Genomic DNA, 56478 nt, shown 5'->3' with positions numbered 1-56478 from the left:
CGGGATCGCGCAGCAATTCGCGCATCAATATCCGAAGCTGTGCCGGCGGCTGGTGCTGGCTGCGACGGCGCCCGGTTTCACCATGGTGCCGGCAAGTCCAGCGGTGTTGTGGAAGATGGCAACGCCGCGGCGCTACACCGACAAGGACTACATGAACAGGATCGCGGCGGACATCTATGGCGGCGCATTTCGCTACGACCCGTCACTCATCGGCCGGCATGCAGACGCAATGCATGGCGCGCGAAATCTCGGCTATCTGTACCAGCTCCTCGCCTTGGCCGGCTGGACCAGCCTGCCATGGCTATGGTCGCTGCGACAGCAGACGCTCGTGCTGATGGGCAGCGACGATCCGCTGGTCCCCTCGATTAATGGTCATATCCTTGCAGGCCTGATCCCGAATGCCGAGCTGCGCATGATCGATGACGGACACCTGTTCATGGTGACCCGGCCGGCGGAAACTGCCGCGTTGATCGAGGAATTCCTTGCCGACGAGCGCCCGCAGGCTAAGTCATCCTCCCTGATGTTGCGAACGGCCAGTCGCGTCAGAGATATCATTCCAACGTCCGAAGGCGAACGCCACTAGTTCTGAGCACAGCAACAAGGAAGGTTATCATGACGGACACGACCTCATACATCGACATGTTGAGGAAGTTCGGCGGCGATCTCGGCTTGCCGAAGCTGAAGGTGGATGAATTGCTGCAGGCCCAGAAGAAAAACATCGATGCCCTCGGTGAAAGCGCGAAGGTTGCCGCGCAGGGCGCACAATCGGTGGCACGGAAGCAGCGCGAGATTCTGGAAGCTGGTCTGAAAGAGGCCGCAACAGTTGCGCGCGAGTACAAGCCCTTCGGCAGGGTCCACGAGAACATCGCGTTGCAGGCCGAATTCGCGCGAAAGGTATTCCAGATCACTGTGCAAGGCGCACAGGAGAGCGCATCGACCGCAAGGCAATCGATCGCGGAGGCGGTGAAGATCATCCAGCATCGCGTGAAGGAGAGTCTCGAGGAGATCCGCGCCAGCGTTCGTCCGAACAAATCGGCCTGACGCCGCGATCCACGCACGAGGGAGAGAACGATGGCGAACCCGCAGGCGACCCAGACGGGACGGTCGGACTACGTACCGCCGCCGGTCAATGGCGATTTCTATGGAATTGCAAACGTGCTGAACGATCGCGAACGCGCGCTGCTGCGGCGCGTTCGCGACTTCACCGAAGGTGTCGTCGCGCCCGTGATCGAGGAGTACTGGGGCCGCGACGAATTCCCGTTCGCAATCATTCCGAAGATGGCCGAAATCGGCATCGGCGGCGTCGGCTACCAGGGTTACGGCGCGGTGGGCGGCAACTGGTTGTTGAACGGCTTCGTTGCGATGGAGCTGGCGCGGGTGGACGCGTCGCTCGCGACCTTCTGGGGCGTGCACACCGGATTGTCGGCGGGCTCGATCTATCTGTGCGGCGACGAGGCGCAGAAGCAGCGCTGGCTTCCACCCATGATGCGCTTCGAGAAGATCGGCTCGTTCGGGCTGACGGAGCCTTTGGTCGGCTCCGCCACATCGGGCGGCATGCTGACGACCTGCCGGCGCGAGGGCGACGTCTGGATACTCAATGGCCAGAAGAAGTGGATCGGCAACGCCACCTTTGCCGACATCAATGTAATCTGGGCGCGCGAGGAGGGTTCGAACCAGGTCAAGGGCTTTGTCGTCGGGAAGGACAACCCAGGCTTTTCCGTCGAGAAGATCAGGACCAAGATGGCGCTTCGTGTCGTGCAGAACGGGCTGATCACCCTGAAGGATTGCCACGTACCGGAGGCGGATCGTCTCCAGAATGCCAACTCGTTCAAGGACACCGCCAAGGTCTTGCGGATGACCCGCACCGGAGTGGCATGGTTCGCCGTAGGCTGCCAGATGGGCGCCTACGAGCACGCGCTGCGCTATGCGACCGAACGGAGGCAGTTCGGAAGGCCGATCGGTGGATTCCAGCTCGTGCAGGATCTCCTGGTGCGCATGCTCGGCAACGTCACGTCCACCCAGGCGATGATGCTGCGTCTCGCCCAGCTCCAGGACGAAGGCGTGATGCGCGACGAGCATGCATCCTTGGCGAAGGCATTCTGCACCGTCAAGTGCCGCGAGACCGTTGGCTATGCGCGCGAACTGCTCGGCGGTAACGGCATCCTGCTCGAAAATCACATCGGCCGTTTCGTGGCCGACGCCGAGGCGATCTATTCCTATGAAGGCACCAGGGAGATGAACACGTTGATCGTCGGCAAGTCGATCACCGGGTTGAGTGCCTTCGTCTGAGGCGACGCAACGGAGTTCCATCAGGGCGAGGGAAGATCAACGCGACGGGGAGGCGATGATGAACGGATGGCTTGCCCCCTGCGACCCTGGGGCAGCACGGCCCATCCGCGATGGGCGAACCATCTCCTGGCGTCCTTGAGGCGGCCGCGGGGGAGCAGAGCTATTTTATCCGATGTGGTTGGTGGTGCTGGAATCCATCGCAGCACCTAAGCCATGACGGCCTGCACGCGACCTGTCATCGCGCGCAGCTCCTGGGGTTGCCATTCCCGGATTCGGCCGTCGTCTTCGAATCTGACGCCGAGCAGCAGGTCAGCGATCCACTCTGCTTGATCGTTCCGCAACTGGAATCGATGGTAGTGCAGGTACAAGCACATCGCCTGCCAGTCGTTTGGCGACGGCCGTGGCGGCCCAAGTACGCCGGACGTTGAGGCGGCTCCGCTGGCGCCGGCCTCGGCGACCGCCTATCAGAGGGCGTTGAAGCTGCTCGCGGAATCCAGGCCTGTCACGCCGGAGATCGCGGGTTCGAGCCCCGTCTCTCGCGCCATTTTTGGCAAACAAACCAAACTTTTAGCGGTCCCCCTTTTCGCTGCTTCGCAGAAAAGCGCGTTGCGGGAACGCATGTCCAAGGGGGGGGGGAGCCATGAAGCGCCGGCGCCGACATCGCACCCGTAACTGCCAGCGGCTGGCAGCGCACGCCGCCGGCTGAGGCCCGGCGGAACCTGGTGGCCTTCTTATTTCCCTCGACAGTGTTGCATTTGAGCTCTAGCGACGCAGCCACATTGTCGCCATCATTCGTCCCAGCCGGTCGGATCGATCAGCGCACTGGCATGGCTAGGCTCGGCACATCTTCGGCGGGGGCGTGTGCCGAGCCGCCAGTCTGTTCGCGATTCATTGCACATCTGTTCTGTCAGCCTGTGGATAAGCTGTGGATAACCGCAGCACAAGAACAGAGCGGCGTCGGTCCCGCGTTTTCTATTCGTAATAGGCGTCAACCGCGTGCGCCAAGAAAATGCCGACGCTCACCGCAACGAGAATTCCCATTGCAATATCCAACATCGAACTAGCCCTGATGCCCCGGGCCCTAGGCAGGACATATGCACTTTCGATAGATCTTCAGAGCCCGGGTATCAGCACATTTTCGTGCGTGCCGGTTGATGTCGGTCGGGGCTGCCCGCCACTTTTGGGGCCTACAGGTTCACGCTGGCGGCCTCCTTGCTGACGGGCGTAGGACCGTGCCGATGTTGCTCAGTCTGATGCCGTTTTGGCCGATATGCCCGGGCTCGTCCTGGCACCCTGTCCCGTATCGACGTAGCGGAGCGCGACTGCGCCCCCGACGATGACTATGGCGATCACAACGAGAGCAATGATATTTTTTGTGCCCATGGCGCGTGCTCCTGGTGCTCCGGAGGAGTTGAGCGCCGGACGCCGGTTCCTACATTGATCGATCTCAACACAGGCGGTTCACTGGCGGGCCTATCTTACGAGGCTGTACTTCCTCGCTGGCCGTCGCGCGACACCCGCGACGGTCGGCACGCGCTCGAGCGCCATGGGAGATCAGTCGCTCTTGATTCGAGCAACCCCATATGACGGAAGTTCAAAGCTTCCCACCTTGCGGACGAAGGTGCCGCCACTCTCGAGCCAGGCGGGATCGCGAGCGGCCGCTTCAAAGCTTTCTGGAGCGAGAACATCCAATCTGGCAGGGCCATCGAAGCCCCTGACCTTCAGGCGCTGAGTCTCACTTGACAGGTTCGCAAGCCAAAGCACTCCGCCGGCCTTGTTGCGATGAGCAAGAGCGGCAAGCTTTAGAGGTGCAGACGAATCCGTATCGATGCGCCTTGCGCCGCTCGCACCGGCAAGACCTGCAATCACATGATAGATAGGGAGCAGTCTGGCGCCACCACCGTCGTACCACGGTTGGGCATGGGCCAATTTGCGATAGATCATCCCTTGCGCGCCAGTGGCAGAGCCGAGGGCCACGGCGTCGACACCGGCTCTCGCGGCCGCCGACAGGTAGCCGAGGCTCCATGCGGCGGCAAAGAGTCCGCGCTGGCGCGGATCAATATCGGAGAGACAAATCCGCCTGTTGTCGGGGTTTGGCGCAACCGCTGCGCCATAGGGGTTGTCACGACATGGAATACTGGTCGGGCCAATGTGATAGGGCGTCTTGCCGACCATGGCGCGTGCCGAATCGAAGATCCACGGAAGAGTCTCAAGAGTCTCCATGACCGAGATGTCGTCTGGGGCATGGACAATGGGGCAGCCGGTATGTGTGATGAAGTCAAACACGCCCTGGGGGACGGGTTTGCGGTTTAATTCGGTAAAATAGGAGAGCATTCCACCGCCAAGCGTGGCGCCGGGGAAGCAGGCTCGCCCCGCCGTCGCCATTTCCTCGTAGGTGGGCCCCCAGGGCCTCGGTGTGTTTGGCTGAAACGATTTGAGATCGTGCATCTGGGTGACAACAACGGACGCAGGTGTGAGCCCCGCGGCATTCACTGCGCGCGCGATCGCAGCCATTTCCTTATCGGCCGGCTCCCTGGCCGGCAGAATGATCTCGAGTATGACCGGCGCTCCCGTTTGCCTTGACAGATCGCGGTAACAGGCAGCAGCTTCTTCCTGTCCTCGCTCGCGTCCGTCGATCTGGCAAACGAGTGACTGAGGCTTCGCCGCAGCAATCAGGTCCACGGCCTCGAGCGCCGCCGCGGCTTCCCCCATCGGCACGCCGAGGCCGATTTGCGGAATACGGCCTTTCGTGCCCGCGAGAGTTATCGTCGTATCGGCAGCGGAGGTCCTCGGCCTCGATTTCGGCGGTTTGCCTGAGACGGTGAGGGTGATTGACTGGCTGAAGCTCTTGCCTTTCTCCATCATGTACGGCCAGGGATCGAGGAGGGAGCACACATAGGTCTTGTAGGAGGCATCCATCCAGTTTCGATGGTCCTCCATCTCAAACTTGTTTCCCTCCATCAGAACGGTGACGGCAACGCCGGACAGCGGCTCGTGCTTGAGTGACCGGATTTCGAAAATGGGCTGACCGGGGCTGATGAGCTTCGGGAATTTGCGCCGCTCTTTCTTTCCATTCGTGTGGACGACTTCAACCGCGCGCCCCACCGTTCCCGCGAGCGGATGCAGCACCACGAACCCTGTCCGATTGGTGAGGAAGTCGGAAAGGGGCGTTCCTTCGGCCGAGAACGTCAGTGTGCCATTGCTGTTTGCGTCGATCTTGGCGGAATACCGGATCGCCTGATCTTGGTCCTTGCAAATGGCTTGATAGGCGATGGCAAACCCATCCTTGTTCTGGCGGATTTTCAGGTCCTCGACTGCCGGAGCATAGGTGCCCCAGTCCTTGTCGCGCGCGATATAGGAAATTCCTCGCAGGATCTCTTCACCGTAATAGCGGATGTAGCGCAACGCACCGCTGTCGAAGACAGCCGAGATGGGACCTGCGGTCAATTCGCGACGTTTGCCTTCGGGAGCTTCGGTTCCGAAGAGCTTGATTGCGCGGCTCGGCTTCCTCTGGGCCATGGTGGCTCCCTCAAATGACCTTGTCAGTTTGTGGATCGATCAGAACGGCGCGGTTCATATCGATGTCGATACGAACCTGTTCGCCCGGCGCGGTGACTTCGTGAGCCGCGAATTCCGCGGTGATGCTGATTCCCCCGAGCGGCATGCTAACCTGCACCCGGGAGCCTGTTGGTTGGACGAGTTCTATAGTCGATGGCAACTGCACGTGACCTGGCGCAGCGCTCGCGCTGGCTTTGGCAATGTGCTGGGGTCTGAGTCCCAAAATAATCGCTTGGCCGTTTGGCGCCTTGCGTCCGGTAGGCAGGGTCAGCTTGGTTCCGTCGCGAAGGGTTACCTCTCCGGTCTCGATGGTGGCGGGCAGGAAGTTCATCTTCGGGCTGCCGAGGAAGCCGGCCACGAAGCGCGTTGCCGGCCGCTCGAACAAATCGAGCGGCGTGCCGAGCTGTTCAATCCTGCCGTCGCGCAGCAGCGCGATGCGGTCAGCGAGCGTCATCGCCTCGATCTGGTCGTGAGTCACGTAAATGATGGTGCGGCCGAGTTCCTGATGGAGCCGCTTGATTTCAACCCGCATATCGTCGCGAAGCTGGGCATCGAGATTGCTCAGCGGTTCATCGAATAGAAAGAGCAGTGCGTCCCGCACGATCGCGCGGCCGATCGCGACGCGCTGGCGTTGACCGCCAGAAAGCTCACGTGGAAATCGCTGGAGAAGTTGCGCAATGCCGAGCATGTCGGCGGCGCGCTTCACACGTTTGTCGATCTGGGCGTACGCAACTTTCCTCGCACGCAAGCCAAATGCAATGTTTTCATAAACGTTGAGATAGGGATAGAGGGCGTAGTTCTGGAACACCATCGCGATGTCGCGATCGCGCGGGCGTGCCCACGTGACGTTCTGTCCGCCGATTTCGACTGTTCCGGCGCTCGCCTCCTCAAGTCCTGCGATGGTACGAAGCAGGGTTGATTTGCCGCATCCCGATGGACCTACCAGGACCGTGAATTCGCCCGAGGGTACCTCAAGATCGATTCCCTTGACGGCGTGGTATGTGCCGTAGTGCTTGTGGAGTCCGGTAATCTTCAGGTCCGACACGAGCTAACCCTTGACTGCGCCCATTGATATGCCGCGGACGAGATAGCGCTGCAGCGTTGCGACGGTGATGAATACGGGAATGGTCCCAAGCACCGACATCGCGGCGATCTTGGACCAGAAATTCGACTGGCCGCCGAAGTAATGCGTGACCTGGACCGTGTAGGTCGTGACCTCGGTGCGGGTGAGCACCAGTGCAAACAGAAAGTCGTTCCAGGAAAAGACGAAGGTGAAGACCGCGGTAGCGAACAGTCCGGAGCGCGCCATCGGAAATACCACCTTCCACAGAACCTCCCAACGATTGCAGCCGTCGATGAGGGCGCTCTCTTCGAGCTCTAGCGGAATTTCCTCGATATAGCCCCGCATCATCCAGATCACATAGGGGAGGCTGAACGCCGTATAGAGGATGATAAGCCCGATGTAGGTATCGACCCAGCCGAGCCAGACATAGAAGAGGAAGATCGGAAATGCGATGGCCACGGGAGGCATCATGCGCTGCGATATAATCCAAACGCCGAGGTTTTCGCCGCCCGTCTTGAAGCGCGCCAGTGAGTAGGCGGCGATGGTGCCGAAGATCATGGCGAAGAAGGTTGATACCGAAGAGAGTACCAGGCTGTTGCCGACCGTTTTGGCATCGCCATCCTTGAACAGCACCGCATAATTGTTGAACTGGATGCTCTTCGGATACCACACCGGTGGAAAAGCAAAGATCTCGCCTGGAGTCTTGAACGAAATGGCAAACAGCCAGTAGATCGGAAAGACAAATATAACGACGAGGAGCGTCGCCATGAGATAGCGCAAGACGAGCTTCGTCTCCTTGCGGCGATGGAGCGGTGCGCCTTTCATTTTGCCAGCCCCATGCGCCGAATGGCCCAGGTCACGATGACGGTGAGAAGCGCGATGACAAGGAAGGCGATCGCCGCCGTGTAGCTCGACTCGAACTGCCTGAATCCCTGGATATAGGTATAGACGGAAATGGTCTCGGTCATCGTGCCGGGACCGCCCGCCGTGAGCGCCCAGATGATGTCGAAGATGCGGAAGAGGTCGAGGCCACGGATCAGAATGGCGATCGACATGACCGGAAAGATTGCCGGGAGGACAACATAGCGGAAGCTGCGCCAGAACCGCGCTCCGTCGATCTCAGCCGCTTCGGTTAATGAGCGGTCGACATTGGAAAGGGCGGCGAGCAAGATCAGGAACATGAACGGTGTCCACTGCCAGATCTCGCAGAAGATGATGGCGGGATAGACGAGTCCGGGATTGACCGTCCACAGGGCCGCCACAGGGTGGCCAGCGAACCAGCCAATGATCTGGTTGATCGGACCATAGCGGTTATCGAACAGGAGCCGCCATGTGGCGCCGGCGACGATCGGTGAGATGATTGTCGGCAGCACCAGCAGCGAAACCAGAAGCTGTCGCCCGGGCATGCGGTCGAGGAACAGGTAGGCCATGGCGAGGCCGAGAAGCAACTCGATGGGCAGGGCTATGACCATGATAAGCAATGTGTGGAGGAGCGACTGCCATAGTCTCGCGTCATGAAAGAGCTGGACGTAGTTCACCAATCCGGCAAAGGATGTGTCGGTCTCCAGCATGGTGACGCGCATGAAGCTCACCACAAGCGAGAAGATCAGTGGGAACAGGCCTACCAGCAAGAGCAGGAAGACGGCCGGCGAGATCAGCCAGTATTTGAAGTTGCGGTCGGGATGGGCGATGGCGGCCATGGTTGAATTCGGGATACGTTCCGCTTTGGTCTCGTGCCGTCGTCGACAGCGGGCGGAGCCTCTCCCGCTCGAAAGCGGGAGAGGGGAGAGGGAGGGGCGTGCCTATGTTTTCGGATAGGCGCCGGACTCAGCGGCCCAAGCCGCATAGACCGGCTTCTGCTTGTCGACGCCGATCTTCTGCGTAATGTCGTTCCACTGGGCTGCTGCCGCGTCGAGGATCGTCTTCGGATCGTCGCCTGCCCACAGCTTTGAAATCGCCTGGCGCAAGACCTCCTCATATTTGTCGGTTTGCAGAAGCGACAGATCGAGAAGACCCGTCTGCGAGGCCTGTTTCAAGGCCGCCAGATAGTCCTTGGCATTTGGCCACAGGGCGAGATAGCCAGGATCCGCATAGTGCGCGTCGCGGAACGGGTCGCGTAGCGTATAGGGAAGCTGAACGCGCTGGCGGCTCACAGCGTCGCTATTGAGCCACTGGATGAACAGATAGGCGGCGTCCTTGTTTTTCGAGGTGGACGAAATCGACAACGCAAAGCCTGCAGCGAGCTCGGGATGTCCTCCCGGCGGTAGGGCGTAGCCCACCTTGCCTGCGATAGTTGTCTTCGGGACCCAGTTCAGTGCCTCCTGGTCCGTACCATAACCCTCGGCCCAGCGCCCATAGGGTGGCCAGGAGATGGTCATGGCCGATTGGCCCTGCAGGAAAGTCGCGAGATTCTCCACAAAGCCGAACTGCTCCACGCCTGGCGGCATGAACTTGTTCTCGTTGCGCATGTCGGCGAAGACCTTGACGCCGACATCGGAATTGATCGTGGCCTTCATGGTGTCAGCGTCGAAGAACTTGCCGCCCTCATTGCGGAAGCGCTCCTCGAACATGTACATCGCATAAGGAGGCTGCCGGAAGAAGGCGGCGCCGTAGATACCCTTGTCCTTTAGGACGTCCGTAAGACCAGCTCCGACGACATCGAAATCCGCCCATGTCTTCGGCACCGCGAGGTCCTTGCCTGTCTTCTCCTTGAAGGCCTTCTGCACGGCTGGATCCTCGAAGAGGTCGCGCCGATAGTACATCAGGAAAACGTCGCCATCATCGGGGAAGCCGTAGATCTTGCCGCCAACCTTCATCTGGTTGTCGCGATAGGTCGGCGCAATCGTCTGTAGCTCGGGAGCGTAGCCGTATTTCTCGACATAGGGGTCGAGTACCTCGAGCGCGCCGGCCTGGGCAAGATCGGGCATCCAGGCAGGTATGACGTTGAGCGCGTCGTATGCGCCGGCTCCTGACTTGTAGTCCTGCATGATCTTGGTGAACATCTCGGCAGTCGCGACCTCGACCACCTTCACGTCCATCCCGGTCAGCTCTTTCCACTTTGGACCCGAGAAGTGAGTGGGATCGAGCGACTGAAGCCCTGCCTCCCAGACGATCGTGATCGTGCGCCCCTTGTATTGCTGCGCGGCCTTGACGGCGGTGTCGGCGGCTGACTCGGCCCATGCCGGCCTTCCCATTGTTGCGGTGAGGCCGGCGACTAGACCAATCTTTCCGAAATCACGTCTATTGATCATTGTATCCTCCCGTTCCTTGAATGGCAGAGCCTTTCAAATGTCCCTCGCTCGTTAGCGGCGAGGAATTCTCAATGGGCAAATTGGCGGCGGTACTCCTCCAGTTTGCGTCGGAAAGTAGGTTTCTCGAGTACCGCGCGATTGACGATACTGCTCGGGATCCGCCCGTGTTGAATGTCGAGTACAGCCCTGACGTCGGCTGCACCATTTCCGGCGAAGCACTGATCGGTCCAGCAAAGCGCATGAGGCGTCACGATGACATTGTCGAGCGCGAACAGCGGATCGGATGGATCGGTCGGCTCCTGCTCGAATACATCGAGGGCGGCGCCTGCGATCCGCCCTGTCGCCAGAGCGTCTGTGAGCGCCTTTTGATCGACGATTGGTCCGCGCGCGGTGTTGATGAAGAGCGCGGTGTTCTTCATCAGAGCGAGCCGGTCGGCGTTCACGAGATGGCGCGTCTCGGCCGTTAGTGGGCAGTTCACCGTAACGACGTCGGCCCGGGCGAAGAGGTCGTCGAGACCGACGAGTTCGACTCCCAGCGCGGCGGCCAGCTTGGTATCCACAAGTGGATCATGAGCGATGAACCTCATGTCGAACGGCTTGGCGAGCCGGAACAGTTCGGCCCCGATATTGCCGATACCGATCGAACCGAGCACCTTGCCGACCAGGCCAAAGCCCATATGCTCGCCACGGGCGGCAAAACCCAGCGGTCCTTGCCGGGTCAGCTTATCCTTCACCATCAGCTTTCCGGCGAGTGCCAGAATGAAGGTCATGATCGACACCGCGACAGGGCGGCGCACGCCGTCCGGCGTGATCGCCAATGCGATGTCCGCGGCGGTACAGGTTGGCACATCGACCGTGTCATAGCCGACGCCAAAGCGGGCTATGATGCTCAGCCTGCCGTTTTTGGGGGCGCTTTCGGGCGCAAAGCGGTGAGCCAGCAGGATAAGTGCGTCGAAGCCCTCAAGATCTCTGCTGCGCAGAGGGTTGGCGTTATCCAAATAGACCATTTCCACGCCGGGGGCCTCCAGCAGAGGCTTCAGATCGAAATCGGGGTAGACGGCCGAGCCGTCGGCCTTCCTGAAATCACCTGAAAGGGCAACACGAAATGGCGCGTTCATGTCGTGCATCCCTTCCGCAAGGTGGTGATTGCGGCGGTCAGCGCATCCCGAAGCACCCACACGTCACCCGAATAGCAGCAAAAATCGAAGCCCTGCTTGTAGAGCGCTATGCCGACATCGGTGGTCGGTACAAGGCGGCCCAGTGCCTTCTTGTGCTTCTTGGCAGCCGCAATCGTCTGCTCGACCGCTTTCAGAAATTTCGGATGGTCGAACTGGCCGGGAATGCCGAGCGATACTGACAAATCGAAATGGCCGATCCACAGGCAGTCGACGCCATCGACGGCGGCTATCCCGTCGGCATTTTCGGCACCTTCAGCAGTCTCGATCTGGCAGAACAGCGTTGTCTGCTCGTTGGCAGCCGCAAGCTTCTCTGGCACCGGGCCCTGCCCATAGGCATCATGCGCAATACTCAAGGCAACGCCACGTCGCCCGTCCGGATAATATTTCATGCAACCAACGACGCCCTCCGCTTCCGCGGCAGTGCTAACCATCGGGATCATGATCCCTTCCGCACCCGCGTCGCAGGCGCGCGCGATGTGGTGATATTCCTGTGAAGGCACGCGGACGATGGCCGGCAACCCTGCGGCTTCAAAATAGCGTGCAGCACTCTTGACGGTCTCGAAGCCGAAGCCCGAATGCTCGAGGTCGAAAAGCGCGAAATCGCAACCCGCTTGTTTGAGGATATGGCCAATTCCCGGAGTGGCAAACTCGACGATGAAATGACCAAGCTTGGCCTCTGGCGTGCGGGTCATTTGTTTGAGTCCGGCACGAGCCATTGTTCATCCTCCCGTTTGGCGTCTGTTGTTCGACCCCTTGAAGTTGAGATCAAACCCAGTCAGCGTTCTTGTTCATGTGCCCTGCGGACTTTCCAGTAGAGCGTGCCCACCTGATCGAGGTGCGAGCGCATGCGGGCATCGGCAAGTTCCGGATCGTGCGCCTTGATCGCTTCGAAGATCGCGACATGCGCATCGAAGGCGACCCGGTTCTGGCCGGGATAGCTGAGCGTCACACGTCTCTGGTCAACGAGCCAATCGATGATAGCTCGGTGCATGACTACGTAGATGGGATTCTTGGGGATCGTCGCGATCGCGTAGTGAAATGTTATGTCCGAGTCCTCAAAGCGTTCGACGTCGCCAATGGACTTGTAGTTCGCGTCAAGCGCATCGTTCAGGTAGCGGATATCCTTTGCTGTGGCGTTGCGTGCAGCATCCCGTGCCAGGCCGGTCTCAAAGAGGGCACGCGCATCTTGGAAATGACGGATGCCGTCGTCATCGGAAAGCAGATATTTGGCGCTGCTCGACAGTGACGTCATAACGACTTCGGCATTCGGCGCTGTGACCCGCGCTCGCGAACCTGCGCGGAGATCAACAAGCCCCGCGCGTTGCAGATGAAACAGTGCCTCGCGGATGGCTGTCCGGCCAACGCCGAATTCCGTCATGAGCTGACGTTCCGATGGCAGCTCGGCACCAGCCAGCAAATCCCGATCGCGTATCCTCTGCTCGAGGATGTCGACAACCTGCTCAAAGAGACGCGATCGCTTGAGCTGAGGGGACATTGGTATACCTAGTATACCAGAGCAGGCTAGGTCCTGCTGTTGCCGCTGTCAACAAGGCCATGATTGACGAAGGGTCTCCGAGGAGATGGCTCTAGATCTCAAGCGCAGCAAAGGTCGACAGCAAGCCTTCAATGCGATGCGCTACACGCGGATCGGCAGCCTTCCGCAAAGCGGACTAATCGAACCAGAGCGTCGGGCGGGTTGCGTTACCAATCGCGCATCCTGACCAAGCTGCTGGTCGTCCTAACCGGACCTCGCGCCCCGGGATGAGTGGCCGAGATTCTTCCGCGGCGCGCTCGTGCTGTCGCGTAGTATCAGCGTGGCGGGAAGCTTGATGTCCTTCCGTAGGCCCGTTTTGCCGATCGTCATCAGCGCGATGAGTTCGGCTGCGGCGGTGGCCCCGAGGTCACGGCGGGGCTGGACGATGGTCGTCAAGGTCGGCTCGCAATAGTCAGCATAAGCAATGCCGTCAAAGCCGACGACGGAGAGATCGTCCGGAACCTGCAGGCCGGCCGCGTACACGGTCTTGATCAGGCCGATCGCCATCTCGTCATTGGCTGCAAACAGCGCGGTCGGACGTGCCGCGGGCTTGAGCGCCAGCAGCGTTCGGCCGGCCTCGACGCCGGTGCGGAAAGTGAAATCGCCGGGCAGGATCAAGCCTGCGGAAGCAGCAATCCCCGCTTCGTGCAAGGCCAGCCGATAGCCTTCGAGACGCTGCTGCTCCAGGATGTTGGATTTCGGTCCAGACAGATAGGCGATACTCGTGTGTCCCAGCTCGATCAGGTGTCGCACCGCCTCGCGGGCCGTGCCGACATTGTCGATTGTGACTTGGGGGAAGCTTTCGCCGGAAATGTACTCGCAAGCGGCAACAAGCGGTACGCGCGCGTCGCGCAGGTCGCGGTCGGGGCTGCGCATCATATGGCCGCACAAGAGCAGCACGCCGTCGGCCTGACCGGCGCAGACCAGGTCGACATAGCGCGCCTCCTTCTCCGGCGATCCTGCCAGGTTGGCGATGATGAGTCCGTAGCCGGCAGTCGACAGGGTGTCGTCGATGCCCTGCAAAACCTCGCCAAAGAACGGGTTGGCGATGTCAGGCACCGCCACCAGGACTACCATGGTTTTCCGGACACGCAGGTTCCTTGCAGAAATGTTCGGTGTGTAGCCGGTCTCGCGCACCGCAGCGAGCACGCGTGTGCGGGTTTCCTCAATCACAACCTCGGGACGCGCCAGCGTCCGGCTGACGGTCGCAACCGAAACTCCCGCCAGGCGCGCGACGTCGGCGATCTTGGCCGCCTTTGGACGCGTCACTCTGCTTCGTTTTGCCATATGGAGGTTCGCAATTTCACGGTCATGAGGGTGCTTGCAAAATCTAGGAGTTCTGATACGATACGATGTAATCGATTACATTCGATCAGGCAAGAACGAGCCCATAAGGGCCGCAAGCCGAATAAACAGCCTGCAAAAGGCACATCCGGGAGGGAATGATGAAGCGCACGCTGTTCGCATCGGTGGCGATTGTCGCCACGGCCTTTTCCGTGACATTGGCCTCGGTGCCTGTCTCCGCAGAAGAGATGAAGGCCGAGGTCATCCACTGGTGGACCTCGGGCGGCGAAGCCGCCGCGGTGAAGGTGTTTGCCGATCAGTTCACCAAGGCCGGCGGGACATGGATTGACAGCGCTGTGGCTGGCGCCGCCAATGCGCGGAATGCTGCGATCAGCCGCACTGTCGCCGGCAATCCTCCGACCGCGATGCAGCTCAACACCGGCAAGCAGTTCGACGAGCTGGTGGAGGGCGATCTGCTCGCCGATGTCGACGCGGTCGCAACCGAAGGCAACTGGAAAGGCGTGATGCCCGCCGCGATCGTTGCCGCGGCGACCCGCAACGGCAAGATGTACGCTGTACCGATCAACATCCACGGTCAGAATTGGCTCTGGTACAACAAGGCTGTGCTCGCCTCCGTCGGCGCCGCCGAGCCGAAGACCTGGAATGACGCTCTAGCCATTCTCGACAAGCTTAAGGCCGAGGGCAAGGTGATCCCGCTGGCCTTCTCGGGCCAGAAGAACTGGGAACAAAACCTGTTCAACTCGGTCATGATCGGCGTCGGCGGCGCACAGATGTGGACCGGCATTCTCGGCAAGCATGACGTGTCGCTGGCGCGGAGCGCCGAGTTCAAGGCGGTCGCCGTCACCTACAAGAAGCTCAAGGACTATGTCGATGCCGGCGCGCCCGGCCGCAACTGGAATGACGCGACCAACCTCGTCATCCAGGGCAAGGCCGGAATGCAGATTATGGGCGACTGGGCCAAGGGCGAATTCGTCGCGGCGGGCAAGGTCGCCGACAAGGACTATGGCTGCACGGTGCTGTCTAATGGCAGCGGCGGTTATGTGATGGGCGGTGACGTGTTCGTATTCCCGAAGGCGAAGGACCCATCCACCACCAAGGCGCAGATGACCTTGGCGAGACTGATGTTGGCGCCAGAGACCCAGATCCAGTTCGCGCTGAAGAAGGGCTCGATCCCGGTGCGTAACGATGTCGATACGTCAGCACTGGACGCTTGCGCCCAAAAAGGCATGCGCTACGTCGCAGACAAGGCCCAGCAAATGCCGTCCGGCGACATGCTGGCGCCGCCGGCGCTGATCGGCGCGCTCCAGGATGCCATCTCGCAATATTGGAACACCAACATGAGCGCCGATGAATTCACCGCCAAGGTCGCCGCGGTGCTGAAGTCCCAGGAGTGATGCATCACGAAAGGCGGCTGACGAACCGTCGGCCGCCTTTCCTTCCTGTCGATCTCTCTTCAATCCGGCGATGCGATGCGTCTTTCGCTGAACTCCCGACTGTCCGCGCTCTCCGCGCTCTTGCCGGCGCTGATGGTGATGCTCGTCGTCTATATCGGTGCCACCAGTTGGACCGTGTGGATATCGCTGACCAATTCGCGCATGCTTCCGAACAACAATTTCGTCGGGCTTCGGCAATACGAGATGTTGCTTGGCAACGATCGCTGGATCACCTCGGTCCACAACATCGTTATCTACGGTGTGCTGCTGGTTTCGCTCGCGCTTGTGGTCGGCTTCCTGCTGGCGGTTGCGATCGATCAGCGGGTGAGGGCCGAGGACACGATCCGATCGATCTATCTCTATCCCTATTCGATGTCCTTCATCGTCACGGGTCTGGTCTGGCAATGGTTGTTCAACCCAACGCTCGGCATTCAGCATGTGCTGCGCAGCTGGGGCTTCGAAGGCGCGACCTTCGACTGGATTGTGCGGCCGGAGACCGCAATCTACTGCCTGGTCATCGCGGGCGTCTGGCAGGCTTCGGGGCTGGTGATGGCGATCATGCTCGCCGGCCTGCGCGGCGTCGATGATGAGATCTGGAAGGCGGCGCGGGTCGACGGTCTGCCAAAATGGCGGGTCTATGTGTCGATCATCATTCCGATGATGGGTGCGAGCTTTGCGACCGCCGCGGTGCTGCTGTCGACGGGCGTGGTGCGCCTCTATGACCTCTCGGTATCCATGACCAATGGCGGGCCCGGCATCGCCTCGGAGGTGCCCGCTAAATTCGTCATGGATCATCTGTTCGAGCGCGCCAATATCGGCCTTGCGACGGCTGCGGCCACCACCATGCTGATCACGGTGATCGCGGTGGTCGCGCCCTATCTTTACTGGCGCGCGCGCAGGGGAGAGATGCGATGACCGCGGTGGCGCAGGCGTTGCCCGCCGCACGGCGGCCGAGGCGCATGAGTCCGGCGCGCTGGGGCCTCTATGCCTTCATCCTCATCACCGCGCTCTACTTCCTGCTGCCGCTCTATGTGATGGTCGTAACCTCGCTGAAGCCGATGGCGGAGATCCGGCAGGGGAATCTGTTGGGCTTGCCCGCAGCTCCCGGCGTCGACGCGTGGATCAAGGCTTGGACCTCGGCCTGCACCGGGCTGACCTGCCAGGGCATCAAGATCGGCTTTTTCAACTCGTTGCGCATTCTGGTGCCGTCCGTCGGCGTCTCCATTCTGATCGGCTCGCTCACCGGCTATGCGCTGTCGCTATGGCGTGTGCGTGGCGCCAACCTCCTGTTCGGCGCGATGATGGTGGTCGCCTTCATTCCCTATCAGGTGTTCATCTACCCCCTGGTACGCGTGTTCTCCTTCACTGGGCTCGGGCAGTCGCTCCTGACCATCGTGATCGTCCACACGATCTTCGGCCTTCCCACCATGACGCTGTTGTTCCGCAACTATTTCGCATCGCTGCCGGTCGAGTTGTTCAAGGCCGCGCGCGTCGACGGCGCCGGCTTCTACCAGATCTATGGGCGGATCATGATGCCGATGGCCACGCCCATGATTGTGGTCGCGGTGATCTTGCAGACCACCGGCATCTGGAACGATTTCATTCTGGGGCTCGTCTTCGCGGGCCGCGACAATCTGCCGATGACGGTGCAGCTCAACAACATCGTCAATTCGACGCAAGGCGAGCGCGCCTACAATGTCGACATGGCAGCGACGCTGCTGACTGCGCTGTTGCCGCTCGCTGTCTATTTCGGCTCCGGCCGCTGGTTCGTGCGCGGCATCGCCGCCGGCGCTGTGAAGGGCTGACGCAGCATGCAGAAATCGGACGTCGACATCAGGAGTCTGCAGATCGGTTTTGGCGGCCTGAAGGTGCTGGAGAATCTCAATCTCCACGTCGAGGCGTCCGAGTTCCTCGTGCTGCTTGGGCCGTCCGGCTGCGGCAAGTCGACATTGCTCAACGCGATCGCTGGGCTCATCGACGTCAAGGGTGGCGAGATCCATATCGGGGGCCGCGATGTCACCTGGGCAGAACCGAAGGATCGTGGCATCGCGATGGTGTTCCAGAGCTACGCGCTCTATCCGCGCATGAGCGTGCGAGGCAACATGTCGTTCGGGCTAAAGGTCGCCGGCACGCCGCAGGGCGAGATCGAGCGTCGCCTCAGTGAGGCAGCGCAGATGCTGCGACTTACCAGTCTCCTCGACCGCCGTCCCGGCGAGCTTTCCGGCGGCCAGCGCCAGCGTGTCGCGATTGGACGGGCGCTGGTGCGCCATGCCGGAGTCTATCTGTTCGACGAGCCGCTCTCCAATCTGGATGCCCAGCTGCGCGCCGAGCTCAGGGTCGAGATCAAGCGGCTTCATGCACGGCTGGGCGCCACCATGATCTATGTGACGCACGACCAGATCGAGGCGCTGACGCTTGCGGACCGCATCGCGGTCATGCAGGGCGGCGTGATCCAGCAGCTCGACACACCGAGGAAGATCTATCGCGAGCCGGTCAATCGCTTCGTCGCTTCGTTCGTAGGCTCGCCCGCGATGAACTTCATTCCTGGTCGTCTCGCGCGCGGCAGCGAGCTCGGATTCATCGCCGGCGTAAACCGGCTCGGCCTGCACGGCTATGTCTTCCGCAGCCAGCCGACCGACGCGCCGGTCGTTCTCGGCATCCGGCCCGAGCATATCGAGTTGACTGCGTCCGGCGATCCATCCTCCGTGTCCGCGCGCGTCGAGATGATTGAGCCGATGGGCGCCGACACGCTGATCTGGTGTCGCCTCGCCGACGGCACTCCCTTCTCTTTCCGCCATGACGCCGACGCGCAAGTGCGTGTGGGGGACACGCTTGCCGTCCGCTTCCCCGCCGAAGCCCTGTCGCTGTTTGATGAGACGAGCGGACAGCGCCTCTAGATCCCCCATCCCAGCCGAAAGCGAGACATGACCAAGCCCATCGACAGATTCTCCATCCAGCTCTATTCCGCCCGCTCCATTAGCCCGCTCGAAGCGCAATTCGCGCTGCTGTCCAGGCTCGGCTACGCGATGGTCGAGCCCTGGGGCGCGCTGTTCAACGATCCCGTGACGCTGAAGCGGCTGCTCGGGCGCCACGGCATGACTGCCCCGAGCGCTCATGTCGGTCTCGACCGCTTGCGCGAGGATGCGGTCGGCACGGCGAGGATGTGCAACGAGATTGGCATCGAGACCATCTTCGCGCCAGCCCCGCCATTGGGCGAGCGCGAGGGCGACGAAAAGCATTGGCGCGCCATCGGGCGCGAACTTGCCGAGATCGGAAGGATGGTGAGCGGCGAGGGGCTCAAATTCGGCTGGCACAACCATCATTGGGAGTATGGCCGCAGCGGGAGCGGCAAGACCTATCTCGAGTGCATGTTCGAGGAGGCCCCCGACCTCGCCTGGGAGGCCGATCTCGCATGGATCGTGCGCGGTGGCGGCGATCCCGTCGCCGAGATCAAGAAGCATGCTCAGCGTCTGGTCGCCTGCCACATCAAGGATCTCGCGCCATCGGGAGAATGCGCTGATGAGGATGGCTGGGCCGATCCCGGCCACGGCACCATGAATTGGCCGGCGCTGCTCGCGGCGATGAAGGAGGCCGGGGTCTCTCTGTTCGTCGCTGAACACGACAAACCGAACGACGTCGCCCGCTTCGCGCACCGCGCGCGCGAGACCGTGTCGTCGTGGACGTGACGGGGGGTCGGATCATGAGCAGGCTCGGTGTCGGCATCGTCGGATGCGGCAACATCTCGACGATCTACATGCACAACATGTCGAAATTCCGCGATCTCAGGCTGGTCGCCTGCGCGGATCAGCGGCCGGAGGCCGCACAGGCCCAGGCGGCGAAGTTCGAGATCGAGGCGTTGTCGATCGACGCGCTGCTGGCGCGTCCCGATATCCAGATCATCGTTAATCTGACCACGCCGGAGGCGCATTTTGCGATAAGCCACGCTGCGTTGACTGCAGACAAGCACGTATTCGGCGAGAAGCCGATTACGATCGAGGCCAACGACGCCGCGACGCTGGTGGCGGAGGCGGCGCATCGCGGCTTGAAGCTCGGCTGCGCGCCGGATACTTTCCTTGGCGGCGGCGGGCGTATGGCACGCGAATTCGTGGATGCGGGGCGGATCGGCAAAGTGCTCTATGGCACCTGCTTTCTCATGTCGCATGGCATGGAACACTGGCATCCCGATCCGACGTTTTTCTTCAAACGGGGCGGCGGGCCGATCCTTGACATGGGTCCGTATTACCTTGCGGCACTGATAAACCTGTTGGGGCCCGTTGCGCTCGTGCAGGGACGTGCGAGCGCCGGCTTCGCCACGCGGCTCGTCAGCTCGAAGGGGCCGATGAACGGCAAGACCATCGCGGTGGAAACGCCGACGACGGTGATGTCGTTGCTGCATTTCGAGTCTGGTGCCGACATCATCTTCGCGATGAGCTGGGACGTCTGGAAGCACGGACATCCGCCGATCGAGCTCTACGGCACCGAGGGTTCGCTGCGCGTGCCCGACCCCAACTTCTTCGGCGGCGCAGTGCAATACACCGAGAAGGGCGGCGACTGGATCTCGGTCACAGCCGACGACCGACCGTTCGGCAAGCCCAACTGGCGCTCGCCGAATTGGGCCGATCACATGCCGAACCAGGCCAACTATCGTTGTCTGGGCATCGCCGAGCTCGCAAGCGCAGTGCTGCGCGGCACGCCGCACCGCTCCTCTGGCGCGCTGGCGAGCCACGCGCTGGAGGTGAAGCACGCGATCCTCAAGGCCAGCGTCGAAGGCGGCGAGATCGCAGTGCGTTCGCGCGTCGAGCGACCGGCGCCGCTGACCGACGTCGATGCGATGGCGTTGTGGGCCGGGGAGACGTTCTGAGGCGGGACCGTCCCGGGACGTGATTGCCGGTCTAGGCATTCGGGTGAAATGCACCGTTCCTGGAACCGGCAAGAGAAGGCGAGTTTTGGTGGGGTATCGAGCTCAGCGGGCGCTTGCTGCTCGAGCGTCCAGGATAGAAGGAAGCATTCGATGAAGATGATCAAGGGACCGGCGATATACCTCGCCCAGTTCGCGGCCGACGAGGCGCCGTTCAACTCCTTCGACTCGATCTGCGGATGGGCAGCCTCGCTCGGCTACAAGGGGGTTCAGATTCCGAGCTGGGATGGGCGGCTCTTTGACCTGAAGAAAGCCTCGGAGTCGCAGGACTACGCCGACGAGGTGAAGGGGATCGCCGCCCGCCACGGGCTTGCGATCACCGAACTCTCGACCCATCTCCAGGGCCAGCTCGTAGCCGTTCACCCGGCCTATGATGCGGCATTCGACGGCTTCGCCGCGCCGGAGGTGCGTGGCAACGCCAAGGCCCGCACGGAGTGGGCCGTCGACCAGGTCAAGCGCGCGATCCTGGCGTCCAGACGACTCGGGATCACTGCACAAGCGACCTTCTCGGGTGCACTTGCCTGGCCCTATGTCTATCCCTGGCCGCAGCGTCCGGCGGGCCTCATCGAGACCGCCTTCGACGAGCTCGCCAGGCGCTGGCGGCCGATCCTCGACTATGCCGATGAGCACGGTGTCGATCTCGCCTATGAGATCCATCCCGGCGAGGACCTTCACGACGGCATTTCCTATGAGATGTTTCTCGACCGAGTGAAGGGCCACAAGCGCGCGAACCTGCTCTACGACCCCTCGCACTTCGTGCTGCAGCAGCTCGACTATCTCGACTACATCGACATCTACCATCAGCGCATCAAGGCATTCCACGTCAAGGACGCCGAGTTCAACCCGACGGGCCGCCAGGGCGTCTATGGCGGGTTTCAGAGCTGGGTCGACCGTGCCGGCCGCTTCCGATCGCTCGGCGACGGCCAAGTCGATTTCGGCGCCATCTTCTCGAAGCTCACGCAATACGATTACGACAGCTGGGCAGTGCTCGAGTGGGAATGTGCGATGAAACATCCCGAGCAAGGCGCGCGCGAGGGGGCCGAGTTCATCAAGAGCCATATCATCCGGGTTACAGAGAATACCTTCGACGATTATGCAGGCTCCGGCGCCGACGACGAAGCGAACCGCAAGATGCTCGGTCTTTCGTGAGCGGGAGAAGCAAATGGCGATCAAGGCAAGCAATGAAGCCGGCACTCATGCTCGTATCAGACTAGGAATGGTCGGCGGTGGCCAGGGGGCCTTCATCGGCGCAGTCCATCGCATTGCCGCTCGCATCGACGACCAGTTCGAGCTGGTTGCCGGCGCGCTCGCGTCCGATCCGGTTCGAGCCAAGGCCTCGGCGAAGGAGCTCGGCATTGCCGATGATCGTGCCTATGGCTCCTTCGAAGAGATGGCCAAGGCCGAAGCCGCGCGAGCGGACGGCATCGAGGCAGTCTCGATCGTGACGCCCAATCACATGCACAGTCCGGTCGCGAAGGCCTTCCTTGAAGCAGGCATCCACGTCATCTGCGACAAGCCGCTGACGACGACCGTCGCCGAGGCCGAGGAGCTGGTGGCACTGGTCAGGAAGACGGGCCGGGTCTTCGTGGTGACGCACAACTACACGGGCTATCCCATGGTCCGGCAGGCCCGCGCCATGGTCGTGAATGGCGATCTCGGCGAGATCCGGCTGGTCCAGGCCGAGTATCTCCAGGATTGGCTGACTGAGCGATTGGAGGCAAGCAGCCACAAACAGGCGGCGTGGCGCACGGACCCGGCCCGGTCCGGCGCTGGCGGGTGCATCGGCGACATCGGGACCCACGCATACAATCTCGCCTGCTTCGTCACCGGACTCGAACTCGACGAATTGCTTGCCCAACTGTCGACCTTCGTCGAGGGGCGGCGCCTTGATGACGATGTCCAGATCCTCCTCAGGTGGAAGGGCGGTGCCAAGGGAATGCTGTGGGCCAGTCAGATCGCCGTCGGCAATGAGAACGGCCTGACGCTGCGCGTCTACGGTAGCAAAGGTGGCCTCGAATGGGCACAGGAGAATCCGAACCATCTCTGGTTCACGCCCTACGGCCGGCCCAAGCAACTCCTGACTCGCGGCGGCGCCGGCGCCTTGAGCGAGGCGTCGCGCGTCGCCCGCGTCCCCTCCGGCCACCCCGAGGGCTATCTCGAAGGTTTCGCAACAATTTATGCTGAGGCAGCGCGCGCCATCCGCGCGGCAAGGGTCGGTGAAAAGCTGGATCCCAACGTGATCTTCCCGACCGTTGAGGATGGCTTGGCAGGCGTGAAGTTCATCGATGCAGCTGTAAAGTCCTCGGCGTGCAAAGGCACCTGGGTTCGGATGACGTAACTGCCGCCGCGTCGCGCAGGATCCGGAATGCAATGGGCTCATGCCATTGGGGCATTGCGCCGAGGGCAGCAAGGTCCCTGCGGCAAAATCCGTTCCGGTGCGTCTGTGGGCTCGGTTATCGTTCGGATGGTCCAGCAATCAGCTGAGGCGAGGGGTGTTCATCGAGGGCTTGAGCGCGCGCCGTTCACCGACGCGTTTCAGTCGAGGGCCGAGGCGAGGCTTGCGGTTCACGCCTGCCCGTCGGCAGAAGCAGGCCCAACTGGTCAGCACGTCGTTTGACGGAAGCTGTGTGGCGTCCAAGCTGCTTCGCGATCGCTGGCGCACTCGTCTTCAGACGCGCAAGTTCGATCAAGAGCCTAGTCTCGTCTTCAGTCCAAACACGCGGTTTTGAGGACTCCATGGCCATCGTTCGCTCCAGCGATCGAACCTCGATAAATTGCAAGGATGATTCGGGCACTACGAGGGCGATGTTGACAATGGCCGAGTGAAGGAGAGCCAGATGACGGAAGAGGGCGGGCGCTTCATCGAGGGCGTCTGGGCTATCTTCGGCTACGGCAACGTCGCCGGTCTGGGCGAGGCGCTGCACGGCATTGGCACGTCGTTGCCGACCTGGCGCGGCCAGAACGAGCAGACGGTCTCGATTGGGTCTTCAATTGCCCCCGGGAGGCCTTAGGATCCCCGCCGAAGGCGAGCTCGCGACGCACGGACGTTAAGCATCCTGAATCAGAATGTCGGTCAGGCTCTTTTCGTCGCGCGGTCGTGGCGTCAGATCCAGTCCTGTCAGCAGATCGGCTAGATGGCTTGTCATCAGCTCGGCTGCGACGTCGGTGTCGTGGCGGGCGATGGCGTCGACCAGATGATGATGGGCATGGCTTGCACAGATGGTGTCGCGCCGGATCCAATACAACGCGATTATTAGCGAAGAGCGTGTGACGAGGTCGGCGACGATCTCGCACAGGATCGACTGCGACGCGATCTGCGAGACCTCAACATGAAAATTGGCCGACAGCATCAGCGCGTCGCTGTCGCGTCCCTCACGTACCGCTTCGTGCTCCTGATCGAGATGGGCGCGCAGCCGCGCCACGTCGTCGGCCGTAGCGCGTGCGGCGGCAAGCGCTGCCGCGCGCGCCTCGACCAGCATGCGCATTTCGAAGATCTCGCGGGCTTCGGTCTGCGAGGGTTGTGCCACGAAGGCGCCGCGGTTCGGCTCCAGGCGCACGAGGCGATCGTGCGCGAGCGCCTGCAGCGCGGACCGGATCACGGTACGGCTCACCGCGTAGATCGAAGCCAGTTCGTCTTCGGGCAACTTGGTGCCGGGCGCCAGCCGATGGGCAAAGATCGCATCCCGCAGACGGGTGTAGGTCGCGGACCACCGCGCCGCTGGTTTCAAGGAGTAGGTCTGTCGGTCTTCGGTCGTGTGCATGGCCTCAGGAGCTGGACGGAGATAGCGACGGTGCAAGGTGCGATTTGATTTGTGCACGCGTTCTCATCGTCATCATATCGTGTGCTTCCCTGCAGGTGAAGTGGCGAGCGGGCGGGACGTGACGTCCGGCGCGGGCTGTGCCTGCGGAGCTTCTGGTGCGAACGCGGCAAACAGGCCATCATAAGGCTTGGCCCGCGGCGCGGCATAGCCGCCATGCTTTGATGTCTTGTGGCCGAGGCTTACCAGGCCTTCAGCGAGTTTCACCGCCGCGCCGACGCCGTCGACAACGGGAAGGCCGTGCTCGCGCGATAGCTCGGCAGCGAGATCGGCCATGCCGGCGCAGCCCAGCACGATCGCTTCGGCTCGGTCCTCGACCACGGCCTTGGCGATCTCGGCCGAGATGCGTTGGCATGCGTCCGAGCCGGGAATCTCGAGATCGAGCACCGGTATTTCCGATGCCCGTACCCGCGCGCAGCGGCTGGCCAAGCCGTATTTGGTGAGGTTGTGCTCGATTGCCGAGACCGAGCGTGACAACGTCGTCACAACGCTGAAACGACCTGCCAGCAGGCTCGCCATGTGGAAAGCGGCCTCGCCGATGCCGATGACCGGTGCGGTGGTGAGGCAGCGCGCCGCATCCAGCCCAGTGTCGTCGAAACAGGCGATGACATAGGCATCCACGTCTGGCGCAGCGCGCATCTGCGCCAGCAGACCTGGAATCGAGAATACTTCGTCATAGTAGCCTTCGATGCTCGGCGGGCCGTATGTCGGATTGACAGCCAGGATCGCGGTGCCGGGAGCTGCGGCTGCTTGCGCCGCCGCGCCGATCTTTTGCGTCATTGATGCAGTAGTGTTGGGATTGATGACCAGAATGCGCATAAGTGGTACCTGGACTCACAGTTCTCCGCCGAGATAGAGGGTCTTGATGCGTTCATCGTTGATGAGCTCAGCCGAAGACCCGGAGAGCGCGACGGCTCCGGTCGAGAGCGCATAGGCGCGGGCGGATATTTTGAGCGCGACGCGCGAATTCTGTTCGACCAGCAGCACGCTGACCTGCTCGTCGCGATTGATGGCGACGATCGATCGTGCAATGTCCTGCACCAGTTTCGGGGCAATGCCGAGTGAGGGCTCGTCGAGCAGAAGCAGCGTCGGCCGGCTCATCAGTGCGCGGCCGATGACCAGCATCTGCTGCTCGCCGCCGCTCATGGTTCCCGCCGGCTGGTTGTAGCGTTCGCGTAGCCGCGGGAAGCGCGTAAGTACCGCCTCGAGCGTGTTGGCGATTTCGGCCTTGTCGTGGCGCGTGAAAGCCCCCATCAGGAGATTGTCCTTCACGGACATCAGTGGAAATGAGCGGCGGCCTTCCGGGACCATCGCGATACCCATCTTCACCAGCTCATCGGGGGCTCGGCCATCGATGCGCTGGCCGCGAAACCGAATTTCGCCCTTGCGGATCTTGCGAAGGCCGGTGATGGCTCGCAAAATCGAGGTCTTTCCCGCACCGTTGGCACCGATCAGCGCCACGGTCTCGCCCTCGTTGACCTCGAGCGAGACGTTTCGCAGGGCGTAAACCTGGTCGTAATAGAGTTCGACTCCAGAAAAGGTGAGAAGCGGCTCCATCGACTACATCCCGATCGATTCGTCGGCGCTGCCGAGATAGGCCTCGATCACACGCGGGTTTTGCTGGATCTCCGTCGGCGTTCCTTCCGCGATCTTCTCGCCGAAATTCAACACGACAATGCGGTCGGAAATCTTCATGACGGCGGGCATATCATGCTCCACCAGGAGGACGGTGACGCCGCGATCGCGTACCGCGCGCACCAGCTGGACCGCACGTCGGGTTTCGTCATGGTTCATGCCGGCAAAGGGTTCGTCGAGCAGCAGGATCCTGGGATTGGTGGCAAGTCCGATGGCTATGCCCAGCGCGCGTAGATGGCCTTGCGGCAGGGTGTTGGCCAACTGTCCCGCGATCGTTCCGAGACCGAGAAAATCAAGGATCTCGTCAGCAGAGCGGGCAAACTCGCGCTCGTCGGCGCGCGCGATCGTCGAACCAGCGTAGAACCCGAGCAGGCCGGCGCGCGAACGCAAATGGTGGGCGATGATGACGTTGTCGCGCACGCTCATCGTCTTGAATATGGTGGTTTCCTGGAAGGTACGTACGACTCCGGCACGCGCCACGACGTGGGGGGCCAGACCGGAGATGCGGTTGCCGCGCAGAAGCACTTCGCCATCGCTCGGTCGCATGAACGAGGCGATCAACTTGAACAGGGTCGACTTGCCGGCGCCGTTCGGCCCGATCACCGAAAGAATCTCGCCCTCGCGCACGGAGAAAGAGATTCCATTCACGGCGACGAGGCCACCGAAGCGCTTGGTGAGAGATTTGACCTCAAGCAACTCCGCCATGGCTCAGCTCTCCTTCCGCCGCGGCGCAAACAAGCTGAGAATGCCGTTGGGCAGCACGAGCATCAGCGCGATGAGCACCGTGGAATAGATCAGCAGCTGGTACTCACCCGTTCTGAACAGAAAATCCCAGCCGAAATACAACACGAAGGTGCCGACCAACGGGCCTATCACGTACCCCAAGCCGCCGAGAAAACAGTTCAGCATGAAATTGACTGAATCGGCGACAGCGAAGCTCGACGGATAGATCGATTGCGCGATGGCGACGAACATGGCGCCGCCAATCCCGCCCAGGAACGAGGAAATCGCATAGGCAATGATACGCAACGCCGCGACGTTGACGCCGATCGAGGAGGCCAGCTCTTCATTTTGCTGAAGCGACAGGCAGAGTTGCCCGATGCGAGAATGGACCAGGCGATAGACGCCTGCGAATACCAGCACCATCAGCGCCACCGTCACGAAATAGAACGCCTGGCGCGGGTTAGTCAGCGTTGCAAAATCCGGCAGCAGCGTGAGGCCGAACAGGCGGATCGCGCCTGGGGGCGGGATGTCGGTGATGCCTTTGGCGCCGTTGGTCAGCGGCACGGCGAGCGCCGAGAGCCGCGCCACTTCCGTCAGCACAAGCGTTACCATCGCGAAATAAACGCCGCGCAGCCGCAGGATCGGCAACCCGATCAGGATGCTGATGCCAGCGCAGAACAATCCGGCGAGCGGCAAGCTGAGCCAGAACGAGACGCCACCGGCTGTGACGAGTATCGCCGAGACGTAGCCGCCGAGCAGCGCATAGGCGCCCTGGCCGATGTTGATGCGGCCGATGAAGAAGGTCAGCCACACGCCTGCGCTGGCGATGCTCAGAAGCGCGACAGAGGTCAGCGTATAATAGAGGTCGCTGCGGCCACTGACCGCGATCAGCCAGGGCACAAGGACGAAGGCTACGACCAAAAACAGCGCCAGGGCCGAGACTTTGGATGCGGTGCTCGTCATCGTCAGCCCCACGGTTTGCCCATAAGCCCGTTGGGACGGATACTCAGGAACACCATCAAGGCTGCGAAGATCACGAGGTAGGTGATGTCTCCATAGGCATGCAGCACCGATAGGCCCACCGACTCGAGCATGCCGAGAATGAAGCCTCCGGCTATGGCGCCGCCGACCACGCCGGCGCCGCCGATCATCACCATCAGGAACGCCTTGATCGATATCGGCCCTCCAATGCCGGAGTTGACGCCGGTGATAGCGACCAGCAGGCCGCCGACCACCCCCGCCAACATCGCGCCGAGCGCGAATCCGATCATGGAATAGCGATCGACATTGACGCCCATCAGCTGCGCGGCGACGCGGTCCTGAGCCAGCGCCCGCATCGCCCGTCCGGGACGGCTGAACTGCATGTAAGCCATGAAGCTCGCGATCAACACCAGGGCAATGACGCCGACGGCGATCTTGTCATAAGGGATGATCAGCCAGTCGACGTTGAGCACACCGTTGACGATCTTCGGCACACCGCGCTGCTTCTCGCCGAACAACAGCAGGATGACCGCATCGAGGAAGAAGGCCGTACCGGCGGCGAGCAGCATGGTGCTCTCGTCGCGTACGCTGCGCCGGATCACGGTGCGGAATAGAAGCCGCTCGAACAGGGCGCCGATGATCGCCAGCGTCACGCCCGAACAGGCAAGCGCCACCACGAACGGCAGGTGCAGTTGGCCGTAGATCGTATAGGTGACGAAGCCGCCGAATACGTACATCTGACCATGCGCGAAATTCAGCACGTTCATCAGCGCGAAGATCAGCGTCAGGCCGAGCGCGATCAGGGCATATTGTGCGCCGAGGTAAAGGCCGTTCACGATGACCTGTGTCATGTGCAGTCCCGTTCGAGGAGCGCGACCAATCCGTTGCGCGCTACGGCTTGCGTCAGCGGCGGCAAGGCGAGGGGCGAACGACGCCAGCCTTAGGCTGTCGTCGCCCGCACCCGGTCAGACCTGTCAATCGACGTCGGCGACGAACAGCGTTTCGAACTTTCCGTTCTTGTATTCCGTGACGACGAGTGGCACGGCGAGTTGACGCTTCTGGCCGAAGGAGGTGGTGCCGACGTAGTGCAGCATCTTGTCGCCCTTCACGTAGGGATTGGGCGCCGAAAAGCCGTCAATGGTTTTCTTGTACTCGGCGATATCGTCGATCGCCTTGGGGTTCGCCTTCAGAGTATCGATGATGTATTGGAGGGCGTACACCTTGGTGTTCGACTCGTCGTTGTATTCGCCGAACATTTTCGTATAGCGCGCGATGAAGTCATCCATCGCCTTGGAGCGGATCTCCGGGGTCGAAGCGCCGCCGACCGAGATGAAGCCGTTGGCAAGTTCGCCCGCGCCTTCCTCGAGCACCTTGGCATCCTGCGCAGTTTCGGTTGAGAGCAGACCCTGATAGCCGAGTTCGCGCGCGGCGCGGATCAAGAGTGGCGCGTTGGCCGGGGAGACGCCGGACAGCACCAAGAGATCGGGCTTCAGCTTGACGATCGGCGTCAGCACCGGTGTGAAGTCGCGTGTGTCGTTCTGGTAGGTGTCCTTGTCGGCGACCACCTGGAGGCCAAGCGCGTGGGCCGCCGCGACGCCGCCATCGCGTTGACTGAGCGGATCAGATTCATTAGCTGCGACGAAGGCGATCGTCTTTACGTTCTTTTTGTCGTGCAGATATTTGTAGATCGCCGGGCCCGATTGATAGTTTGCGACCATGCCGAGCACCGCATTAGCGGCAGGCTTGGTGTAGAGCGCCTTCGGGAAGGCGTAAGGGAAATAGATTATGCCCTTAGCTTCCGCCACGGGGCGCACCGCGGCAGCGCCGTCGTCGACATTCGGCCCCACCACATAGTGGATGCCTTCCTGGGCCATCTTCTCCATGCCTGCGATGGCGCGCTTGGGATCTTTCTGGTCGTCGAAGGTGACGATCTTGATGTCGTAGGTGCGATCGCCAATCTTGACGCCGCCGGCCTCGTTCCATTGCGCCGCAAGCGTCTGCATCGATCGTACGTTCGAAGTGCCCCAGGCCGCGGCGGGACCGCTGGTCACGCCGACGAAGCCGATCTTCAATTCGGTGTTCGCCGCCTGTGTCGGCTGCGCGCTGGCCGCCATCAAGGCCAGCATTGAGGCTCCGATCAGAGCCGATTGCACAGCAGAATGCTTCCTGATCATCACACGTCTCCTCCGCTGAATAAGTCAACGCCCGACATTCCGGGACACCCCGTCGCAGGTCTTGGGCGGATCAAACGCGTCCGCCCCACAATTGTCAACAATCGAATTATGTTTTGTAAACAATTTATCCTTGCGTTAGTATACAATGCCTGCGATGGGCGCCATGGATGAAGCGTCTCGTTCAACGTTCGGAGTTGAGCCGCTTGTTTGACATTGAGCAGGATTATCCGCGCGATCTGATCGGCTATGGCCGTAGCCGGCCTCAGCCCGCGTGGCCTCGCGAGGCTCGCGTGGCGCTGCAGTTCGTCATCAATTATGAGGAAGGCGGTGAGAACTGCGTCCTGCATGGCGATGCGGCGTCGGAAGCTTTTCTCTCGGAGATCGTCGGCGCCCAACCTTGGCCGGGGCAACGACACGTCAACATGGAGTCGATCTACGAATACGGCTCACGCGTGGGATTCTGGCGGCTGTGGCAGATGTTCACTGAACGTAACATGCCGGTCACCGTCTATGGCGTTGCCTCCGCCATGGCACGCAATCCGCGGGCGGTGGCGGCGATGAACGAGGCCGGCTGGGAGATCGCCAGCCATGGCCTGAAATGGATCGACTATCGCAACCACACGCTGGAAGCGGAACGTGCGGACATCGACGAGGCGGTGCAGATTCACACGGCGGTGGCCGGCGCGCGTCCGCTTGGTCTCTACCAGGGGCGTAGCTCGGTGAACACACTGGCTCTTGGCGCGCTGGAAGGCGGCTTTCTTTATCTTGCCGATGCTTACGCGGATGAGTTGCCTTATTGGCAGCTCATTGCAGGTCGTCAGCAACTGATCGTTCCGTATACGTTGGACGCGAACGACATGCGCTTTGCGACGCCACAGGGTTTCAACAGCGGCGATCAGTTCTTGAGCTCTCTCAAGGATTCGTTCGACGTGCTCTACGCCGAAGGCGGTGCAGGCAATGCCGGCATGATGTCGGTGGGACTGCACTGTCGCTTGGTCGGCCGGCCCGGCCGCGCCGCGGCGCTTGCGCGTTTTCTGGACTATGTGCAGGGCCACACAGATGTCTGGGTGGCGACGCGGCTCGACATTGCGCGCCATTGGATCCGCCATCATCCACCCGAAGGTGGCTACGAGCGCGGGCGCATGGGCCCCGCTCTTGTTGCCGAGGTGTTCGGCGATGGCGCAAACGATTTGCCATAACATGGTCACCGGAGTCGAACGATGTTAACTCTTCCGGTCGTGGCGCTGACAAAGGCAGAATTTGCGCCCTTCGGTGAAGTCATCGAGACAGATGACGTGACACCGAAGCTGATCAACGAAGGATTTGCCAGCCGCTACGATGATCTGGCCAGGATTGACGTCGCATCGGAAGGCGGGGACGTCAACGTAAGCCTGTTCATCGGTGCAACAAGACCAGCTCCGATCGTCATCAGGCTCATGGAGCGTCATCCGCTCGGCAGCCAGTTGTTCATCCCATTGAACGATATGCCCTGGTTCGTGGTCGTGTGCGCAGATCCCCGCGATCTTTCGAGCTATCGGGCATTTGTTGCGTCGGGACGGCAGGGCGTGAACTACGCGCGCAACTGCTGGCACCATCCTCTGCTGGTCGCCCGGGACGCCAGCCCGTTCGTTGTTGTCGATAGAAAGGGGCCGGAGGTTAACCTCGAAGAAATGTGGCTCGAAAAAGCAAGCTGGCTTCGTGTCGTGCCCGATAGAGCAGTGGAAACATATTCGGGCAACACCGCGAAGCAGGGCTAACACCTCCGCGAACGTCCGTAAAAATAGTCTTTGGGAGGCATAAAAATGCAGTCTCGCTATCACGTGCAAGCAGGGGGGCATCCACCCCAGAGCGAACTTTTGACTGGTCGCGCGGTGTTTACGGACGCCTATGCGGTGATCCCCAAAGGCGTAATACGCGACATCGTGGCCAGCTACCTTCCTTTCTGGGATAATACCCGTGTTTGGGTGCTGGCTCGGCCTCTGTCCGGCTTTGCAGAAACTTTCTCTCACTACTTGATGGATGTCGCGTCGGGTGGGGGAAGTGAACTTCCGGAGCCAGACCAGGAAGCGGAAGGCGCGCTGTTCGTCGTTGGAGGCAAGCTAACGTTGACGCTCGACGCGACAGAGCAAGTACTGGAGCCTGGAGGTTTTGCATATCTTCCGCCCAAGTGCCGCTGGAGCGTAAAGAACCGCAGCTCCAATGCGGTGCAATTTCACTGGATCCGAAAGCTATATCAGAGCGTGCCGGGCCTTGCCGCGCCAGAAGCAATCGTCGCAAACGAAAGCTCCATCGCGCCAACGCCGATGCCGGGCACCGACGGGCGGTGGGCGACGACGCGCTTCGTCGAGCCGTCAGATATCAGGCATGACATGCACATCACCATCGTCACTTTCGAGCCCGGCGCGTCGATCCCATTTGAAGAGACGCATGTTATGGAGCACGGACTCTATGTTCTTGAGGGCAAGGCGGTCTATCGGCTCAACCGGGACTGGGTCGAGGTCGAAGCCGGAGACTACATGTGGCTCCGTGCTTTTTGTCCCCAGGCGTGCTACGCGGGCGGCCCCGGACGATTCCGCTACCTCCTCTACAAGGACGTGAATCGGCATATGGAGCTGCGGGCCTTGCGACCAATAGCGCCGTAGCGGGCGATCGCAACGGCGTATGCGCGAGGCGACCTATATTGCGCTACGCGAGCCCCGGACTATCGCAGGCACTATATTGAGGGGCTGATCGATCCGCAGGGCTTAAAGTTTGTGATCAAACGTCCGTGCAAGCATCCATCATGTTTCTGGGCGAGCGCGAGCACCCCAATGGTCAGGAAACCCACCAAGACAAGTCCGGCTGCGATATTCTTCATCATGGCCATCACTCCGGGCAATTCTTCGGTGATGTTCGATTCACTGCATCCGAACCATCGGCCGCGCTGATCGCCGAATATGCAAAGGGCGCCGCCCTGAAGCTATCCGCACGCAGCTTGAGCTGATACGATCTAAAGCACGTGCCTTGCGCCCGGGATCTTTTGCAATGCCTCAGTCGCGCCCCAGCTCAGGAAGACAGTGAGCACGAAAGCGATCAGGCCCTTGGCAATCGCCGGGATGTCGAAGTCGAACATCCAATAAACCAGCCAAAGCACAATCGGGTAGTGCACCAAGAACATGCCGTAGGCAGCAGGCTGCATAGGATCGAGGCTGCTCCAGCCTGATTGCCTGAATCTCAAGAAATAGGCCAGGATCGCAAACATGATCGCCACGCTGAAGGTCGCGAAGAACAGTGCATAGATTGCTTCATACCAGTCGGGCAGCGGGGACGGGTTTCCGAGTATTTCGCGCTTGACGTAGATCAGCATCCACATGAGGCAATAGGGTACGAGTGCTAGAAGCGTCCAAGCCCAGCTGCGCTTTGCGAGCTGGCCATCGGAAGCCAGTAATCCGCGGTCCAGGTACCTGACGCCAATGCCCGCACCGAAAAAGAAGTAGGTCGCATACAGCAGTACGCGCCCGTGCTGAACCGAGAACGGTCCGAACTCGAACCAAGTGAATGGTCCAAAGTGAACCAGACCCGGGATGTAGAACACGGCGGTGACGGCAAGCATGGCTGCGAAGAATCGCGCTGGATGGTCATGGCCGTGCAGCGAAAGGCGATTGATCGGATCGATAAGTGTGGGCGAGAGCTTGTAGAGGACGCTTGCGATGACGTCGAAGGTAAGCAACACCCAAAGGAACCAGATCGGGCCGCTCGGCCAAGGTCCTTCGGTGATGGTTTTCCACCAGAACTCGGTGAAGCTGACGTCTGGATGCTGACGCAGTTCAATCGCGTAGTAGGCTAACGGGATGATCGTGAAAGCACAAACCACGAAAGGCAAACCGAGCCGGATCAGGCGATCGCGCAGATAGTCCAGCGGTCCCTTGCGCGCGAGTCCCGGCCAGACAAACAGACCCGACAGAAAGAAAAACATCGCCATGAAGAAGCTGTCAGTGGCGAGCACGATCATGTCAAAACCGATCCACGACTTTGGATCGGTATGACCGAAATGAGTGTATGGAATGACGGCGTGATGGAGCAGTACCACCAGCGTGAGGAAGGTACGGGCGCGGTCGAGTGAGGCGCTACGCGCTTTTGCTTTTGGCGGTGCCTGAACATCCGCTGGCACTGCGGTCTGCGAGATTGATGTCATCATGCACCTCGCTAACCGGAGAGTTTATATCTTCCGCCGAGGTAACTGTAGAAAGCAGCGAGATGAGTCGTTGCTCTCAATCTTGCCTGGATTCAGTCGTCCGCTACGATCCTCAATTGTACCAAGACTTCGACCTTGGCGCAACTTTACGGGTAAATCGCGAACGTAGGGACGCACTTCATCGGTCTGATCGCATCATCGGAAAGGGTCAAAACCAAACTGTTTGGCGCGATTTGAGATCGGCTCAGCCAGCATTGCGAACAGAATCAACACGGGCTGTTGTTGATGTCTTCTGAGCGGCGGTTTTTGCGCAAATGATCCAGCCGTCTCGGCTCACCGTGGCGGCTTCTTTTTTTGACGAGAATGTGAGTGCCAGTGGTGAACTGCTTCACAGCGGTTTTGTGGACCAATCCTAAAGTTATCGCGCAACGAAGGGCTATTTGAATAGGATTTTTGGTCATGGAAATTGCGCAACATTCGGCGTCCATGCCGCCTCTTGTTCGCAGCTACGACGGCTTGATCATTTTCGGTTACGCGGCATGCGCCGTTATCTTGCTTGCCGTGATCTATTTCGCTTCTGGCGGCCCAAGCTTCACTGATGCTGACCTGTCAGTCATGGCGATGATGCCCTGATGCGATTGGCCCTATGGACACTTGGCGGCTCGCTTCTGATCGCTGTATGCATTTGGGCGTTGATTGGTCCGCCAGAGGTGGACGCGACTAGCGTGTTTCTGGTCATTGCCAGACACTGAGAAGCGAAGCATCAGTTTGCTCACTGCTGCGTTGCCGCGTCATGTCCAACCGAACGGCCAGATACTTGAAATTCGCGGAGGAATGCCGGGATCGCGCGGTTAACACGCGCGACCCTGCAGACGAGAAAGCATGGCTTGCACTAGCCGATGATTGGCTAAAGCTCGCAGGCAACGACCGTGACGCCGCTGGCGGTTCTCCTGCATCGGACTTAACTGCGGGGGAGGGGCGGGCGTTACATCTTCTCCGGTGAAAATCGCGATGGCTGCACGGTCAGCCGGTACGCAACCTCGCTGGAGCCGTCGAAGACCTCCAGAACGCGTTCACAGACCAGGCACTTGTAGTACCCGGGTTTACCCTTGCGGAATTCTAGCTCGATCCGGCGATAACCGGCTGAGCAATCAGGGCAGGTCACGTCGCCCTTTTTCATCTAGCCCCCGTAAAAGTACCACCACCCGACCTTAACACGGGATACGGCGCTTTGGTGGCTCACCGGCCAATTAGTAATATTATTGCGACCATCAGCACGACGACGCCTATAGCGGGGACGATGATCCAGAAGGTTTCGCTTCTCACAGAGCGCACAGTTCCATGTAGCGCGCTGCTTCGATAGCTATACGCGGGGATATTGGGACACTACGAGTTTCAACTTCAGCCAATTTGGGCGCTCGTTAGTACCTGCCGAAAAGACCGGCCGGTCACACCGGAGGTCGCGGGTTGGAGCCCCGTCTCTCGCGCCATTGAATCAATGGTTTAGCTCGGATTTTTCCAGAATTGCCAGAAGTAAAAAGCCGCCCGGAGGCGGCCCTGGTGTCTGTCCGAAATGGTCCGTTTCGGCCCTAGCGGATCTCCGACGTGCCCGAGCTGGTCACGACCACGGGCTTGCCGGCCTTCATGACATGATTGGTCTGGGCGGTCTGGCTGAGATCGACACTGGTCCGCGCCGCGATCCCGAAGGCTGCCACTGCGATACCGGCCACCAGCGCCACCACCACGATTTTCAGGTGCGTCGCACGATCAGCAGAGTGAATGGAGTGGTTCATCTGAGCCTCCCGACGGGCTTTCCCGCCCGTCTGTTGGCTCACCTTCTAAGGACGATCTGTTTCCGGATGGTTTCGCGCCTTCGGCAAAATGGTTTCATCTGCGGGGCGGCTTGAGGAGCCGTTTCAGGCCGCCGCCCGGGCGATATCGGTCCGGATCGTCCGCGCGGCCCAGACGAAGAGCAGGGCGCCCACGGTGGTCGTGACCGCCGCCGACAGCAGGGAGTAGCGGACGGCGTCCGCGCCAAAGCCGGCCTTCAGCGCGTCGTTGATCATGCCGACGATGAGCGGGCCGAGTCCCTGGCCGAAGCAGGTCGCGGTCAGGGCAATGAGTGCGGAGGCCAGCGCACGCATGCTGGGCTTTGCCACCGTCTGGGCGATCGCAAAGATCGGTCCGAGATGGAAACCGACCAGGAACGAGGTCAGCGCCAGCATCGCGACCATGGTCGCGAAATCCTGCGTCAGCATGCACAGCGCGAACACGGGGCCGGCCAGCCCAGAGGTGACCGCGGGTGCCCAGAGCTTCCAGCGATCGTCGCGGCGGCTCACTTGCGCCACGACGAAGCCGCCGAGCAGGGTGCCTGCCATCCCGGCGAGCCCCTTGAAGGTCCCTGCATAGGTGCCGATCTCGGCACTCGACAAATGATGCACACGCGCCAGGAAGGGCGGGATCCACGCTGCGGTCGCATAGTTCGTATAGGTCGTGAGGCAGAAGCCGATCAGCACGATGATGAAGCTCTGCTGGGAGGCGAGGAAGCGCAGCGTCGGCCCGAGCGGCTCGGGCGTGAATGTCTCCTGCATGGCGCCGCGTTTCGGCTCGGAGATCGTCAGCCACAGGACGGCCGCAAGGAGGATGCCGGGAAGGCCCGCGACGTAAAAAGCCATCCGCCAGCCATGGTGCTGGTTGACATAGCCGCCGACGAAATAGCCGAGGAACACGCCGAGATAGGTGCCGATGGCATAGATGCCGAGCGCGCGGGGCCGCTCGTTCTTGGCAAAGAGATCGGCAACGATCGATTGGGAAGCCGGCGAGCCGGCGGATTCGCCGATGCCGACGCCGATCCTGGCAAACGCTAGCGAGGTCACGCTCGTGGCCAGGCCGCACAGCGCCGTCATCGCACTCCAGAACGCGAAGGCGAGCGCGACGATGTTGCGCCGGTTCAGCCGGTCAGCCATGCGTGCAATGGGAATCCCGAGCAGCGAATAGAACAGCGCGAATCCAAAACCGGCCAAAAGGCCCATCATGGTATCGCTGAGCTGGAACTCCTTCTTGATCGGCTCGATCAGGACGTTGAAGATGGTGCGGTCGAGAAAGTTCAGCGCGTAGATGATGGTGAGCAGCCCGAGCACGTAGTAGCGCCGCGCGGACGGCTTTGCGGCTGTGGCCGTCTGCGCCGGTACGTCTGACGTCACATCGACCATCGCTTCCCCCGACTTGCCGTTGTTGTTTTCGTTGATCTGCTCGTCTAGGCGTCGCGGATGTAATTCCCCGCTTCGAATGCGACCGGCGGCGCGCTCGGATCGAAGGAGACGCCGATCGGGTCGCGGCCTGCGGCGAGCGCCTCGAGTTGATCGGTCAGCATGCGCCGGATCATCAGGACGCCGCGGTCGCTCTGGCCGAAATGCTCCTCGGAGTGGATCGTCACCGGGCCCTGGCCGACCTGGGCTTCGTAGTCGCCGGGAAACTGCTGGTGCTCGGCCTCACTCATGTCCCACCAGAACTTTCCGTTGAACTTCGAGCGCATGCGGCCGATGTCGCCGGCATTCTTCACACGTCCGGCAACATAGATGCGGAACGAGGTGTCGTCGATCGGAAGCACCCAGCCGATCGACTCGACGCGGGCGAATTGCGCCACACGCGGGTTCGGCACGACGCGCAAGGTGGGCAGCGCCGCCTCGCTGACGCGGTAGAACACCTTGCCGTCGTCCTGCTTGCGTTCCGAGCGCACGAGGACCCCGCGCGGCGATTTCTCGAACTTCACCTCCGGTATCGAGGCCATCATGTTGGTGAATTGCGGACCCGAGAACGAGCCGTGCAGCACCGGCACGTGGTAGGGGTCGACCACGTTCTCGAAATGCTGCAGCCAGTTGCACGGGATGACGGCAGGTCCCCCGCCGCCGATCGATGAATCGTCGGCCTCGACGAGTTCGCCCTCGTCCATGGTCTCCAGGCATTCGTAAGCCGGCAGGACCGGGCGTTTCTCGGCCGGACCCATATAGGCGAAGATCAGGCCGTAGCGTTCCTCGACCGGGTACCAGGGCTGGCGCACCTTGTCCTTGAACTGCCCGCTGTCGGGCTCGCAGGGCTGCTCGAGGCAGTGACCCTGCGTGTCGAACTTCCAGCCGTGATAGCAGCAGCGGATGCCGTCCTCCTCGACCTTGCCGTAGTACAGCGTCGTGCCGCGGTGGCAGCAGCGCGCGTGCAGCAGGCCGACGCGGCCATGCTTGTCGCGGAACAGGACGAGGTCCTCGCCGAGCGCGCGGACCTTCCTAGGGGTTTCGGTGGCGTCGGAGACGAGGCCGACGGGGTGCCAGTAGCGCCGGAGCAGTTCACCCATGGGTGTACCGCGAGTGACCGAGGTCAGCTCGGTGCGCGTATTTGCCTCCCGCATCGCATAGGCCGTGCCGAGATCGCGATCCCGCTGGGTGATAGTCATGCCGTTTCCTCCCGCCTGCGGCTCGTTAGCCGCCGGTCGTGTTCTGCCCGTTGAAGCAGTCGACAATAGATCGATGACAATGTCAACGATATTGCGAATGCCTCTAACAATCATTTTAACCACCCGTCCTTGCGCCCCTTGGCAGGCCGTTTGTTTGTTGGCAGAGGTGACGCATGAGCCTGAAGCCGAGCCGAGGCGGGCGGATGTCGCCCGACGTTGAGGACGCCGCGCCGCCGGCGCCGATCACCGTGATGCTGTCGTCGCGGCTGATGGTGCTCGCCAATCTGCTCAAGCGCGGCGCCATCCTGCGCTACAAACGCGTCGTCGGACTGAACTCGGTGGAGTTCGGCCTCGTCGCCTCGCTCGGCCGGCGTCCGCCGATGAGCGTGGCGCGGCTTGCCGAAGCCGTCGGTCAGGACAAGGGACAGATCAGCCGCGCGCTCGCGGGCCTGTCGTCCCGCAAGCTGATCGCGAAAACGCCCAATCCGCACGATAGTCGCGAGGTGCTGATCTCGCTGTCCAAGGCGGGGCTCGCCGCTCATGACGCGATCGTTGCCAGCGCGCAGGAGCGTAATCGGCGCCTGCTCGAGCAGTTGAGCAAGGACGAGTTAAATACGCTGCTGGCGCAGATCGATCGCCTGACCGCGGCCGCCGAGCAGATGCTCGAGGCGGAAAAGGATCCGGACTGATCGTCCCCACCGAATTTCGAACGGCCCATGTTGGAAGCGTTCTTGGAAGTTCTCTAAGAAGTTTTCTAAGAGGCATTCAATTAGGCCTTCCGCACCCGCTCGCTTAAGCGTCGCTGCAACGCATGTCGTCATTCGCACTGACGGCATGGAACAACAAACGTCGCAGTTGGGGTGGTGCGTTGAACTATCTTGGAATGCTGCGGTCGGCGGGACTTGCGACCGCGTCCGCTTTGGTGCTGTTGCCGCAAGCTTCGGTCGCTCAATCCTCGGGATCCGCGTCGCAGAGCGGCGCGCAAACCTTGCCGCCGGTTACCGTGGCTTCGCCTGAGCCCCGCCGCCGCGCGGCGGCCGCGGCGCCGCGTCGAACGCCGCGGGCAGCACAGAGCGCGAGCGAGAGAAAGCCGCAGCCTGAGCACAATGTCGGATTCGTCGAGACGCCGCGCGGCCCGGTCCACGGCTATGTCGCTGGCCGCAGCTCGTCCGGCACCAAGACCAACACGCCGATCATGGAGACGCCGCAATCGGTGTCGGTCATCGGCGCCGAGCAAATCCGCGACCAGAAGCCGAACAAGCTGGACGAAGTGCTGCGCTATTCGGCAGGCGTGCGCGCCGGAACCTTCGGCGCCGACACCCGCAACGACTGGTGGCTGATCCGCGGCTTCAAATCCGACGACGTCGGTCTGTTCCTCGACGGCATGCAGCTCTTCTACACGTCCTATGCAAGCTGGAAGCTGCAAACGCCGAACATGGAGCGCGTCGAGGTGCTGCGCGGCCCGTCCGCGGTGCTTTATGGCGGCTCGAGCCCGAGCGGCATCGTCAACGTCATCAGCAAGATGCCGCCTAGCGAGCCGATCCGCTACATCGAGACCGGCGTCAACAATTTCGGCAATGCCTATGTCGGCTTCGATGTCGGTGGTCCCGTCGCGACGAGCCCCGAGAACGGCAAGCTGTTCTATCGCGTCGTCGGCCAGGTCCAGAACGGCGGCACGCAGGTCGACTTCACGCCTGACAACAACTACTTCATCGCGCCGTCGCTGACCTGGAAACCTGATGCCGACACGACGTTCACCGTCCTGGCGTCGGCGTCGAAGCAGGATACCCGCGGCATCAACTTCCTGCCCTATCAGGGCACGGTGACCAACGCACCGTTCGGCCGCATCCCGACGAGCACGTTCCTCGGCGATCCCAGCATCGACAAGTTTACGCGCGAGCAGGAGATGCTCGGCTACCAGTTCGAGCGCAATCTCAACGACAGCCTGACGTTCCGGCAGAATGCGCGTTTTGCACATGTCGACGTGACGTATCGCGGCCTCGTCGCCAACGGCTACTCCAACGCCACGACGGGCGACATCGCGCGCTACAATTGGTATGCGAAGGACACGGCCAACCAGGCCAATCTCGACAACCAGCTGGAGTATCGTTTCGACACGGGCCTGCTGAAGCACACGATGCTGTTCGGCGTCGATCTGCGGGGCTACCAGATCGACGACTATCAGCAATTTCAGTTCGGCACGACGCCTTCGATCAACATCTTCAATCCGGTCTACGGTCTCAATGTGCCATTCACGACCGGGCCGTTCCGCAACTACCTGATCACCCAGAAACAGGCCGGCACCTATCTTCAGGACCAGGTCAAGCTCGGCAATTTCACGCTGGTGGTGAGCGGCCGCAACGATTGGGTCGAGACCACCCAGGCCGCGCGCGACACCGGTGCCACGGTCGCCAGCCGGGACGACAGCAGGTTCAGCGGGCGCGCGGGGCTGATCTACAATTTCGACAGCGGTCTCGCGCCCTATGTCTCCTATGCGACGAGCTACAATCCGGTCATTGGCCTCAATGCCAACAACCAGTTGCTCCTGCCGGAGACCGGCAAGCAGGCCGAGGTCGGCCTGAAGGTGCAGCCGAAGTGGTTCGATGGCTACTTCACGGTCTCGGCCTTCGACCTGAAGCGTCAGAACGCGCTGACCACCGATCCGTCAAACGTGTTGTTGCAGAACCAGACCGGCGAGGTCACCTCGCGCGGCATCGAGCTCGAGGCAGTGGCCAATGTCACGAAGGAGCTGAAGCTGATCGGCGCCTTCACCAGCTATCATCTCTTTACCAGCAAGGACCTGGATTCATCGCTGATCGGCAAGACGCCGACCAACACGCCTGAGCTCCTGGCCTCGGGCTGGGCCGACTATACTTTCAAAGAGGGGCCGCTCGCGGGCTTCGGCTTCGGCGGGGGCGTGCGCTACGTCGGCTCGTCCTGGGCCGACACCGCCAACACGCTCGAGGTTCCGGCCGTCGTGCTGGGTGATCTCGCGCTCCACTATGAATGGCAGAACTGGCGCACAGCACTGAACGTGATCAACGTGACCGATAAGATCTACGTCGCGAGCTGCGCCTCGGTGACGTCCTGCTTCTACGGCGATCGCCGGCGCGTCACCGCCAGCGTGTCGTACAAGTGGTGAGGGCGGGCGAGGGGATCGTGTCGTGAAGGCGCGTACCGTCAGGCTCTGGTCCGTGGTCCACACCTGGACCAGCCTGATCTCGACGATCTTCCTGCTCCTGCTCTGCCTGACCGGTCTGCCGCTGATCTTTCATCACGAGATCGACGAGCTTCTGGGCTATGCCCCCCAGCCCGAAGCTCACGCGGGCGCGGCTCGTGCGACGACCCAGGAGGTCGCCGACGCCGCGCTCGCGGCCGATCCGGGGCGGGTGCTGCAATATATCTCTTGGGACAAGGACGAACCCGGGGTCGTGCTCGCATTCACCAACAGCGCGCCGGACGGGCGGCCGGACAATGCCTCCGTGCGGGCCTTCGATGCGGTCTCGGCCAGGCTGCTCGGACCCGTCGGCGTCGGGCCGATGCTGATCGTGCTCAAGCTGCACACGGACATGTTCGCAGGCCAGGCCGGAAAGCTGTTCCTCGGTGGGATGGGGCTGCTGTTCGCGGTCGCCATCATCTCCGGCGTGGTGCTCTATTGGCCGTTCACCCGCCGCCTGCGCTTTGCGACCATCCGCTACCCCGCCGCGCGCCGTGTGGTCTGGCTCGACTGGCACAATCTGATCGGCGTGGTTACGGTGGTCTGGGCGCTGGTGGTGGGATTGACCGGCGTGATCAACACCTGGGCCGAGCTGATGCTCGATCAATGGAAGGCGACCGAGCTCGCCAGCATGGTCGCCCCCTATGCCGGCAAGCCGCCGCCGGTGCATCTGGCCTCGCTCGACGGCGTCGTCGCTCGCGCCAAGGCGGTCGCGCCGGGCATGAACATCGCGTTCATCGCTTTTCCGGGCACCCCGTTCACGTCATCGCACCATTTCGCGGCGTTCATGCGTGGCGATACCGCCCTCACGGGGCGCCTGCTGAAGCCTGTCCTGCTGGACGGAGAGACCGGGGAGGTCGCCGACAGCCGGGCGCTGCCCGTCTACCTCCAGGCGCTCTTGATTTCGCAACCGCTGCATTTCGGCGACTATGGCGGTATGCCGCTGAAGGTGATCTGGGCTGCGCTCGACGTGCTCACGATGATCGTGATCGGCAGCGGTCTCTATCTCTGGCTGGCGCGGCGGCGGAAGCGGCGGCCCGCCCGCGCCGACGCATTCGCCAAACGGGCCGCGGTCCCGTCATGATGCATGGCTCGCCCGGCCGCTCGCGCCCATGGATACGGGTTTTCGGCGCGCCAGTTCTGATTGCGGTGGCGACGTCGATCGGCCTGCTCGCAGCGCTGCTCTGGGGCGAGATCGGCAAATATGTCGCCTGGGTGACAGTCGGCTTTCCCGTGCTCGTCATTTTCTGGGCCTGGCAGCGTCGCAGCAGGACGGCAAAGCCGTCCTAGACACCTCGAGACGCAGTTTGACATGCTCCGCGCGGGAGCGTTTGCCGATGGCGGGGAGACCGACAGGGATGCCCTTGCTGGGGCGGCCATTCTGCTCCATACCAACCGCGGGGCGATTCCGGGATTTCCACTGTTCTGGGGGCGGCAAAGGGCCTAAAAACAGCGTGTCTTGCACCCTTTGGTGCACTGCGCTAAGGCTCAGAATAATTCCAAACCGGAACGAATCCGCGGGCCACCCGAGGCTTGCGGGAAAAAGGGCTCGCCAATGAGCGGCATTCTGCAGAACTATCTTCCACTTGTGGTCTTTATAGGGGTAGCGGGCCTGATTGGCCTCGTGCTGCTGATCGCCCCCTTCATCGTGGCCTTCCAGCAGCCGGATCCGGAAAAGCTGTCGGCGTATGAGTGCGGTTTCAACGCCTTCGACGACGCCCGGATGAAGTTCGACGTTCGCTTCTACCTGGTCGCCATCCTCTTCATCATCTTCGACCTCGAGGTGGCGTTCTTGTTCCCCTGGGCGGTAGCGTTCGGCAAGCTTGGTGCGACCGGCTTCTGGTCCATGGTGGTGTTCCTCGCCGTGCTGACGGTGGGGTTTGCCTATGAATGGAAGAAAGGGGCACTCGAATGGGATTGAACCCTGCCACACCGTCCGCCGGTCCGGTTCTCGCGCCGGCCCCGAAGGGCATTCTGGATCCGTCGACCGGCAAGCCGGTCGGGGCCAACGATCCGTTCTTTCTCGAGGTCAATCACGAGCTGTCCGACAAGGGCTTCTTCGTTGCTGCGACCGATGACCTCATCACCTGGGCGCGCACCGGTTCGCTGATGTGGATGACCTTCGGTCTCGCCTGCTGTGCGGTCGAGATGATGCAGGTCTCGATGCCGCGCTACGACGTCGAGCGCTTCGGCTTTGCGCCGCGTGCCTCGCCGCGCCAGTCCGACGTGATGATCGTCGCGGGCACCTTGACCAACAAGATGGCCCCGGCGCTGCGCAAGGTCTACGACCAGATGCCTGAGCCGCGCTACGTCATCTCGATGGGCTCCTGCGCCAATGGCGGCGGCTACTACCACTATTCCTACTCGGTCGTGCGCGGTTGCGACCGCATCGTGCCGATCGACATCTACGTGCCGGGCTGCCCGCCCACGGCGGAAGCGCTGCTCTACGGCGTGCTGCTGTTGCAGAAGAAGATCCGGCGCACCGGCACCATCGAACGCTAAGGTTTTACGTCATGGACGACGGCAAGCTCGACGCCCTTGGGCAAACGATCGTTAGCGCGCTTCCGGGCGCTGCCACCGGTCACACGGTGGCCTTCAACCAGCTCACGGTGGACGTCGAGGCCGCCAAGATCGTCGAGGTGGTCAAGTACCTCCGCGACGATCCGAGCTGCCGCTTCGTCAACTTTACCGACGTGACCGCGGTGGATCATCCGTCGCGCGAGAAGCGTTTCGACGTCGTCTATCATCTGATGTCGCCGACGCTGAACACCCGGATCCGGCTCAAGGCTCAGGCCGACGAGACCACCCAGGTGCCATCGCTGATCGAGGTGTTTCCCGGCGCCGACTGGTTCGAGCGCGAGACCTACGACCTTTATGGCGTGATCTTCGTCGGCCATCCCGACATGCGTCGTATCCTCACCGATTACGGTTTCGAGGGGCATCCGCTGCGCAAGGACTTCCCGCTCACCGGCTTCGTCGAGGTCCGCTACGACGACCAGGAGAAGCGGGTGGTGTACGAGCCTGTCCGGCTCAACCAGGAATTCCGCAAGTTTGATTTCCTGTCGCCGTGGGAAGGGGCGGATTACCCCCTCCCGGGAGATGAGAAAGCAGGACCGAAGGCCTGATCATGAACGAGCAACCCGAAAACCTTCGCAATTTCACCATCAACTTCGGGCCGCAGCATCCGGCCGCCCACGGCGTGCTGCGCCTCGTGCTTGAGCTTGACGGCGAAGTCGTCGCCCGCGTCGACCCGCATATCGGCCTGCTTCACCGCGGCACCGAGAAACTGATCGAGCAGAAGACGTACTTGCAGGCGATCCCATATTTCGACCGGCTCGACTACGTCGCGCCGATGAACCAGGAGCATGCCTTCTGTCTCGCCGCCGAAAGGCTGCTCGGCATCGAGGTGCCGCGCCGGGGCCAGCTGATCCGCGTGCTCTATTGCGAGATCGGCCGCATCCTCTCGCATCTCCTCAACGTCACCACGCAGGCGATGGACGTCGGCGCGCTGACCCCGCCGCTGTGGGGCTTCGAAGAGCGCGAGAAGCTGATGGTGTTCTACGAGCGCGCCTCGGGCAGCCGTATGCACGCGGCCTTCTTCCGCGTCGGCGGCGTGCACCAGGATCTGCCGCCCAAGCTGATCAACGACATCGAGGCCTGGTGCGATCCGTTCCTGAAAGTGGTCGAAGATCTCGACCGCCTGCTCACCGCCAACCGCATCTTCAAGCAGCGCAACGTCGATATCGGCGTGGTGCCGCTGAAGGAGGCCTGGGAATGGGGTTTCTCGGGCGTAATGGTGCGCGGCTCCGGCGCGGCCTGGGACCTGCGCAAGGCGCAGCCCTATGAATGCTACGCCGAGATGGAATTCGACATTCCGATCGGCAAGAACGGCGACTGCTACGACCGCTACCTGATCCGGATGGAAGAGATGCGCCAGTCGGTGCGCATCATGAGGCAGTGCATCGAGAAGCTGAAGGCGCCGGACGGGCAGGGGCCGGTCGCGGTCGAGGACAACAAGGTCTTCCCGCCGCGCCGCGGCGAGATGAAGCGCTCGATGGAAGCGCTCATCCATCACTTCAAGCTCTACACCGAAGGCGTCCACGTGCCGGCCGGCGAGATCTATGCCGCGGTCGAGGCGCCGAAGGGCGAGTTCGGCGTCTATCTCGTCTCCGACGGCACCAACAAACCCTACAAGTGCAAGATCCGCGCGCCGGGTTTTGCCCATCTGCAGGCCATGGACCACATCTGCAGGGGCCATCTGCTCGCCGACGTCTCGGCGATCCTCGGCTCGCTCGACATCGTGTTCGGAGAGGTCGATCGGTGATGGCGCCGGCGCCAATCCAGTTTGACCGCGCCTCGGGGGCCCTTGAGGGGGCCAACCTGTGGGAGCGGACGGCTGCCTTGGCGCTGGTGACGGGATCGAAGATCTCCTCGCACTTCTCTCATATGGGCTACATCGCGTGCGCCAATCTGCTGCGCAAAACGCTGCCCGAGCGCAACATCGCGATCAAGCTCAACCCGGACGCCGTGTTCGAGTTTCCTTACGGCGACGGCTACTGGAGCAAGCTGCTCAACCGCTCCTACAATTACGAGGACGAACTGGAGCTGTTGTTCGCCGACTCCGTCGACGTCGATTACACGCTGCTCGATTGCGGCGCGAATTACGGCTACTGGTCCGTGCTGGTGTCGAGCGGGCCGTTCGGCGCGCACCGGGCAATCGCGATCGAGCCGTCGGGGCAGAACTACCCGAAGCTTGCGAACAATGCGCACATCAATGGCAACCGTTTCGAGATCATGAAATGTGCGATCGGTGCCGAGCGCGGTACCGCACGGCTCTCCGGCACCAAGCACGAGGCTTTCAGCATCGCGGGCGCCCCCTCGGCGGGTGGTGAGGAAGTGCCGGTGCTTGCACTCGACAATCTGCTCGATGACGGCAAGGTCGAGGCGAACGGCAGATATCTGATCAAGCTCGACGTCGAAGGCGTCGAGATCGAGGCCATCAAGGGTGGCACGCGGCTTCTTGAAGGCGACAGCGTGATCATGTGCGAGGAGCACGGAAGCGATCGTTCGCACGCGGTGTCGCGCTACATCCTCGAACAAACCCCGCTGAAGCTGATCGTCTACGATCCCAGCACCAATCGCCTGGAGACGGTGACCGAGCTCTCGATCCTCGATCGCATCAAGGTCTCCACCCACGTCGGCTACAACGTATTCGGCACCGCAAGCGCATTCTGGCAGGACAGGATCGATGCCCTGAATGCGAAGGCTGCGCGTTGTATCCAGTGAGAGATTGAAGAGATGTCCGTTCGCCGCCTAGCGCCCAAGGAAGTCCAGCCCGCGAGCTTTGCGTTCACGGAGGAGAACCTCGCGTTTGCGAAGCAGCAGATCGCGAAATATCCGGCCGGCCGTCAGGCCTCGGCCGTGATCGCGATCATGTGGCGCGCGCAGGAGCAGAACGACGGCTGGGTGTCGGAAGCCGCGATCCGCGTGATCGCCGACATGCTCGACATGCCCTACATCCGCGTGCTCGAAGTCGCGACCTTCTACACGATGTTCCAGCTCGCGCCCGTCGGCAAGAAGGCCCACGTCCAGGTCTGCGGCACCACGCCGTGCCGGCTGCGCGGTGCCGAAGACCTGATCCACGTTTGCGAGAGCCGCATCCATCACGAGCCCTTCCACCTCTCCAAGGACGGCAATTTCAGCTGGGAAGAGGTCGAGTGCCTGGGTGCCTGCGTGAACGCGCCGATGGTGCTGATCGGCAAGGACACCTATGAGGACCTGACCAAGGAGAGCTTCGGCAAGGTGCTCGACGGCTTTGCTTCCGGCAATCCGCCCAAGCCCGGCCCCCAGAATGGCCGTCAGTTCTCGGCTCCCATCACCGGACCGACCACGCTGAAGGAGACCACCTGATGCGTGATCTCGCGACCTCAGCAGCGGGAAGGGGTGGCGCCGTGAAGAAATGGGGCTTCGTCGCCATGCATGCCGCCGTCGCGGCCGCCTTCATCTTCCTGCTGCAGCGCTTCACCCTGAACGCGTCGCTGGAATCCAGTCTGCTCTGGGCGTTGACCTTTGCCGTCTGCGCCGCCGGGCTTGCCTACAAGCAAGCCAACCGTTGATCGGAAAGCACTGAAATGCTCGAGGACAAGGACCGTATCTTCAAGAACCTCTACGGCCTCCATGATTGGGGGCTCGAGGGCGCGCGGCGCCGCGGCGCCTGGGATGGCACCAAGGCCATCATCGACAAGGGACGCGACTGGATCATCAACGAGATGAAGGCCTCGGGCCTGCGCGGCCGTGGCGGCGCCGGCTTCCCAACCGGCCTGAAATGGTCGTTCATGCCGAAGGAATCGACCGACGGCCGGCCGAGCTACCTCGTCGTCAACGCCGACGAGTCCGAGCCCGGCACCTGCAAGGACCGCGAGATCATGCGTCATGATCCGCATCTCCTGATCGAGGGCTGCCTGATCGCGAGCTGCGCGATGAATGCGCACGCCTGCTACATCTATGTCCGCGGTGAGTTCATCCGCGAGCGCGAGCACCTGCAAGCCGCGATCGACCAGGCCTACGAGGCCAAGCTGATCGGCAAGGACAACGTCAACGGCTGGCCGTTCGACCTCTACGTCGCCCACGGCGCCGGTGCCTATATCTGCGGCGAAGAGACCGCGCTGCTCGAGAGCCTCGAAGGCAAGAAGGGCCAGCCGCGCCTGAAGCCGCCGTTCCCGGCCAATGTCGGCTTGTTCGGCTGCCCGACCACCGTCAACAATGTCGAGTCGATCGCGGTTGCGCCTGATATCCTGCGGCGCGGCGCGGCCTGGTTCGCCGGCATCGGCCGTCCCAATAATGTCGGCACGAAGCTTTTCTGCATCTCCGGCCATGTCGAGCGTCCCTGCAACGTCGAAGAGGCCATGGGCATTCCGTTCCGTGAGCTGATCGAGAAGCATTGCGGTGGCATCCGCGGCGGCTGGGACAATCTGAAGGCCGTGATCCCCGGCGGCTCCTCGGTGCGCATGGTGCCGGCTGAGCAGATCATCGACACGCCGATGGATTTCGACTCCTTGAGCAAGCTGCGCTCGGGCCTCGGCACCGCGGCGGTGATCGTGATGGACAAGTCGACCGACCTGATCCGCGCGATCGCCCGCATCTCCTATTTCTACAAGCATGAGAGCTGCGGCCAGTGCACGCCGTGCCGCGAGGGCACCGGCTGGATGTGGCGCGTCTTGACCCGCATGGCCGAAGGCCGCGCCCACAAGCGCGAGATCGACATGCTGCTGGAGGTCACCAAGCAGGTCGAAGGCCACACCATCTGCGCGCTTGGCGACGCAGCCGCCTGGCCGATCCAGGGCCTGATCGCGCATTTCCGTCATGAGATCGAAGCGCGCATCGACCAGTATTCGCACAAGGCCGACATTGACGATGCCGGCGTCCGCGATCCCGTGAACATGGTCGCGGCGGAGTAGGAAGAATGACAAAGCTCATCATCGACGGCAAAGAGATCGATGTCCCGCCGGAGTACACGCTGCTCCAGGCGTGCGAGGCCGCCGGCGCCGAGATTCCGCGCTTCTGCTATCACGAGCGGCTGTCGATCGCCGGCAATTGCCGGATGTGCCTCGTCGAGGTGAAGGGTGGTCCGAAGCCGGTCGCGAGCTGCGCCTGGGGCGTGCGCGATTGCCGTCCTGGTCCCAAGGGCGAGCCGCCGGAAATCTCGACGCGGTCGCCGATGGTGAAGAAGGCGCGCGAAGGCGTGATGGAGTTCCTTCTCATCAACCATCCGCTGGACTGCCCGATCTGCGACCAGGGCGGCGAATGCGACCTCCAGGACCAGGCGATGGGCTACGGTGTCGACACCAGCCGCTTCGCCGAGAACAAGCGCGCCGTCGAGGACAAATACCTCGGCGCGCTGGTCAAGACCTCGATGAACCGCTGCATCCAGTGCACGCGCTGCGTCCGCTTCTCGGCGGAAGTCGCCGGCGCTCCCGAGATGGGCGCGACGGGTCGTGGCGAGGACATGGAGATCACGACCTATCTGGAGCACGCGCTGACGTCAGAGCTTCAGGGCAATCTCGTCGACATCTGCCCGGTCGGCGCGCTGACCTCGAAGCCGTATGCCTTCGCGGCGCGCCCTTGGGAGCTCGGCAAGACCCAGTCGGTCGACATCATGGACGGCATCGGCTCGGCGATCCGCGTCGACACCCGTGGCCGCGAGGTGATGCGCATCCTGCCGCGCGTCAACGAGGCCGTGAACGAGGAGTGGATTTCCGACAAGACCCGTCACGTCGTCGATGGCCTGCGGACCCAGCGGCTCGACCGGCCCTATATCCGCGAGGCCGGCAAGCTGCGTGCAGCTTCCTGGACCGAAGCCTTCGCCGCGATCGCCGCCAAGGCAGGTCGCACCGACGGCAAGCGCATCGGTGCGATCGCAGGCGATCTCGCCGGTGTCGAAGAGATGTTCGCGCTGAAGGACCTGCTCGCCAAGTTCGGTTCGGCCAATCTGGCGGTGCAGGGTGGTGACGCCTTCGATCCGGCGCTCGGCCGCGGCTCGTACATCTTCAATCCGACGCTGGTCGGCATCGAGCAGGCCGATGCGCTGCTGATCATCGGTGCCAATCCGCGCAAGGAAGCGGCCGTGTTCAACGCCCGCATCCGCAAGCGCTGGCGCGCAGGCGGCTTCAAGATCGGCATGATCGGCGCCAAGGCCGATCTCACCTATGACTATGATCATCTCGGCGCGGGCACGGAGACGCTCGGCGACCTCGCCGCCGGCAAGCACTCCTTCGCCGATGTGCTGAAGAATGCCAAGCATCCGGTTATCCTCGTCGGTGCCGGCGCGACCTCGCGTCATGACGGCGCGGCGATTCTCGCGCAGGCCGCCAAGCTGGCGCTCGATGTCGGCGCGGTGAAGGACGGCTGGAACGGTTTTGGCGTGCTGCACGAGACGGCCTCGCGCGTCGGCGCGCTTGATATCGGTTTCTCGGCGGGCGCTGGCGGCCTGAATGCCGCGCAGATGGCGACGTTCGGTACGCTGGACGTGTTGTTCCTGCTCGGGGCCGACGAGATCAAGGCGCCGGACGGCACCTTCGTGGTCTATATCGGCACCCATGGCGACCGCGGCGCGCACCGCGCCGACGTGATCCTGCCCGCGGCGGCCTACACCGAGAAATCGGCGATCTACGTCAACACCGAGGGCCGCGCCCAGATGACGGGACGCGCCGCGTTCCCGCCGGGCGAGGCCCGCGAGGACTGGGCGATCGTCCGCGCGCTGTCGGAAGCGCTCGGCAAGAAGCTCGGGTATGACTCGCTCGCGGCCCTGCGCCATGCGATCTTCAAGGCAGTGCCGCATCTGATCCGTCTGGATCAGATCGAGGCGGGCACGGCCGAGCAGGTCAAGGCGCTCGCGGGCAAGGGCGGCACGCCTGAGAAGGCGCCGTTCAAGGTTCAGATCGAGGACTTTTACCTGACCAACCCAATCGCGCGTGCGTCCGCCGTGATGGCGGAGTGCTCGCGGCTTGCCTCCGGGCAGATGCTGACCGCAGCGGAGTGAGCGTGATCTGATGGAATTCTTCGAAAGCGCATTCTGGACCGGATTCCTCTGGCCGCTGATCATCATGGTCGCGGAGAGCGTCCTGCTGCTCGTCGTGCTGCTGGTCGCGATCGCCTACATCCTGCTGGCCGACCGCAAGATCTGGGCGGCGGTACAGATCCGGCGCGGCCCGAACGTCGTCGGTCCCTGGGGCCTGTTCCAGTCCTTTGCCGACCTCCTGAAGTTCGTGCTGAAGGAGCCGATCATTCCCTCCGGCGCCAACAAGGGCGTCTTCCTGCTGGCTCCCTTGGTCTCCTGCGTGCTCGCGCTTGCCGCCTGGGCGGTGATCCCGACCAATCTCGGCTGGGTGATCTCCGACATCAATGTCGGCGTCCTCTTCATCTTCGCGATCTCGTCGTTGTCGATCTACGGCATCATCATGGCCGGCTGGTCGTCGAACTCGAAATATCCATTCCTGGCGGCGCTGCGCTCGGCGGCGCAGATGGTGTCCTATGAGGTCTCGATCGGCTTCGTCATCATCACCGTGCTGCTCTGCGCCGGGACGCTGAACCTCTCGGCAGTCGTCGAGGCGCAGCATGCGCGTGGCCTTGCCAGCCTGATCGGTCTGCCGCAGCTCACCATCCTGAACTGGTATGTGTGGCCGCTGTTCCCGATGTTCGTCGTATTCTACGTCTCGGCCCTGGCGGAAACCAACCGTCCGCCATTCGACCTCGTCGAAGCCGAGTCCGAGCTCGTCGCCGGCTTCATGGTCGAGTACGGCTCGACGCCGTATCTGCTGTTCATGCTCGGCGAGTATGTCGCGATCGTCACCATGTGCGCGTTGGCGACCATCATGTTCCTGGGGGGCTGGCTGCCGCCGGTCGATCTGCCGCCGTTCAACTGGGTGCCGGGGATCATCTGGTTCTCGCTCAAACTGTTCTTCATGTTCTTCCTGTTCGCGATGGCGAAGGCGATCGTGCCGCGCTACCGCTACGATCAACTGATGCGTCTCGGCTGGAAGGTATTCCTGCCGCTGTCGCTGGCGATGGTGATCGTGGTGGCCGGCGTGCTGCATTTCGCCGGCATCGCGCCGAAGTGAGGTTCGCCATGGGTATCAACATCAACGCCACTGCGCGCTCGCTACTGCTGTCGGAATTCGTATCGGCCTTCTTTCTCGCCATGCGCTACTTCTTCCAGCCGAAGCCGACGCTGAACTATCCCTTCGAGAAGGGTCCGATCTCGCCGCGCTTCCGCGGCGAGCATGCGCTGCGCCGCTATCCCAACGGCGAAGAACGCTGCATCGCCTGCAAGCTGTGCGAGGCGGTCTGCCCGGCGCAGGCCATCACTATCGAGGCCGGCCCGCGCCGCAACGACGGCACCCGCCGCACCGTGCGCTACGACATCGACATGGTGAAGTGCATCTATTGCGGCCTCTGCCAGGAGGCCTGCCCGGTCGACGCCATCGTCGAAGGCCCGAACTTCGAGTTCGCGACCGAGACCCGCGAGGAACTGTTCTATGACAAGGCCAAGCTGCTCGCCAATGGCGATCGCTGGGAACGCGAGATCGCGAAAGCGATCGAGCTCGACGCGCCGTACCGGTGAGGTGAGGGCATGATCCTTCCCGCGCTGTTCTTCTATCTGTTTGCCGGCATCTGCGTGGCCTCGGCGGTGATGGTGATTGTCTCGCGCAATCCCGTGCACTCCGTGCTGTTTCTGATCCTGGCCTTCGTCAACGCCTCCGGCCTGTTCGTGCTGATGGGCGCCGAGTTCCTGGCGATGATCCTGATCGTCGTCTATGTCGGCGCCGTCGCGGTGCTGTTCCTGTTCGTGATCATGATGCTCGACGTCGACTTCCTCGAGCTGCGCGAGGGCTTCATCGAGTACCTGCCGGTTGGCCTCGTGATCGGCGGCATCTTCATGTTCGAGCTGTTGCTGGTCGTTGGCGCCTGGGTGATCAACCCGACCGTGTCCAAGACGATCACGGCGGCGATCCCGGCCAACGTCTCCAACACCGAGGCGCTCGGGCTCGTGCTCTATACGAAGTACATCCATTACTTCCAGCTCGCCGGCATGGTGCTGCTGGTTGCGATGATCGGTGCCATCGTGCTGACGCTGCGCCACAAGGCCAGCGTCAAGCGACAGGACATCAACGTTCAGAACGCGCGCACGCCCGACATGGCGATGGCGCTGCGCAAGGTGGCGTCGGGGCAGGGGCTGTCCGATACCGATGCGGCGGAGTGGGTGAAATGACGATCGGGCTCGGACACTATCTTGCCGTCGGCGCGATCCTGTTCACGCTCGGCATCCTCGGCATCTTCCTGAACCGCAAGAACATCATCGTCATCCTGATGTCGATCGAGCTGATCCTGCTCTCGGTCAACATCAACCTGGTGGCGTTCTCGACCTTCCTCGGCGACATCGTCGGCCAGGTCTTCGCGCTGCTGGTGCTGACGGTCGCGGCTGCGGAAGCCGCGATCGGTCTCGCCATCCTGGTGGTCTATTTCCGCAACCGCGGCTCGATCGCGGTTGAGGACGTCAATCTGATGAAGGGTTAACGCGCCGATGTACCAGGCAATTGTCTTTCTGCCTCTGCTGGGCGCCATTCTCGCCGGCCTGATCGCCATTTTCGGCGCGCATGCCCGCAACCCCAGCGGCGATACGGTCGAGCATCACGGCGATGATCACGGTCATGGCGACGCCCATGCCGCGGCCGCCCACGACGATCACGGCCACGATGACCACCACGTCTCCGAACCGCCGGCTCAGGGGTCGCGCGCAGCCGAACTGATCACGACCGGACTGCTGTTCGTCTCGGCGGCCCTGTCCTGGTTCGCGCTGGTGGATGTCGGCTTCATGCACCACGACGCGCGGATTCCGATCATGCCGTGGATCCTCTCCGGCGACCTCCAGGTCTACTGGGCGCTGCGGGTGGACACGCTCACCGCCGTCATGCTGGTGGTGGTGAACACCGTGTCCTCGCTCGTGCACCTCTATTCCATCGGCTACATGGACGAGGATCCGTACCGGCCCCGCTTCTTCGGCTATCTCTCGCTGTTCACCTTCGCGATGCTGATGCTGGTGACGGCGGACAACCTCGTGCAGTTGTTCTTCGGCTGGGAAGGCGTGGGTCTGGCGAGCTATCTGCTGATCGGCTTCTGGTACCAGAAACCGTCGGCGAACGCGGCCGCGATCAAGGCCTTCGTCGTCAATCGCGTTGGCGATTTCGGCTTCGCGCTCGGCATCTTCGCGATCTTTGCGCTGGTCGGCTCGACCGATTTGGAGACCATCTTCCATGCCGCGCCCGGCCTGACCGGCAAGACCATCAACTTCCTGGGCTGGCAGGTGGACGCGCTGACGCTGACCTGCTGCCTGCTGTTCATGGGCGCGATGGGCAAGTCGGCGCAGTTCCTGCTGCATACCTGGTTGCCGGACGCGATGGAGGGCCCGACGCCAGTCTCGGCGCTGATCCACGCCGCGACCATGGTGACCGCCGGCGTCTTCATGGTGGCGCGGCTGTCGCCGTTGTTCGAGCTCGCGCCGAACGCGCAGGCCGTCGTGATGTTCTTCGGCGCAACCACGGCGTTCTTCGCCGCAACCATCGGCCTCGTTCAGAACGACATCAAGCGCATCGTTGCCTACTCGACCTGTTCGCAGCTCGGCTACATGTTCGTGGCGATGGGGGCGGGGGCCTATTCGGTCGGCATGTTCCACCTGTTTACGCACGCCTTCTTCAAGGCATTGTTGTTCTTGGGCTCCGGCTCGGTGATCTACGCGATGCACCACGAGCAGGACATCCGCAACATGGGCGGCCTGTGGCGGAAGATCCCGTATACGTTCGCGGTGATGACCGTCGGCACGCTGGCGCTGACCGGCTTCCCGCTGTTTGCGGGCTACTTCTCGAAGGATGCGATCATCGAGTCCGCCTATGCCTCGCATAATCCGTTCTCGACGTACGCTTACCTGCTGACGATCGCGGCCGCCGGCCTGACCTCGTTCTACTCCTGGCGCCTGGTGTTCAAGACCTTCTTTGGCGAGCCGCACGACCAGAAGCACTATGAGGCGGCGCATGAGAGTCCGATGTGGATGCTGGTGCCGATCGGCGTCCTTGCGATCGGCTCGATCCTCGCCGGCTTCCCCTTCAAGGAGATCTTCACCGGACCTCACGGCGTGGAAGAGTTCTTCCGCGAGTCCGTGAAGATGAACCCGCACATCCTCGAAGACATGGAGCACATGCCTGCGGCGCTGGGATGGCTACCCTTCATCATGATGGTGCTGGGCTTCGTGATCTCGTACACCTTCTACATCCGCAAACCCTATCTGCCTGTCGAGCTCGCGAACACCCAGCCGATGCTGTACCAGTTCCTGCTCAACAAGTGGTACTTCGACGAGCTCTACGACATCATCTTCGTCCGTCCGGCGAAGTGGATCGGCTACCAGCTCTGGAAGAAGGGCGACGGCGCCATCATCGACGGCTTCGGTCCGGACGGCGTCTCGGCGCGCGTGCTGGATGTCACCCGCAACGTCGTGAAGATCCAGACCGGCTATCTCTATCATTATGCATTCGCCATGCTGATCGGCGTCGCCGGCCTGATCACCTGGTTCATGTTCGGCTTTGGAGGCCAGTAAATGACAACCTGGCCCATCCTTTCCGTCACCGTCTTCCTGCCGCTGGTCGGTGCGCTGCTCGTCTACCTCGTCCGTGGCGAGGATGAAGCGGCAAAACGCAACTCACGCTGGATCGCGCTCTGGACGACGCTCATCACCTTCGCGGTGTCCCTGATCCTGGTCTGGCGGTTCGATCCCTCGGTCGCCGACTTCCAGTTCGTCGAGAAGGCCAATTGGCTCGCGGCCGGCATCACCTATCACATGGGTGTCGACGGCATCTCGCTGCCGTTCGTGATCCTGACCACCGCCTTGATGCCGTTCTGCATCATCGCGAGCTGGAAGGCGATCCAGAACCGCGTGCGCGAATACATGATGGCGTTCCTGATCCTGGAAACGCTGATGATCGGCACCTTCTCGGCGCTCGATCTCGTGCTGTTCTATCTGTTCTTCGAGGGCGGCCTGATCCCGATGTTCCTGATCATCGGCGTCTGGGGCGGTCCGCGCCGGGTCTACGCGTCGTTCAAGTTCTTCCTCTACACGTTCCTCGGTTCGGTGCTGATGCTGCTCGCCATCATGGCGCTGTACTGGAACGGCAACACGACCGACATCCCGACCCTGATGCACACCGCCGTGCCGCGATCGTTGCAGACCTGGGCGT

General features: G+C 62.0%; 58 protein-coding genes and 1 pseudogene (1 of these 59 only partly in view). 36 read left to right on the top strand and 23 right to left on the bottom strand.

Annotated elements, in window-relative coordinates:
* The 3 genes in view from phaZ to SO156_RS29335 are tightly spaced (at most 30 nt apart) and all read left to right on the top strand, a layout consistent with a single transcriptional unit that may run on beyond the window.
* Positions 1-583, top strand: the 3' portion of a protein-coding gene (gene phaZ, locus SO156_RS29345; protein ID WP_498537195.1) for a poly(3-hydroxyalkanoate) depolymerase. Its footprint begins 428 nt before the window's first position; the window shows 583 of its 1011 coding nt (coding positions 429-1011); its start codon lies beyond the left edge, outside the window; it ends in the stop codon at positions 581-583.
* A gap of 29 nt (positions 584-612) precedes the next feature.
* Positions 613-1041: a phasin family protein gene (locus SO156_RS29340; protein ID WP_498537194.1), complete on the top strand. Its 429-nt coding sequence runs from the start codon at positions 613-615 to the stop codon at positions 1039-1041.
* 30 nt (positions 1042-1071) lie between these two features.
* A complete protein-coding gene (locus SO156_RS29335; protein WP_498537193.1) occupies positions 1072-2289 on the top strand; it encodes an acyl-CoA dehydrogenase family protein in 1218 nt (405 codons plus the stop codon).
* A gap of 206 nt (positions 2290-2495) precedes the next feature.
* On the opposite strand, the gene SO156_RS29330 is transcribed toward SO156_RS29335, so the two are convergent.
* The 11 genes from SO156_RS29330 to SO156_RS29280 form a co-directional block, all read right to left on the bottom strand.
* The gene (locus SO156_RS29330) at positions 2496-2657 is read right to left on the bottom strand and encodes a hypothetical protein (protein WP_458150130.1); all 162 of its coding nucleotides are present in this window, start codon (positions 2655-2657) and stop codon (positions 2496-2498) included.
* Between the two features lie 877 nt (positions 2658-3534).
* Complete coding sequence (locus SO156_RS29325; RefSeq protein ID WP_498537192.1) at positions 3535-3672, bottom strand: hypothetical protein; 138 nt, start codon at positions 3670-3672, stop codon at positions 3535-3537.
* A gap of 171 nt (positions 3673-3843) precedes the next feature.
* Positions 3844-5808, bottom strand: coding sequence for a D-apionate lactonase family protein (locus tag SO156_RS29320; RefSeq protein ID WP_498537191.1), 1965 nt, complete (start codon positions 5806-5808; stop codon positions 3844-3846).
* A 10-nt stretch (positions 5809-5818) separates the two neighbouring features.
* Positions 5819-6892 (bottom strand): ABC transporter ATP-binding protein, encoded by a 1074-nt coding sequence (locus SO156_RS29315; RefSeq protein WP_458150127.1) that lies wholly within the window; start codon positions 6890-6892, stop codon positions 5819-5821.
* Between the two features lie 3 nt (positions 6893-6895).
* Positions 6896-7735: a carbohydrate ABC transporter permease gene (locus SO156_RS29310; RefSeq protein ID WP_498537190.1), complete on the bottom strand. Its 840-nt coding sequence runs from the start codon at positions 7733-7735 to the stop codon at positions 6896-6898.
* On the bottom strand, positions 7732-8610 hold the full coding sequence (locus SO156_RS29305) for a carbohydrate ABC transporter permease (protein WP_498537189.1): 879 nt from the start codon (positions 8608-8610) through the stop codon (positions 7732-7734). The genes SO156_RS29310 and SO156_RS29305 overlap by 4 nt, the downstream gene beginning before the upstream one ends.
* Positions 8611-8712: 102 nt before the next feature.
* On the bottom strand, positions 8713-10161 hold the full coding sequence (locus SO156_RS29300) for an extracellular solute-binding protein (RefSeq protein ID WP_498537188.1): 1449 nt from the start codon (positions 10159-10161) through the stop codon (positions 8713-8715).
* Between the two features lie 68 nt (positions 10162-10229).
* A complete protein-coding gene (locus SO156_RS29295; RefSeq protein WP_498537187.1) occupies positions 10230-11279 on the bottom strand; it encodes an NAD(P)-dependent oxidoreductase in 1050 nt (349 codons plus the stop codon).
* Entirely contained in the window at positions 11276-12031 is a 756-nt protein-coding gene (locus SO156_RS29290) for an HpcH/HpaI aldolase family protein (RefSeq protein ID WP_498537186.1), read from the bottom strand. Before SO156_RS29290 ends, SO156_RS29295 begins: the two co-directional genes overlap by 4 nt.
* Positions 12032-12114: 83 nt before the next feature.
* Entirely contained in the window at positions 12115-12834 is a 720-nt protein-coding gene (locus tag SO156_RS29285; RefSeq protein WP_498537185.1) for an FCD domain-containing protein, read from the bottom strand.
* Positions 12835-13077: 243 nt separating this feature from the next.
* Positions 13078-14142, bottom strand: coding sequence for a LacI family DNA-binding transcriptional regulator (locus SO156_RS29280; protein WP_498537184.1), 1065 nt, complete (start codon positions 14140-14142; stop codon positions 13078-13080).
* A 176-nt stretch (positions 14143-14318) separates the two neighbouring features.
* On the opposite strand from SO156_RS29280, the gene SO156_RS29275 reads away from it, so the two are divergent.
* The 9 genes from SO156_RS29275 (at position 14319) to SO156_RS29235 (ending at position 23540) form a co-directional block, all read left to right on the top strand.
* Positions 14319-15572, top strand: coding sequence for an ABC transporter substrate-binding protein (locus tag SO156_RS29275; protein WP_498537183.1), 1254 nt, complete (start codon positions 14319-14321; stop codon positions 15570-15572).
* A 75-nt stretch (positions 15573-15647) separates the two neighbouring features.
* Positions 15648-16526, top strand: a complete 879-nt coding sequence (locus SO156_RS29270; RefSeq protein WP_498537182.1) for a carbohydrate ABC transporter permease — start codon at positions 15648-15650, stop codon at positions 16524-16526.
* Between the two features lie 5 nt (positions 16527-16531).
* Entirely contained in the window at positions 16532-17416 is an 885-nt protein-coding gene (locus SO156_RS29265; RefSeq protein WP_498537208.1) for a carbohydrate ABC transporter permease, read from the top strand.
* Positions 17417-17422: 6 nt separating this feature from the next.
* The gene (locus SO156_RS29260; RefSeq protein WP_458150116.1) at positions 17423-18508 is read left to right on the top strand and encodes an ABC transporter ATP-binding protein; all 1086 of its coding nucleotides are present in this window, start codon (positions 17423-17425) and stop codon (positions 18506-18508) included.
* A gap of 27 nt (positions 18509-18535) precedes the next feature.
* Positions 18536-19297, top strand: a complete 762-nt coding sequence (locus tag SO156_RS29255; RefSeq protein WP_498537181.1) for a sugar phosphate isomerase/epimerase family protein — start codon at positions 18536-18538, stop codon at positions 19295-19297.
* Positions 19298-19311: 14 nt separating this feature from the next.
* Positions 19312-20472 carry a Gfo/Idh/MocA family protein gene (locus SO156_RS29250; RefSeq protein ID WP_498537180.1) on the top strand — a complete coding sequence of 387 codons (1161 nt, stop codon included), beginning with the start codon at positions 19312-19314 and terminating at the stop codon, positions 20470-20472.
* 150 nt (positions 20473-20622) lie between these two features.
* The gene (locus SO156_RS29245) at positions 20623-21678 is read left to right on the top strand and encodes a sugar phosphate isomerase/epimerase family protein (RefSeq protein ID WP_498537179.1); all 1056 of its coding nucleotides are present in this window, start codon (positions 20623-20625) and stop codon (positions 21676-21678) included.
* A 13-nt stretch (positions 21679-21691) separates the two neighbouring features.
* On the top strand, positions 21692-22867 hold the full coding sequence (locus tag SO156_RS29240; protein WP_498537178.1) for a Gfo/Idh/MocA family protein: 1176 nt from the start codon (positions 21692-21694) through the stop codon (positions 22865-22867).
* 499 nt (positions 22868-23366) lie between these two features.
* Positions 23367-23540, top strand: coding sequence for a hypothetical protein (locus SO156_RS29235; RefSeq protein WP_458147328.1), 174 nt, complete (start codon positions 23367-23369; stop codon positions 23538-23540).
* 36 nt (positions 23541-23576) lie between these two features.
* Here SO156_RS29235 and SO156_RS29230 read toward each other — a convergent pair whose 3' ends face one another.
* The 7 genes from SO156_RS29230 to SO156_RS29200 all read right to left on the bottom strand — a co-directional run bounded on the left by SO156_RS29230 (position 23577) and on the right by SO156_RS29200 (position 29812).
* Positions 23577-24290: a GntR family transcriptional regulator gene (locus SO156_RS29230; RefSeq protein ID WP_498537207.1), complete on the bottom strand. Its 714-nt coding sequence runs from the start codon at positions 24288-24290 to the stop codon at positions 23577-23579.
* Positions 24291-24362: 72 nt separating this feature from the next.
* Positions 24363-25166 (bottom strand): aspartate/glutamate racemase family protein, encoded by an 804-nt coding sequence (locus tag SO156_RS29225; protein ID WP_498537177.1) that lies wholly within the window; start codon positions 25164-25166, stop codon positions 24363-24365.
* Positions 25167-25181: 15 nt separating this feature from the next.
* On the bottom strand, positions 25182-25904 hold the full coding sequence (locus SO156_RS29220) for an ABC transporter ATP-binding protein (RefSeq protein WP_498537176.1): 723 nt from the start codon (positions 25902-25904) through the stop codon (positions 25182-25184).
* A gap of 3 nt (positions 25905-25907) precedes the next feature.
* Positions 25908-26687, bottom strand: coding sequence for an ABC transporter ATP-binding protein (locus tag SO156_RS29215; protein ID WP_458147321.1), 780 nt, complete (start codon positions 26685-26687; stop codon positions 25908-25910).
* Between the two features lie 3 nt (positions 26688-26690).
* Positions 26691-27668, bottom strand: coding sequence for a branched-chain amino acid ABC transporter permease (locus tag SO156_RS29210; RefSeq protein WP_458147320.1), 978 nt, complete (start codon positions 27666-27668; stop codon positions 26691-26693).
* A 2-nt stretch (positions 27669-27670) separates the two neighbouring features.
* A complete protein-coding gene (locus tag SO156_RS29205; protein ID WP_498537175.1) occupies positions 27671-28537 on the bottom strand; it encodes a branched-chain amino acid ABC transporter permease in 867 nt (288 codons plus the stop codon).
* A gap of 123 nt (positions 28538-28660) precedes the next feature.
* Positions 28661-29812, bottom strand: coding sequence for an ABC transporter substrate-binding protein (locus SO156_RS29200; protein ID WP_498537174.1), 1152 nt, complete (start codon positions 29810-29812; stop codon positions 28661-28663).
* A 215-nt stretch (positions 29813-30027) separates the two neighbouring features.
* On the opposite strand from SO156_RS29200, the pseudogene puuE reads away from it, so the two are divergent.
* From puuE to SO156_RS29180, 4 genes and pseudogenes are all read left to right on the top strand, one after another.
* A pseudogene (gene puuE, locus SO156_RS29195) lies at positions 30028-31038 on the top strand (allantoinase PuuE); the annotation flags it as partial.
* A 42-nt stretch (positions 31039-31080) separates the two neighbouring features.
* Positions 31081-31617: an ureidoglycolate lyase gene (locus tag SO156_RS29190; RefSeq protein ID WP_498537173.1), complete on the top strand. Its 537-nt coding sequence runs from the start codon at positions 31081-31083 to the stop codon at positions 31615-31617.
* 45 nt (positions 31618-31662) lie between these two features.
* Positions 31663-32502, top strand: coding sequence for a bifunctional allantoicase/(S)-ureidoglycine aminohydrolase (locus tag SO156_RS29185; protein WP_458147316.1), 840 nt, complete (start codon positions 31663-31665; stop codon positions 32500-32502).
* Positions 32503-32642: 140 nt separating this feature from the next.
* Positions 32643-32843, top strand: coding sequence for a hypothetical protein (locus SO156_RS29180; RefSeq protein WP_498537172.1), 201 nt, complete (start codon positions 32643-32645; stop codon positions 32841-32843).
* Positions 32844-32849: 6 nt separating this feature from the next.
* Here the strand turns inward: SO156_RS29180 and SO156_RS29175 are convergent, their stop codons facing one another.
* Positions 32850-34037, bottom strand: a complete 1188-nt coding sequence (locus SO156_RS29175) for an acyltransferase family protein (protein ID WP_458147315.1) — start codon at positions 34035-34037, stop codon at positions 32850-32852.
* A 456-nt stretch (positions 34038-34493) separates the two neighbouring features.
* On the opposite strand from SO156_RS29175, the gene SO156_RS29170 reads away from it, so the two are divergent.
* Positions 34494-34667 carry a hypothetical protein gene (locus SO156_RS29170; RefSeq protein ID WP_498537171.1) on the top strand — a complete coding sequence of 58 codons (174 nt, stop codon included), beginning with the start codon at positions 34494-34496 and terminating at the stop codon, positions 34665-34667.
* A gap of 352 nt (positions 34668-35019) precedes the next feature.
* On the opposite strand, the gene SO156_RS29165 is transcribed toward SO156_RS29170, so the two are convergent.
* The 4 genes from SO156_RS29165 to SO156_RS29150 all read right to left on the bottom strand — a co-directional run bounded on the left by SO156_RS29165 (position 35020) and on the right by SO156_RS29150 (position 38481).
* Entirely contained in the window at positions 35020-35214 is a 195-nt protein-coding gene (locus SO156_RS29165) for a hypothetical protein (RefSeq protein WP_458147313.1), read from the bottom strand.
* A gap of 409 nt (positions 35215-35623) precedes the next feature.
* Positions 35624-35827: a hypothetical protein gene (locus tag SO156_RS29160; RefSeq protein WP_458147312.1), complete on the bottom strand. Its 204-nt coding sequence runs from the start codon at positions 35825-35827 to the stop codon at positions 35624-35626.
* A 123-nt stretch (positions 35828-35950) separates the two neighbouring features.
* Positions 35951-37246, bottom strand: coding sequence for a spinster family MFS transporter (locus SO156_RS29155; RefSeq protein WP_498537170.1), 1296 nt, complete (start codon positions 37244-37246; stop codon positions 35951-35953).
* 44 nt (positions 37247-37290) lie between these two features.
* Entirely contained in the window at positions 37291-38481 is a 1191-nt protein-coding gene (locus tag SO156_RS29150) for a Rieske 2Fe-2S domain-containing protein (protein WP_458147310.1), read from the bottom strand.
* A 173-nt stretch (positions 38482-38654) separates the two neighbouring features.
* On the opposite strand from SO156_RS29150, the gene SO156_RS29145 reads away from it, so the two are divergent.
* The 19 genes from SO156_RS29145 to SO156_RS29055 all read left to right on the top strand — a co-directional run.
* Positions 38655-39170 carry a MarR family winged helix-turn-helix transcriptional regulator gene (locus SO156_RS29145; protein ID WP_498537169.1) on the top strand — a complete coding sequence of 172 codons (516 nt, stop codon included), beginning with the start codon at positions 38655-38657 and terminating at the stop codon, positions 39168-39170.
* Positions 39171-39364: 194 nt separating this feature from the next.
* A complete protein-coding gene (locus SO156_RS29140; RefSeq protein ID WP_498537206.1) occupies positions 39365-41623 on the top strand; it encodes a TonB-dependent siderophore receptor in 2259 nt (752 codons plus the stop codon).
* Between the two features lie 22 nt (positions 41624-41645).
* A complete protein-coding gene (locus tag SO156_RS29135; RefSeq protein ID WP_498537168.1) occupies positions 41646-42782 on the top strand; it encodes a PepSY-associated TM helix domain-containing protein in 1137 nt (378 codons plus the stop codon).
* Positions 42779-42988 carry a hypothetical protein gene (locus tag SO156_RS29130; RefSeq protein WP_458147307.1) on the top strand — a complete coding sequence of 70 codons (210 nt, stop codon included), beginning with the start codon at positions 42779-42781 and terminating at the stop codon, positions 42986-42988. Before SO156_RS29135 ends, SO156_RS29130 begins: the two co-directional genes overlap by 4 nt.
* Before the next feature lie 265 nt (positions 42989-43253).
* A complete protein-coding gene (locus tag SO156_RS29125) occupies positions 43254-43619 on the top strand; it encodes an NADH-quinone oxidoreductase subunit A (RefSeq protein ID WP_008136158.1) in 366 nt (121 codons plus the stop codon).
* Positions 43610-44200 carry a NuoB/complex I 20 kDa subunit family protein gene (locus SO156_RS29120; RefSeq protein WP_371929919.1) on the top strand — a complete coding sequence of 197 codons (591 nt, stop codon included), beginning with the start codon at positions 43610-43612 and terminating at the stop codon, positions 44198-44200. The genes SO156_RS29125 and SO156_RS29120 overlap by 10 nt, the downstream gene beginning before the upstream one ends.
* 11 nt (positions 44201-44211) lie before the next feature.
* On the top strand, positions 44212-44823 hold the full coding sequence (locus SO156_RS29115) for an NADH-quinone oxidoreductase subunit C (protein ID WP_498537167.1): 612 nt from the start codon (positions 44212-44214) through the stop codon (positions 44821-44823).
* A gap of 2 nt (positions 44824-44825) precedes the next feature.
* Entirely contained in the window at positions 44826-46022 is a 1197-nt protein-coding gene (locus tag SO156_RS29110) for an NADH-quinone oxidoreductase subunit D (RefSeq protein WP_458147305.1), read from the top strand.
* A complete protein-coding gene (locus SO156_RS29105; protein WP_498537166.1) occupies positions 46022-46984 on the top strand; it encodes an FkbM family methyltransferase in 963 nt (320 codons plus the stop codon). The genes SO156_RS29110 and SO156_RS29105 overlap by 1 nt, the downstream gene beginning before the upstream one ends.
* Positions 46985-46996: 12 nt before the next feature.
* Complete coding sequence (nuoE, locus tag SO156_RS29100) at positions 46997-47608, top strand: NADH-quinone oxidoreductase subunit NuoE (protein ID WP_498537165.1); 612 nt, start codon at positions 46997-46999, stop codon at positions 47606-47608.
* Positions 47608-47814: a hypothetical protein gene (locus SO156_RS29095; protein ID WP_458147302.1), complete on the top strand. Its 207-nt coding sequence runs from the start codon at positions 47608-47610 to the stop codon at positions 47812-47814. The genes nuoE and SO156_RS29095 overlap by 1 nt, the downstream gene beginning before the upstream one ends.
* A 15-nt stretch (positions 47815-47829) precedes the next feature.
* Positions 47830-49155: an NADH-quinone oxidoreductase subunit NuoF gene (gene nuoF / locus SO156_RS29090; protein ID WP_458147301.1), complete on the top strand. Its 1326-nt coding sequence runs from the start codon at positions 47830-47832 to the stop codon at positions 49153-49155.
* 5 nt (positions 49156-49160) lie between these two features.
* Positions 49161-51236 (top strand): NADH-quinone oxidoreductase subunit NuoG, encoded by a 2076-nt coding sequence (gene nuoG / locus SO156_RS29085; protein ID WP_498537164.1) that lies wholly within the window; start codon positions 49161-49163, stop codon positions 51234-51236.
* Between the two features lie 10 nt (positions 51237-51246).
* Entirely contained in the window at positions 51247-52314 is a 1068-nt protein-coding gene (gene nuoH / locus SO156_RS29080) for an NADH-quinone oxidoreductase subunit NuoH (RefSeq protein ID WP_458147299.1), read from the top strand.
* Between the two features lie 14 nt (positions 52315-52328).
* A complete protein-coding gene (nuoI, locus tag SO156_RS29075) occupies positions 52329-52817 on the top strand; it encodes an NADH-quinone oxidoreductase subunit NuoI (RefSeq protein WP_026232873.1) in 489 nt (162 codons plus the stop codon).
* Between the two features lie 9 nt (positions 52818-52826).
* On the top strand, positions 52827-53465 hold the full coding sequence (locus tag SO156_RS29070; protein ID WP_458147298.1) for an NADH-quinone oxidoreductase subunit J: 639 nt from the start codon (positions 52827-52829) through the stop codon (positions 53463-53465).
* Positions 53462-53770 carry an NADH-quinone oxidoreductase subunit NuoK gene (gene nuoK / locus SO156_RS29065; RefSeq protein ID WP_008547737.1) on the top strand — a complete coding sequence of 103 codons (309 nt, stop codon included), beginning with the start codon at positions 53462-53464 and terminating at the stop codon, positions 53768-53770. Before SO156_RS29070 ends, nuoK begins: the two co-directional genes overlap by 4 nt.
* Positions 53771-53777: 7 nt before the next feature.
* Positions 53778-55841: an NADH-quinone oxidoreductase subunit L gene (gene nuoL / locus SO156_RS29060; protein ID WP_498537163.1), complete on the top strand. Its 2064-nt coding sequence runs from the start codon at positions 53778-53780 to the stop codon at positions 55839-55841.
* Positions 55842-56478, top strand: a 637-nt coding sequence (locus SO156_RS29055; protein ID WP_498537162.1) for a proton-conducting transporter transmembrane domain-containing protein, incomplete at its 3' end; no start/stop codon positions are given.

The sequence above is a fragment of the Bradyrhizobium sp. UFLA05-125 genome, from assembly GCF_059803515.1.
This window is presented reverse-complemented; position numbering and strand designations above follow the sequence as displayed.

Coding starts and splice junctions, on each gene's coding strand:
- SO156_RS29115 (WP_498537167.1), top strand. CDS start 44,212: ATGGACGACGGCAAGCTCGACGCCCTTGGGCAAACGATCGTTAGCGCG.
- SO156_RS29285 (WP_498537185.1), bottom strand. CDS start 12,834: ATGTCCCCTCAGCTCAAGCGATCGCGTCTCTTTGAGCAGGTTGTCGAC.
- SO156_RS29175 (WP_458147315.1), bottom strand. CDS start 34,037: ATGATGACATCAATCTCGCAGACCGCAGTGCCAGCGGATGTTCAGGCA.
- SO156_RS29155 (WP_498537170.1), bottom strand. CDS start 37,246: ATGGTCGATGTGACGTCAGACGTACCGGCGCAGACGGCCACAGCCGCA.
- SO156_RS29250 (WP_498537180.1), top strand. CDS start 19,312: ATGAGCAGGCTCGGTGTCGGCATCGTCGGATGCGGCAACATCTCGACG.
- SO156_RS29095 (WP_458147302.1), top strand. CDS start 47,608: ATGCGTGATCTCGCGACCTCAGCAGCGGGAAGGGGTGGCGCCGTGAAG.
- SO156_RS29220 (WP_498537176.1), bottom strand. CDS start 25,904: ATGGAGCCGCTTCTCACCTTTTCTGGAGTCGAACTCTATTACGACCAG.
- SO156_RS29255 (WP_498537181.1), top strand. CDS start 18,536: ATGACCAAGCCCATCGACAGATTCTCCATCCAGCTCTATTCCGCCCGC.
- SO156_RS29110 (WP_458147305.1), top strand. CDS start 44,826: ATGAACGAGCAACCCGAAAACCTTCGCAATTTCACCATCAACTTCGGG.
- SO156_RS29180 (WP_498537172.1), top strand. CDS start 32,643: ATGTTTCTGGGCGAGCGCGAGCACCCCAATGGTCAGGAAACCCACCAA.
- SO156_RS29325 (WP_498537192.1), bottom strand. CDS start 3,672: ATGGGCACAAAAAATATCATTGCTCTCGTTGTGATCGCCATAGTCATC.
- SO156_RS29240 (WP_498537178.1), top strand. CDS start 21,692: ATGGCGATCAAGGCAAGCAATGAAGCCGGCACTCATGCTCGTATCAGA.
- nuoG (WP_498537164.1), top strand. CDS start 49,161: ATGACAAAGCTCATCATCGACGGCAAAGAGATCGATGTCCCGCCGGAG.
- SO156_RS29070 (WP_458147298.1), top strand. CDS start 52,827: ATGATCCTTCCCGCGCTGTTCTTCTATCTGTTTGCCGGCATCTGCGTG.
- SO156_RS29125 (WP_008136158.1), top strand. CDS start 43,254: ATGAGCGGCATTCTGCAGAACTATCTTCCACTTGTGGTCTTTATAGGG.
- SO156_RS29340 (WP_498537194.1), top strand. CDS start 613: ATGACGGACACGACCTCATACATCGACATGTTGAGGAAGTTCGGCGGC.
- SO156_RS29140 (WP_498537206.1), top strand. CDS start 39,365: ATGCTGCGGTCGGCGGGACTTGCGACCGCGTCCGCTTTGGTGCTGTTG.
- SO156_RS29295 (WP_498537187.1), bottom strand. CDS start 11,279: ATGAACGCGCCATTTCGTGTTGCCCTTTCAGGTGATTTCAGGAAGGCC.
- SO156_RS29190 (WP_498537173.1), top strand. CDS start 31,081: ATGTTAACTCTTCCGGTCGTGGCGCTGACAAAGGCAGAATTTGCGCCC.
- SO156_RS29205 (WP_498537175.1), bottom strand. CDS start 28,537: ATGACACAGGTCATCGTGAACGGCCTTTACCTCGGCGCACAATATGCC.
- SO156_RS29275 (WP_498537183.1), top strand. CDS start 14,319: ATGAAGCGCACGCTGTTCGCATCGGTGGCGATTGTCGCCACGGCCTTT.
- SO156_RS29170 (WP_498537171.1), top strand. CDS start 34,494: ATGGAAATTGCGCAACATTCGGCGTCCATGCCGCCTCTTGTTCGCAGC.
- SO156_RS29290 (WP_498537186.1), bottom strand. CDS start 12,031: ATGACCCGCACGCCAGAGGCCAAGCTTGGTCATTTCATCGTCGAGTTT.
- SO156_RS29230 (WP_498537207.1), bottom strand. CDS start 24,290: ATGCACACGACCGAAGACCGACAGACCTACTCCTTGAAACCAGCGGCG.
- SO156_RS29235 (WP_458147328.1), top strand. CDS start 23,367: ATGACGGAAGAGGGCGGGCGCTTCATCGAGGGCGTCTGGGCTATCTTC.
- SO156_RS29335 (WP_498537193.1), top strand. CDS start 1,072: ATGGCGAACCCGCAGGCGACCCAGACGGGACGGTCGGACTACGTACCG.
- SO156_RS29310 (WP_498537190.1), bottom strand. CDS start 7,735: ATGAAAGGCGCACCGCTCCATCGCCGCAAGGAGACGAAGCTCGTCTTG.
- SO156_RS29210 (WP_458147320.1), bottom strand. CDS start 27,668: ATGACGAGCACCGCATCCAAAGTCTCGGCCCTGGCGCTGTTTTTGGTC.
- SO156_RS29185 (WP_458147316.1), top strand. CDS start 31,663: ATGCAGTCTCGCTATCACGTGCAAGCAGGGGGGCATCCACCCCAGAGC.
- nuoL (WP_498537163.1), top strand. CDS start 53,778: ATGTACCAGGCAATTGTCTTTCTGCCTCTGCTGGGCGCCATTCTCGCC.
- SO156_RS29145 (WP_498537169.1), top strand. CDS start 38,655: ATGAGCCTGAAGCCGAGCCGAGGCGGGCGGATGTCGCCCGACGTTGAG.
- SO156_RS29305 (WP_498537189.1), bottom strand. CDS start 8,610: ATGGCCGCCATCGCCCATCCCGACCGCAACTTCAAATACTGGCTGATC.
- nuoH (WP_458147299.1), top strand. CDS start 51,247: ATGGAATTCTTCGAAAGCGCATTCTGGACCGGATTCCTCTGGCCGCTG.
- SO156_RS29120 (WP_371929919.1), top strand. CDS start 43,610: ATGGGATTGAACCCTGCCACACCGTCCGCCGGTCCGGTTCTCGCGCCG.
- SO156_RS29200 (WP_498537174.1), bottom strand. CDS start 29,812: ATGCTGGCCTTGATGGCGGCCAGCGCGCAGCCGACACAGGCGGCGAAC.
- nuoK (WP_008547737.1), top strand. CDS start 53,462: ATGACGATCGGGCTCGGACACTATCTTGCCGTCGGCGCGATCCTGTTC.
- SO156_RS29105 (WP_498537166.1), top strand. CDS start 46,022: ATGGCGCCGGCGCCAATCCAGTTTGACCGCGCCTCGGGGGCCCTTGAG.
- SO156_RS29130 (WP_458147307.1), top strand. CDS start 42,779: ATGATGCATGGCTCGCCCGGCCGCTCGCGCCCATGGATACGGGTTTTC.
- nuoF (WP_458147301.1), top strand. CDS start 47,830: ATGCTCGAGGACAAGGACCGTATCTTCAAGAACCTCTACGGCCTCCAT.
- SO156_RS29320 (WP_498537191.1), bottom strand. CDS start 5,808: ATGGCCCAGAGGAAGCCGAGCCGCGCAATCAAGCTCTTCGGAACCGAA.
- SO156_RS29225 (WP_498537177.1), bottom strand. CDS start 25,166: ATGCGCATTCTGGTCATCAATCCCAACACTACTGCATCAATGACGCAA.
- SO156_RS29270 (WP_498537182.1), top strand. CDS start 15,648: ATGCGTCTTTCGCTGAACTCCCGACTGTCCGCGCTCTCCGCGCTCTTG.
- SO156_RS29215 (WP_458147321.1), bottom strand. CDS start 26,687: ATGGCGGAGTTGCTTGAGGTCAAATCTCTCACCAAGCGCTTCGGTGGC.
- SO156_RS29160 (WP_458147312.1), bottom strand. CDS start 35,827: ATGAACCACTCCATTCACTCTGCTGATCGTGCGACGCACCTGAAAATC.
- SO156_RS29150 (WP_458147310.1), bottom strand. CDS start 38,481: ATGACTATCACCCAGCGGGATCGCGATCTCGGCACGGCCTATGCGATG.
- SO156_RS29245 (WP_498537179.1), top strand. CDS start 20,623: ATGAAGATGATCAAGGGACCGGCGATATACCTCGCCCAGTTCGCGGCC.
- SO156_RS29260 (WP_458150116.1), top strand. CDS start 17,423: ATGCAGAAATCGGACGTCGACATCAGGAGTCTGCAGATCGGTTTTGGC.
- SO156_RS29165 (WP_458147313.1), bottom strand. CDS start 35,214: ATGAAAAAGGGCGACGTGACCTGCCCTGATTGCTCAGCCGGTTATCGC.
- nuoE (WP_498537165.1), top strand. CDS start 46,997: ATGTCCGTTCGCCGCCTAGCGCCCAAGGAAGTCCAGCCCGCGAGCTTT.
- SO156_RS29300 (WP_498537188.1), bottom strand. CDS start 10,161: ATGATCAATAGACGTGATTTCGGAAAGATTGGTCTAGTCGCCGGCCTC.